The organism is Bifidobacterium sp. M0307 (genome assembly GCF_016100445.1).
Lineage (GTDB): Bacteria > Actinomycetota > Actinomycetes > Actinomycetales > Bifidobacteriaceae > Bombiscardovia > Bombiscardovia coryneformis.
The window spans coordinates 1-57,671 of the sequence record NZ_JACFSL010000002.1 but is presented as its reverse complement, the minus strand read 5'-3'; the positions used below and the strand labels follow the sequence as shown (position 1 = coordinate 57,671).

Genomic DNA, 57,671 nt, shown 5'->3' with positions numbered 1-57,671 from the left:
ACGTACAACTTATTTGTACAACTTATTTGTACAACTTATTTGCTATGGTGTTAATGAGAACGAAAGGCGCTATTTATATGGCTCAAGAAACACCCGCGGATGAAAAACTTGAAATCCCAAGAATTTCGAATAGCAAAACACTTAAAGTCCTAGCCAATCCAATCAGGATGAGGATTCTTGGAGTTTTGCGCATCAACGGAGAACAGACTGTCGGCTCCATAAGCAACTGCCTCGGAGAGGCGCCAGGCGCAGTAAGTTACCACCTTTCTCAGCTAGCAAAAGTTGGACTTGCGGAGAAAGCACAGAACTCCGAGCACGATAAGAGGCAGAGCTGGTGGAAGGCAAGCCAAACTGCCGCATTTGTAGAATCCCCAGACAGAGACAATGCCGTTGAAGAAGAGGCAACAGATCTCTTTAGGCGTTCGGCAGCACTGGCATATGAGCAAACCTACGAACGTTATCTAGACGCATTGCCCAAACTTCCAAAGGAATGGGCTAGTGCAGGTGCAAGCAGTGATTCCGTATTGATGCTGACACCCGATCAGCTGAAACAGATGAACTCCGAGCTTGATGCCGTCGCGAGGAAGTGGGCGAAGAGAGGTGCCGAGCAGTTACCAGGGGCCGAACGGGTGGCCCTGATTGTACAGGCTTTCCGCTGGATTCCGTGAGGGCTGCGGTACAGCTGGGCAGACTGAACCATCTGGCTCGATTTGCGTCTACGCGTCCTTATGAAGAAGGCGTGATACAGCCACTGACAGGGCCACGGCAAACCCCAGTGGCATAAAGCCTCCGACCGGAAGGTGGCAGACCTCCATCAGCATGGACATAGCCATCAAGGGAGCCGATTGAGAGGCCGCCAGAAGAGCAGCGGCACCAAGTACGGCGCACTGCCAGAGGGGCAGACCCGGGAACCACCAGGACACGACCAGTCCCATGGCTGCACCCAGGCTGGACCCCAGAGCGATGGAGGGGGTCAGGGTACCGCCCGAGGCACCAGCCCTGATGGTGGCAGCGGTCAGAACAGCCTTGGCCAGAGCCATGACCAGCAAGGTGCATACCGGAACCAGGAGGGCTGCCGGAGAGTCTCCCGAAACGGCCTGCTGACTCATGCCCACCTGGGCCAGGGCCCGCCCGTTGCCCATGACCTCGGGCATCCAGATGGATACCAATCCGGTCAGGAGAGCCACCCCGGTCAGTTGCCAGATGATGGCAGACCCCGTGGTGCGGTGGCTCTGGGCCCAGGTGGTCAGCCGGCGGAAACCGGCACCGACCAGACCCATGACCGGACCGGCCAAGAGCACAAAAGCCATGAACCAGGGCGAAAATGAGTCATGCCCCACCAGGTAGTAGGAGTCAAACCCCTTGATGGAGCCCCCGACCAGGGTGGCCAGGCACGACATGGACAGGGTGACCAGGACGGCGGTCATATCAACCCCGGTCAGGAGGACCTCTATACCGAAAAAGGTGCCGGTCAAGGGCGCTATATAGATTCCCGCGAATCCAGCACCTGCCGCGGCCGCCACCAAGAGGGACCTGTCATCCTTACGCAGTCCCAAGCGGGATGCCGCCCTCCACCAGATGCCACCCAGCATGGCTCCAGCCTCCCGAGGGGCCACCTCACGACCGATGGAGCCGCCCGTGGCCACCAGGAAAATCTGGGTCAGCACATGCAGAACCGTCTGCCAGACGGGCATATCGGCACCCTTGACCGCCTGACCGACCGAGGGCACCTTACGGGTCCGGTTACGCAAGAACCACCAGATAAGAGAGGCAACCAGGCCTCCGATAAGAACTGATGCAACCCGCCGCAGAGTGGGCACCTGTGAGGGGGTGGAGACTCCTGGGGATTCGACGAAGCCAAGGACTGTATGCTGTGTCCACTCGAAGAAGAGGGCCAGGAGGCCCGAAGACAGGCCCACCAAAGACCCCAGAACCAGGACCGATAAGGCAAGACCCCAGAACCTGGGTAGGGAACGACCGACCTGCGGGGAGTCAGCGCCTCCCCGGCGGTCCGCACCGAACTCTTCCCGTCCCTGCATCGTTTGGGTCATGGTCTCCAATCTAACGCCAGGGCCTTGTAGAGGAAGTCCCTCTGAAGGACCAGCAGGTTCCTGGCTACGGTCTCATCATTGGTCATATGGGTGATTCCGGACAGGGGAAGGACCGTATGTTCCCGACCGGCCGCCATCAGGGCCCCGGACAGGCGCAGGGTGTGCGCCACGGTCACGTTGTCGTCGGCGAACCCATGAATCAGCATCAGGGGCCTACGCAGGAGTGGTGCGTCATCGATGATGCTGTTGCGCCGGTACACCTCGGGATCCAGACCCAGATAGCGCTCGGTGTAGTGGGTGTCGTAAAGGGTCCAGTCGGTGGGAGGGGCGCCTGCACAGGCCGCGTGGACCTGGTCGGGGGCCCTGAGGACGGACATGGCCGAAAGGAAGCCTCCGTAGGACCATCCGATCATGGCTACGTGGTCCAAATCGGCTTCAGGGGCGAAATCGGGTAGGGCCTGGAGGGCCTCCAGCTGGTCATCCAGGGTCACCTGGGCCATGTCTTCGAATATGGCCCTGTCCCAGGCGGGGCCGCGACCCGGAGTACCACGTCCGTCGGCGGTCAGGACCAGGAAGCCCTGGTCGGCCCACCACTGGGACTCCCAGTAGTAGGCCTGGTTGAAGAGAACCTGCTGCGCTCCCGGCCCTCCGTATGGTTTGAGGAGCACAGGCAGATGCTCCGCCCCGGCATAGGGGCTGGCGGGCGAAGGGTGGACGATGGCCCCGAAGAGCCCGTGGGCACCCATCCGAACGAAGTCGACATCGGGGATGAAACCGGGCTGGCTGCTGTGGTCGGCCAGAACGGCACTCCTGGCTCCCAGACTGTTCAGGTGGCCGGGGTCGACCTGATCACGCCCGACAGCAGCGGCCTGGGTGCCGGCCCCGGAAATCCCGTCGGGGGTTCCGCCCTTCATGGCATCAACGGTTGAGACGGGACCGTCGGAGGCCTTCCTCCGGTCATCGGTGATCAGCCCGAGTCCATCCACTCCCAGCCGATCCAGACAATCGTCCTCGCCCAGGTAGCAGTGCTTGATCTGACCATGGGACGAGGCCATGGTATGGCACTCGACCACGACGCCCCGTCCGGCCCGGGAGGCCGTCCAGAGGCCCGGCAGCCGGTTGAGCACATGGACGCTGCCGTCATAGCCCAGACCCATCAGGTCGAAGCTGCGGGGATCGGTGGAGACAATGGCCAGCACGTTATCCGGCCCGACCGATATGACCCGCCTGATCTGACATCCAGCCGGAGAGAAGGCCTTTCCGTTCACCTGCAGGCGGGTGGTATCGCACTGGGTATCGATCAGGGCGTCCACCAGTCCGCCGTCGGGGCGGTAGGCCGGCAGTCCTTCCACAATGTCCAACCACTGATTGTTGCTATGTGCCCCCAGTTCGCGGGTCGGCACACGGGATGCCCCCTCGGGGGGAAGACGGGGGACGCCGCCATCCGAGACCTCTACCAGATCCTGGGAGGCCCCATCGGTTCCATCCTCGCGGGCCGGAATCTCAATACCCAGAATCCTGTCTTCGGTCTGTCTGCGGTTCTGAACAAGCAGAAGGGGTTGATGCCCATCCTGCCAGCGGACCATGGCCAGGTATTCGAAGGCCTGGTGATCCCAGTCCACCTCACCTACCCGAACGGGGCGCCCTTCCTGGTTCAGACTCACCAAGGCCAACCCCACGCGGGCATTTTCCGTCAGAGCCTGGGGGTAGCGCCTGGCCTTAGGAGCTTCCTGGGGGTTTGCAGGGTCGCTGACATACCAGACCGGCTCATTCGAATCATCGGTGTGCTCCACCAGGAGGGCATCGGAATCGGGAGACCACCAGAATCCCTGATACCGGTCCATTTCCTCGCCGGCCACGAACTCGGCCAACCCCAGGGTCATCTCATTGCCGGCATCGGCACCCAGGGTCAGGACGGGAAACTCCTGGTCAAGACCGGCCTCCTGACCAATCAGGACCATCATCATGGAGGAGCCGGTGGAATAGGCCACCTTGGACCCGTCGGGCGAGATGGTCGGGTTGAGAATGGCCTGATTAGCGTAATGCCGGGACCCATCGGCCTCCATCCGCCCCAGGGTCCGGGTCGAGGCACTCAGACCGTCCTGGGCGATCCGAACGAGCCAGAGCTGCCCGCCCAGGGTGAAAACCACCCGGTCACCGGACCGGTCAACGCTGTAGGAGACGATTCCCTCCCCGCCTTCACGCGAGCGCTCACGTCGGGCCCGTTCCTCCGCAGGCACATCCTCCACGTCGGCATCAGCAAGGAGGTTACGGGGGTCGGCCAGGAGAATCTCGTGGTGACCACCATCCTTGTCGAAGGAGGAGAGCCATAAGGAGGTCACCAGGTCCTCCGCCCCGTCGGAGCGCAGGAAGAGGGCGCGGGAGCCATCTCCAACGGCCCTGGCCGACCGGGGCGCACCAAGGGTGAACCGCAGCGTCCGGGCCTTCATACGCGGGAAGTCCTCTATTGCCGAGACGGGACCGGAATCCCGTAAACCAGGGTTCTCCTCTTCGACCATGTTCTCTCTCCTGCCGAATGCCTTGCACGGTCCTCCCATCGGGCCATGCATCTGGTCTGATGATAGGCGTCCACTTCCCCAAAGGGGAATCTCGTTATCAGCATCACCACGGCCATCCCTGCCCGGGTATCCGCCCCGGAATCCGCATGAACCCTTGCAATACCGACCTTTTCAAAGACCGGTCTGGCTGGTTTCATTGAAGAATTTGCAAGTATCCGCGGGCACATCTGCTGCCCCGCTCACGGTCACGTACTATAAAGGAGTTATATAGAAAGGGTTAACTATGAGCGTTCTCGACCGTTTCGAGAAGAGCGTGGAGGGGGCCGTCAACGGCGTCTTCTCGAAGTTTGGCTCCAAGGATCTTCAGCCTGTCGACCTGTCAAGCGCCCTCGAGCGCGAGATAGACTCACAGGCCATGCCCGTCGGTCGTGACCGCACGGTGGCACCCAATGAGTACCGGTTCCGACTCTCGACCCCGGACTTCGACCGGATCGAACAGTGGGGATCCGAGGCCCTGGCCAACGAGCTGGCCGATAACCTCACCAAGTACGCCGAAAGCCAGCATTACGCTTTTGTCGGCCCGGTCGTGGTCATCTTCGAAGAGGATCTGAACCTCAACAAGGGTGACTTCCACCTGAGCGCGGAGTCTGTCCAGGGGAACGCGGCTCCGGTCACCACACCCAGCGAATCCAAGGATTGCCCCGTTCTGGAAATCAATGGTCGGCAGTACCTCCTGACCGCCCCCAAGACCACCATCGGCCGTGGATCCTCATGCGACATCGTCATTGACGATGCGGGAATCTCACGCCGCCATCTTCAGATTGAAATCACCGACAAGGGCGTAGTCGCCCGCGATCTGGGCTCCACCAACGGAACATACGTGGAAGGGCACCAGGTTCCCGCCGCCACCCTGCTCGACGGCAATACCATCACCGTTGGCCGAACGCGCATCCTGTATTGGGCTTCTTCGCAGGAGCAGGATTCGTAAATAGCCAGGCCTTGACGTAAGGTCGATATCATTATGCTGACCGAACTGACATTCGCCATCCTCAAATATGGATTCCTGGCACTGCTATGGGTCTTTGTCTGGCTGGCAATCAGGTCCCTGCGCAAGGATATCGAGACTTTCTCGCCCCGTACTTCGCACACCCGCCGACGCTGCCAACGTGCAGCACGCCGTCAGGTACCCCCGGCGACCCGTTCGGCTGCTCCGGTGGCTGCCGGCCGTTCCCCGCAGGCCGGCCCCACCCTCCTGGTGGTCATTGATGGACCCCTGGCCGGGTCCACCACCCCGCTCTCGGGTCAGCCCATCACCATGGGTCGATCCTCTTCCAACACCCTCGTCCTGGATGACGAATTCGTCTCCGGCCACCATGCCCGGGTCTATCAGGACCCGGCCAGCGGCCAGTGGGCCATCGAGGACCTTGGGTCGACCAACGGCACCATTGTTTCGAGCCAGCGCATCGCAACGCCGACCATCCTGCCGGCCGGAGTGCCCGTTCGAATCGGCGCCACAACCTTCGAGTTGAGGTAGGCGCCATGACCAAGACCGACCAATCCGAACGTCTGTTCCTGTATTCCACCGCCGTTTCCGATGTGGGCTATGTGCGTAGCAACAACCAGGACTCCGCCTTTGCCGGAGAACGCCTGGTGGCCATGTGCGATGGAATGGGTGGCCATGCCGGAGGCGACACGGCTTCGACCATCGCCATCAGGTCACTGGCCCATATCGAGCGTGACGACCGTGACCAGGACGTGCAGTCCCTGGCCCAGATGATGGAGACCTCGGTCATTGCCGCCCATGATGCCATCGTGGGCAAGGCCAAGCGGGAGCATCGACTCTCGGGGATGGGGACCACGGTCACCGCCCTGGCCCTGGCCGACGGATCCTGGGTTCTGGCCCATATCGGCGACTCCCGGGCCTACCTCCTGCGCGAAGGTCGACTGGTTCGGATGACCCAGGACCACAGCTATGTTCAGCACCTGATCAACACGGGCCGCATCTCACCTGCCGAGGCAAAGAGCCATCCCCAGCGCAACGTGGTCATGAGGGTCCTGGGTGATTTCGACATCGACCCCAGACCGGATATCTCCATCAGCAAGGCCCGGCCCGCCGACCGGTGGATGCTCTGCTCAGACGGCCTCTGCGGCGTTTTGGAGGATTCAACCATCGCCGAGGTTCTGGAGTCGGTCTCCGACCAGGCCGAGTGCGCCCAGCAGCTGGTCACCATGGCCCTGAAGGCCGGCAGCACCGATAACGTGACCGTCGTCATCGCCGACGCCACCCTTGCACTGGATGCGGATGCCTTTGATCTGCCCCACCAGACCCCTCTGGTCGGTGGAGCGGCAAGCTCCAACCTGGAAGCCCTGGCCGACATCCTCGACGAACCGGTGGCCGCCACACCAAGGCTGCGCGACGAGTCCAACGAGTCCCCCGCCAAGCGGGCCGCCGTCCTGACCCAGGGCGGGGAACCGGACGAGGAGGAGACCCGGGGGGTCATGGTCCAGCCCTCGGCCGCCCGCGAGGAAAGCGGCGAACGCCACGTGCTCGATACGAGCGAGATTCCGGTTGTTCTCAAGAAGGATGGGTCGCAAACGGATGACCCTTACGACCCTGAAGTGGCAGATGCCATCCACAAGGAGCAGCTGGAGCAACGCAAGCGCGACCGCTCCCACCGATTCCGCATGCGTCTCGTACTGGCCGCCATCGCCGCCATGGTGTTGGCGGGGCTGGCGGGAGGAACAGCCAGCGCCTATGGATGGAGCCAGAAACAGTACTATCTGGGTCAGGAGAACGGCAGGGTCACCATCTACCAGGGTGTGCCCACCAAGGCCTTCGCGGTCTCCCTCTCCCACCCGGTCAGGTCAACCGACATCGAGGTGAGCAACCTGCCCCAGTCCTGGCGCGATCAGCTCGACGCGGGAATCACGGTCTCCAGTCTGGCCGATGCCGAGGAGCATGCCACCCTGATCAGGCATGAGGCCAGAAGCCTGAGCGAGGAGCGGAACAACGGGGGCGACCGGATCAAGCCATCCGCATCCCCGACCCCTTCGGACAATCCAGAGGATGGGCAGCACTCCTCATGATCTCCACACGCCTGCGACGCCTGTCGCTGTTGCTCTTCTCCCTTTTGGTGGGGTTCGTCGGTTTCTTCCAGATGTTCGCCCGGACCAACGGGGGCCTGCCTGGTCCCTTCATGGCCATGCTTGCGGTCACCGCGGCTCTCTTCATCGCCCTCTGGGTACTTTTGGAGATATTCCAGCCTTACGGGAGCCAGGTCATCCTCCCCAGCGTGGTCATACTAAGCTCATTGGGAACCACGTTGATTACGCGCATCGACCTGCGCAATGCCAAAATCGGCGAACCGACCAAGGTTGGCATGACCCAGTTGGTCTGGCTCAGCCTGGCCCTGGTCCTCTGCGGGATTCTGGTGGTCACTCTGCGGGACTACCGGGTTCTTCGGCGATTCTCGTATGTCAGCATGGTTGTGGGCCTGGTACTCCTCCTCTCCCCCATGCTGCCGGTGGTCGGCCGCGAAATCGGTGGGGCGCGCATCTGGGTGGGCGTGGGTTCCCACACCATCCAGCCCGGTGAGTTCGCCAAGCTCTTCCTGGCCTTCTTCTTCGCCGCCTACCTTTTCGACCACCGCGACCAGCTGGCCGTTGGCGGCAAGAAGTTCCTCGGCATGCGGATGCCCCGCATCAAGGACCTGGGGCCCATCATCATCGTCTGGATGATCTCCCTGGGCGTCCTGGTGCTCCAGCATGACCTGGGTACCTCCCTTATGTACTTCGCCATGTTCGTCTCCATGCTCTACGTGGCCACGGGGCGAACCAGCTGGATCGCCATCGGCGCGGTCTTCTTCATCGTCGGGGCTGTCGTGGCATCCATGGTCTTCGCCCACGTAGGGGCCAGGGTCGACGCCTGGCTCCATCCTTTCAGCGACGCCGAGTACGGCAAGGAATTCGGAGGGTCCGGCCAGCTGGTCAGAGGCATCTTCGGATTGGCCGCAGGTGGACTGACAGGAACCGGACTGGGGCAGGGCAGGCCCTGGATCACCCCCCTGGCCAACTCCGACTTCATCTACTCCTCCATCGGCGAGGAACTTGGGCTCACCGGCCTTCTGGTTGTTCTGGCCCTCTACCTGATCATCGTGGCCTCCGGAATGATAACGGCCATGAAAATCAAGGATGGGTTCGGTAAACTCCTGGCCTCCGGCCTGGTCTTCACCATGGCCTTCCAGGTCTTCACGGTCGTGGGCGGCATCACCCTGGTCATCCCCCTGACCGGTCTGACCATGCCGTACATGGCGGCCGGCGGGTCCAGCCTGGTGGCCAACTGCATTTTGGCCGTCCTCCTGATCATCATCTCCAACGCAGCCAACAAGCCCGCCCCGGAAGTCTCATCCGATACCTTCCAGTACGAGGCCCTGGCCGTTCTGCGTCAGCATGAGGCCGAGGAGCAGATCGAAGGCAAGGGCCACCGGTCCTCACGCAGCACCGGCAGCGAGAACGAAAGTCGTCATGCCCATACAGACACCAGCAACTCCCCGACGCAGCAGATGAAGGGAGGGGCGGAATGAACAAGTCCTTACGGCAGCTTTTCAATGCCGTCATTGTCCTCTTTGTCATCCTGGGTATTTCCAGCACCCTCATCATGGTGGTCCGGGCAAACTCCCTGAACGCGGATTCGCGCAACATGCGGGCCCTGTACCATGAGTACGCCGCGCCACGAGGGGCCATCCTGGCCTCGGACGGAACCGTCATGGCCATGTCCGACCCCATTGACGACTCCTTCCAGTACCAGCGCAAGTACATGAACGGAAACGTCTACGCTCCGGTAACCGGCTACTACTCGATCACCAGCCCGGCCGACCGGGGCATCGAGGCTTCCAGGGATCGCCTCCTGAGTGGTCAGTCCGACAGCCTCTGGATGGACCGGGCCAAGTCGCTCTTCACTGGCACCCAGAACAAGGGGGCCTCCATCGAGACCTCCATAAATCCCCGCATGCAGGAGACCGCTTACCGGATGTTGGGTGGTATGTCCGGCTCGGTGGTGGCCATAGAACCCTCAACCGGGCGAATCCTGGCCATGGTCAGCACCCCCAGCTACGACCCCGGCGCACTGACCGGGCACGACAGCTCCGACGCTTCAAGGGCCTACCAGGAACTTGCCAGACGCGCCGACAACCCCATGCTGAACAGGGCCACTTCACAGCTCTATCCGCCTGGGTCCACCTTCAAGGTGGTCGTGGCCGCAGCCGCTTTGGAATCCGGCCAGTACAGTCCCGATAGCGAAATCCCGGCAGGTGCTTCGTACACCCTGCCCGGCACCGCGTACGATATGACCAATGCCACGGCCGCCGGGGACGGGGTCAACGGCAAGATCAGCATGCAGGATGCCCTGGCTTACTCCTCGAACACGGCCTTCTCCCAGTTGGGGGTTTCCCTGGGTGGCAAGACCATCGCCGACCAGGCCAAGAAATTCGGGTACGGGTCCACAATCACCCTGGACGGGACCAACTCCTCCGGTTCCCCCATGCGGGCCGTGGCCTCCAAGTTCCCGGGCGAGCAGACCCCCGATAAGATAGCTCTCGCCTCCATCGGTCAGGGCGACACCCTTGCCACCCCCCTCCAGGACGCCATGATTGCGGCGGCCGTGGCCAACGAGGGCAAGCTCATGCAGCCTACCCTGGTGGACCGGGTCCGCTCCAGCGATCTGAGCGTCATCAGCGAGACCACGCCCTCCGTCTATTCTCAGACCTTCTCGGCAGACACGTCCCAGGCTCTGACCGAGATGATGGAGGGAGTGACCACCAAGAGCTATCCCGATTTGCAGATTCCCGGCATGCAGGTGGCCGCCAAGTCCGGCACCGCCCAGATCGGTGCGGGCAATACCTCCAATGACGGGTGGATGATAGGATTCGCTCCGGCCGACAAGCCCAAGGTGGCCGTCGCCGTGGTGGTCCACGGCATCTCCTCCTATGGCATGGAAATCGCCGGCCCGATCATGAAGAGTGTGATGCAGGAGGCTGCCAAGTGAAGCTGATAGAGGGACAGCTCATACATCGTCGGTACCGTCTCGACCGACGCCTGGCCCAAGGTGGCATGGGCGAGGTCTGGAAGGGCTATGACATCGAGCTGGGCCGCGTGGTCGCCATCAAGGCCCTCCGTGGCGACCTGACCAACGAAGAGTCCAAGCTCCTTCGCTTGCGGGCAGAGGCCCATAACTCGGCCAATCTGGCCCACCCCAACATCGCGGCCCTCTTCGAGTACTACGAACACGACGGCATCGGCTTCCTGATCATGGAGTACGTCCCCAGCGACTCCCTGGCGGACATCTACCGATCACGGGGGTCGCTGGAGCCGACAGAACTCCTGCCCATCCTGATCCAGACGGCCCGAGGCCTTTACGTGGCCCACTCGCATGGTGTGATTCACCGGGACGTGAAACCCGCCAACATCATGGTCTCCGAGACGGGCGAGGTCAAAATCACCGACTTCGGAGTCTCCTACTCCACCAACCAGGGTCAGATCACCCAGGATGGGATGGTGGTGGGCACGGCCCAGTATATATCGCCCGAGCAGGCCCAGGGGCTCCAGGCCACCCCCCAGTCCGACATTTATTCCCTGGGTGTCGTCGCCTACGAGGGCTTGTGTGGGCATCGGCCCTTCACCGGGGCCACTCCGGTGGACATCGCGGCCGCCCACGTGAACGACCCCGTACCGCCCCTGCCTGATTCGATCGACGCCCAGCTGACCAGTTTCATCATGTCCATGCTGGCCAAGGATCCACGTGACCGTCCGGCAAATGCCCTGGTGGTATCCCATACCCTGGCCAAAATCGAGCAGCGCCTGCTTGACCAGCAAATCGGCCAGACGGAGATGATGGACCCCGATGCACCCCGGCCACGGCAAATCATCAGCAAGCCGCACATGGCGAAAAACCTGTTAAGACTTCCCTGGACGCAAAGTGGAAACAAGACTGCAGACGTTCCTGAAGGGATGAACGGAAGGGAAACCCTATGAGCATCACACTGCCGCCTTCCTTGGCGAACGGACGTTACCAGCTCGAACAACTGATCGGGCGCGGCGGTATGGCCGAGGTCTACACAGCGCTGGACACCCGGCTCGGCAGGATCGTTGCCATCAAGATCATGCGGTCCGACCTGACCAACGACGAGATATTCCTGTCCCGGTTCAGGCGCGAGGCCCACGCGGTCGCCCAGCTCAACAATCCCAACATCGTCTCCATATACGACTCCGGCGAGGAAATCCTGGTCGACAGCCAGGGCAACCATGAGCGGGTGCCCTACCTGGTCATGGAGTATGTGAAGGGCCAGACCCTGAGGGCCATCCTCAAGGAAAACGGAGCCCTGAGCCAACGTGACGCCGAGCAGGTGATGCTGGGGGTCCTGGCCGCCCTGGAGTACTCCCACCATATGGGAATCATCCACCGCGACATCAAGCCCGGCAACATCATGATTTCGGAGCAGGGCATCGTCAAGGTCATGGACTTCGGCATCGCCCGCGCCCTGGATGACTCCGCAGCCACCATGACCCAATCCCAGGGTGTGGTGGGCACGGCCCAGTACCTGAGCCCCGAGCAGGCCAGGGGCGAGAGCGTCGATATGCGCTCCGACCTCTACTCCGCTGGCTGCGTGCTCTACGAAATGCTGACCGGACGGCCGCCCTTCAACGGGGATACGGCCGTGGCCATCGCCTATCAGCATGTGTCCGAGGTGGCGACCCCGCCCAGCAGCATCGTGCCCGGCCTTCCCCGGATGTGGGACTCCATCTGCGCCAAGGCCATGGCCAAGGACCGCCAGAACCGCTACGCCACGGCAGGGGCCTTCAAGAACGACATCATGGCCTACATGAACGGCGGCACTCCCGTGGCTGCCGCCTTCAACCCCCTGACCGACCTTTCGAACCTCAAGGCCAGGAAGGACGCCGAACAGGAGGCCGCCACCTCGGCTCTGCCCCCAGAGGACGAGGCCACGGCAGCCACCCAGGCCTTCAGCCCGATTGAGGATGAGGCCCGAGCCGCCGCCCCCATCGCCACCGCACAGAAGGCCAAGCAGGCCGCCCAAAAAGCCAAGCGCAAGAAGAAGATTATCATCGGCTCCGTTCTGGGGGTCATCCTGGTCCTGGCCATCGGTCTGGGCGCCTGGGCGTTCTTCAGCAAGGACCGCACGCAGACCACCACTGTGCCGACCATCACCAATCAGATGTCCAAGGTCCTGGCCAGGGAGAAGATCACAGCCGCGGGGCTCAAGTACCAGGAGAGAGAGGACAACGATTCCTCCGAGCCCAAGGGCACCTTCACCAAGCAGAACCCCAAGGGTGGCAGCCAGGTCCCCAAGGGTTCCACGGTGACCGTCTGGTTCTCGGCAGGACCCAAGGATTCCGCCATCCCCGATGTCAAGGGGCAGAATCAAGACAGCGCCAAGAGAACCTTGGAAAAGGCGGGCTTCAAGGTATCGCCCGCTGCCTCCGTCGAAGACAGTACGGACGTGCCCAAGGACCATGTGACCAGAACCGACCCCGCCAGCGGGCAGAGCATCCCCAAGGGGAGCAACGTCCTGCTCTATATCTCCTCGGGCATGACCAAGGTGCCTGACCTGACCGGCAAGTCCAAGGATGAGGCCACCAATATCCTGCAAAGCCAACGTTTCAACATCACCATCCAGGAGGAACCCTCCAAAACGGCGGCCAAGGGCACGGTCATCAGTTCCAATCCGGCCCCCGGATCATCAGTCCAGCAGGGAACCATGATCACCCTGTCCGTCTCCAGCGGGATGAGTATGCCCAACCTCATCGGCAAGACCCTGGCCCAGGCGAGGCAGGAACTGGGCGAAGGGGTGAAGATCAATGTCAACGGCCCCAACGATGACAATGCCAAGGTGACAGAGCAGAACCCGTCGGCAGGAACCGTCATTGACAAGTTCAGTGACGCGGTGAACCTGACCACCTCCAGTGGTCTGGCCATCCCCTCCTACAATGGCGACACCCTGGGCAGCTACAAGCACAAACTCGCGGAACTGGGCATTACCAGTGTTTCCGTGAACGGGCCGACAACGGATGACGCCAAGGTGGTCGGTGTCGACCCGGCCCCGGGTGCCCCGGTCGACAACAAGCCACCGGTGACCATCTCGACCAAGAGTTGACCCCGGGAGAGATATCGGGGTCTCCCAAACAACGAGCGGCCGTCCTGCAATTCAAGTTGCAGGACGGCCGCTTGCATATAGGTCGGGAACCGGAGACCGCAAGTCGAAGGCCCGGAATCCCGACCAGGGCGTCTCTAGAAGGCGGAGTAGTTGGACATCTGCCTGAGATAGGGCACATTGGTGGCCAGCCAGGGGAAGCCCCACTCAAGCAGGGCACAGGCGATGACCAGAATGAGCAGAATCATCAGTATCCAGCGAATGGGTGCGGTGCCGGACTGATGACGCAGAATCCAGCCATAGATGCTGGCCACCGGGCGGGGCCTGGTCCCGTTCCTAATTTCCCGTAGAAGGGGATAGCGCCAGGCCAGCAGGGCGGCCAGGTAGATGACCAGGTAGGCGGCAATCAGCACCAGAATCGTTGTCTGGAGAGAACCGACCCTGACCAGGGGTGTCGAGGCCTTGTCGGCGAAGAGCACATCGGTCCCCTGATCCCCCATCAACTCCCTGGGCACACCATCGGAGACCTTGGCCCAGTAGTCGAGCTCACCCCAGCTGACCCAACGATGGGTGGCCGTGGAGTACTTGGGCTCGCAGGTGGTCAGGGTAATCATCCGCTTGGTGGCAGGATCGTCCGGCCGCTCGGGATTGGGCGCAATCACATCGACCTGGTCAGGCAGGACGATCTTGTAAGAGGTGTAGCGGTACACGTACCAGTAGTTCTTGGTCCGGAGCACGATGGCATCGCCGGGCTTGAACTCGTCAACATGGGCCAGGGGTTCACCGTATCCGGCGCGGTGGCCGGCAAGAGCCACATTGCCCAGTTCACCAGGCATCTGCGAGGTGGGGTAATGCCCGATGCCGGCATAGGCCAGCTGGGAGGGCGAGGTGCCCTGAACGACATTGCGCTCCCAATGCTCGCCGAAGCGAGGAATGTAGAGCTGGGCCATCAATTCGCCATCGGCGGCCGATTCCGGTTCGACCGGGGGATTACCGTGCTGGGGCTGGGCCACGCGCTCGGTATCACCGGAGGCGGGTTTGCTCCAGGAGGAGGCCTCACGGGCCTCCAACTGCCGGTGCTCCGACTGTACGCCCGTCCACCAGAGTTGCCAGACAACATAGAGCGCGCAGAAAACAGCCAGGGTTATAAGCAGCTCTCCCAGAATCTCTGCCACGGAAACCAGTTTGCTGGGGCCTTTTTTGGGGCTTTCCCCGGCCTCATTCCTCGAATCGGGGGCGTAGTCGTTTCCCGGCTCTTCTGATGTCATTCTTGCGCTTTCTCGTCCACTGATGCGTATTGGAGGGGCTGGAGCACCGCGGTGGCCTCGGCGAAGCGGAGGTTATCGGAGTTCTCCACCTTCCACCCCAGGCCCAGCGTATTCACATACTCCTTATAGACCTTGACTGACGGCGAATCATCCAAGGCCTTGTTCATGCGATCAGTCGGACCTATGGCAGCGATTTTATATGGCGGCGAGTACTTTCTTCCATGCAGGAGGAGCACATTGCCCACGCAGCGCACAGCCGAAGTGGGCAGGACCCTCTGGTCCTGAATCTGCATGGACTCGGCCCCGCCGGCCCAGAGGGCGTTGACCACACTCTCCACGTCCTGCTGGTGAATCACATAGTCATTGATATTGGCTGAGGATCCGTCCTGCCCCACCTTTTGCTGCCAGAGGGGGGAATCGTTCAGGGTCACCGTCAACCCAGGCCCCTGGACGGCCTTGAGGACCGTTCCCGCCCCGGCATCCTCCCTGGAGTCGGATCCGTCCTTGTCGTCAGTCAGGTTTTTCAGAGCGTTGATCTGGGAGCTCATGGAATTGATGTCCTGGCGCAGACCGGAGGCCTTGCTCTCACGTTCCTCCACCAGGCCGGCCGTATCCGATGTGACGGTCACGGTCCTGTTGACCCGGATATTCACAGTCAACATGTACCCGACAAGAGCCAGGACCACAGCCACCGCCACCGTACCCACCAGGGACTTGCGAGCACCGTGCTTGCCCGTCCTCCTGACCATTGCGCCCCTCATTCCCGTCTGCGATAGTATTACGTTCGAGTCTAACCGCTACTATGTCTTAGTAGACCGAATGAAGGAGAATATTCTCATGGCAGAGCATCAGCTCCATGACACAGACGAGGCGGTGGACGAGGAGCCTGTCAAGGCCGAGGAGACCGTCGAGACCGGGGAACCCAGGTCCGAGTCGGCACCAGACAAGTCGGAAGAGGCCGAGGCCAAGGCCGGAGACGCCGATGTTGATGCGTCCGGCGATTCGGACGATAAGGACTCCGACGACGACCTGGATGACGAGGAGTACGGTCTGTCCATGGATAAGGTCGAGGCGGTTCTCAACCAGAGCGTCGACAAGAAGCACATGACCCCCCAGATGCGTCGTATCATCCAGCGCCAGGAGGAGAACACCAAGCGCGTGGAAGAGACCATCAAGGGCACCAAGGCGAACCCCCGTTGGTTCGTTCCCCTCTTCGTCACCCTGATGTTGCTGGGTCTGATCTGGATCGTGGTCTACTACATCTCCTCCACCCGAGGCAATGTCTACCCGATTCCCACCATCGGCAACTGGAATCTGGCCGTCGGCTTCGGCATCCTGCTGGTCGGCTTCCTGATGACCATGTGGTGGCACTGAGCCGATTCATCTTCCCGAGAGCCCCGGAATCGCAGCCTCTATGACTTGCGCTTCCGGGGTTTTCCATATCCGGCAGACTATCCGGGGTCACATCCGTACTCAGAAATTTGACTTATCCACACCCTTCACCCTGTAGTTACAAACACTTTGTACACAACCCAGAATCGTCCTATTTGCAACGATTTTGGGTTACTTATCCACACTTTTACCCAGCATATGCACCAGAATCAGGGACTTATACGCAACTTATCCACACTTTTATCAACAGTTGTGGATAGATTACACGTGTGTAATTTGCCGCCGGCGCTCCTTACATGAAGGGGATGGGATTGGTCATATTGCAGAGGAAGGCCAGAGCGGCAATAACCCACAGGAAGACAATCGCGATGCCAATCCACCGCACGGTAAAGGACCGTGCGGTCCTGGCCCGTCCCGCGATGCGGTCCAAGGCGACCATATAGAGGAGACCTGCCAGGAATCCGCCCACATGGTCCTGCCAGGCGATTCCCGGCACAATGAGGGGCATGCAGAAGTTGAGGACCATCCAGATCACCATGGATCGAATGTCCATTCCCATACGGCGGTAAATCACCAGAATGGCACCGAAGAGCCCGAAGAGGGCCCCCGAGGCACCGATGGCCGACGTGCTCCATCCGCTCGGAACCAGTGCGGCATAGACCATCAAGCCCAGATCGCCGCCAAGTCCGCTCAAGAGGTAGAGCACCAGGAAGCGCCACCTCCCCAGGAAGCGCTCCAATACCGGTCCCACCACCCAGAGGGTGATCATGTTGAAGAGGATGTGGGTCACATTGGTCGAGTGCATGAACATGGAGGTGACGAACATCCACGGGTTCCGCAGGGCCAGGGCCGGGGCGAAAGCCAAACGGTTGACCAGGACGGTCAGATAATCCTGCGGCCGGAGCAGGTAGGCAATCATCTGAACCAGCCAGACCAGAATGCAAATCAGGGTAATCCCTACTGTCGCCAGGGGAAGGTCGCTCCCCCACCGCCTGCGCATGTAGGCCAGGGGCCCACCCGACCCCCTGCCCGAACCTCCCGGATTGGTGTACTTGCCGTTGAGCATGTGCCCACTCTACCCCGGCACCTTGGGCCCTGTGTGCCTTTTCCGTGCTTCAATCGGCCCGTCGTCGCACCCGTTCGCTTCCATCCACTAGGATGGAAAGGGAGTCGGCCATAACGGGCAAGGCCGGCATATCGTCGTCGAAAGGAGCCAAACATGGAGAACAAATCTTCAAACGGCTGGAAGTTCTTTGCTCTGCTCTTCGGCACGCTGCTGGCTGGCGTTGTCGCTCTGTTCATATACAAGCAGCAGAACCCGGATTATGATCCCTGGGAGGAGCCCTGGGAGAACAGCTCATCGCCGGTTGACCTGGGCCTGACCAAGGATGAGGGTGAGGAGTCCACGGACACCATTTCCCCTCTGCAGGAAGGCGCCGCGGCCTGAACCGTTCCGGCCGGAAGGGAGCCTGACCCAGCGTTCACGCAAGGCATCGCCCGTTCATGTCAATGAGCATGAAGCGGCGTGCTTCTTTTGCGGACGTGCGGGCAACAGGCTCCTCTTTTTGTATATTCATGCTCTTACGAGGACTCCCACTCGTTTTGCCCGGGGATGGACCACGCCAGGCGGGAGTGGTGACACGCCAGGTCCCCAGCTAGGCCACAATGGGAACATGGGTGTCATACGAGAAGCTGACGTGGAAGAGGGTCGTCGGGATTTCCTGTCCTGGCGGGATATGGCCAAGGAGATCAGGCAGGGCCTGACCGACCCCGATGATGTGGCCGCACGAATGGCCATCGACCCGGAAGTACCCCGACGCCAGGCTGCCATGGCCGTGCGATACTCCCTGCATATGTTGGAGATCAAGGCCCCCGGACCAGGAGTGGAGGTAAGGGTGGCTCCTTGGGGGGCCATCAAGATTCTGGACGGTCCGGCTTCGGACCCCCACAATCTGACCCCGCCCGATGTCATCGAACTGGACCCGGAGGTCTGGCTGCGCCTGGCCACTGGAATAACCAGTTGGCAGGAGGAGCGAGAAGTCGGACACATAACCGCCGTCGGCGAACGCGACGACCTTCACGAGTTGCTGCCCCTGGTCTGATTGACTCACCTAAACAGGTGACAGTCACCAAAGCAAGAAGGCCTCAGGCGATTAACCCGGTTGCCCTGCAACCGGCCTATAGGTCACTCGGCCTTTTTGGAACCAGCCTTTGCCGTACCCGATGCCTTCGTGCCTGCCTTGGTTGAAGACTTGGATGCCGTGGATTTCCTGCCCGAGCCGGACCCGGCCGTGGCCTTGGAAGCACTCTTGGCCGATGTCTTACCGGATGCCTTGGTCTTGGCCTTGGTTGTACCCGTCTTGGAGTCGGATGTCTTGTCGGCCACCTTGGCACTCGAGGCCTTGCTACCCGCGGTCTTGGTGGATACGGCGCTCTTGCCTGTCTTGGTCGCCTTGGAGCCTGACTTGGCGCCGGCCTTCTGGGATTCCGTCTTTACGGCTGCGTCCTTCGTGTCCTTCTTCGGGGCACCATGCCCCAGGATGCTGGGAACGGGAATGGGGATACGCTTGTGGGGCTTGGGCGTCACCGGCATCTCACCGGATGTGGCCTTGGCCGCGGCCTCGGCAGCCCAGCGCGCATAATCGTCCAGATCATCGTCTGCAGGGGCTGATGCCGCATCCGCCGTATCAGGCAGAGCACCAACTGCGTCGGAGGACTTTTCGGCTGAATCCGCATGCCCGTACTCGGCCTCGACCACCGTAAAGGGATCGGCAGGCCCCTCACCGGGCTCCTTGCCACTTAGTTCCTTGGCCAGCTCGTCGTAATCCGTATCAGTTGTCAGATACTTGAGCTTACGGGCTATTTTCGTCTGCTTAGCCTTCTGACGTCCGCGGCCCATCCGACCCCCTTCGCCAGGTAACGTGCACGTTAGGCACAGTGATTGTAAGTTTGCATCACATAAGAGATTACCACCTGCTTATCTTGTCTACTCGGACTTTTACGATAAAAGCAATTTCCAACGGCATTTCGGCATTTCGACAAGGGCGGGTCCATGCAGAGCGAAGAGCAGGTCACAGCGGCAGGCAATGAGATCAGCGAGAGCTTCAAAACCGCCAAAAAGCTGTCGGACCAGGTCCTGGCCAAGCTGAAGGAGAACCCCGGACAGTACACGATGCTGACCGGAGACAGGCCCACGGGGCGTCTCCACCTGGGCCACTATTTCGGCTCCATCCGCGAGCGCGTCCAGATGCAGGACCGAGGGGTCCATACCAATATCATCATCGCCGACTATCAGGTCATCACCGACCGCGATACCACCGAGCACATGAAGGACAACGTCCTCAACCTCGTCCTGGACTACCTGGCGGCCGGCATCGACCCCGGCAAGACCACGATCTTCACCCACTCGGCCACTCCAGCCGAGAATCAGCTCATGCTCCCCTTCCTCTCCTTGGTGACGGAGGCCGAGCTGCATCGCAATCCGACAGTCAAGTCCGAGATGGAGGCCAGTGGCCACGCCCTGACCGGACTGCTCCTGACCTACCCGGTCCACCAGGCCTGCGACATCCTCTTCTGCAAGGCCAACGTGGTCCCGATCGGGAAGGACAACCTCCCCCACGTGGAGCTGACCAGGACCATCGCCCGCCGTTTCAACGAGCGCTACGCCGGTGGGAACACCGTCTTCCCGGAGCCGGCGGCTATCCTCTCCGACTCCCCCGAGATTCCGGGCCTGGACGGACGGAAAATGAGCAAATCGTACGGAAACTCCATCATGCTGGGAGCCACCGCCGAGGAGACCGCCAAGCTGATCAAAAAGTCCCCCACGGATTCCGAGCGCAGGATCACCTTCGACCCGGTCAACCGTCCCCAGGTCTCGGCCCTCCTGACCACTGCCGGACTGGTAACCGGACGCGACCCCAGGGAAATCGCCGAGGAAATCGGTGATTCCGGTGCAGGCGCCCTCAAGGCCTATGTGACCGATTCGGTCAACACCTTCCTTGCCCCGCACCGTGAGCGCAGGGCCGAACTGTCCAAGGACATGGATTACATCCACGACGTGCTGGACGAGGGTAACAGGAAGGCCGAACGCATCGCCGAGGAGACCCTGGACCAGGTCCGCTCGGCCATGGGAATGCGGTACTGAAAAGACCGAAACCTCCAGGCAACAGGTCTGCGGAGCCGGCAAGTCGCTCCGCAGACCTGTTTTCATACGTCGTAACGCCAGGACTTATCGGTGATGACCCTGGCCACCACCAGTCCGATGGGCAGGCAGATGATGACCATGAAGGCCCGGAAGGCCCAGTCCAGCGCCTCCAGCGTATTGAACTGCCCCAGGTAGAACATGGCCCGATACATGTAAAGCCCGGGCACCATGATGACGATGGAGGGGACGGTCAGGCTGATACGTGGATACCCCAGATCCGGCGGCAGGTATCCATGGCGGACCGATGACCGCCAGACCGTGGCCAGGATACCGGCCATGAAGGCCCCGAGGAAGGCACCCATCTCCGGCGGGACGTTGAGCAGATCCTGCATCTCCAGACGCATCGTATCGGTCAGGGCCCCGATGGTGGCAGCAACCAGGGCCATGCGCTGGGGAGAATTGAAGAGGACCGAGAATCCCCATACCCCGCAGAAAGCCGCAACCATACGCAGACCGGCAAGGACCCAGACGTTGAGAACCATGGGCTCGAAGCCCTGCGGGTTGAGCATGACCATCCTGGCAACAGCCCAGCCACCCAGGGTGGCGACCAGGATAATCGAAAAGGCGTAGGTGATGCGCTGTATCCCCGAGGGAAAATCCAGTTTGGCGATATCCAGGCCACCGGTGACCAGGGGGAAGCCCGGAATCACATAGAGGATGGCACCAATGTATGCGGTGTCGTGCCTCAGGGCCACCGGGTCGAAGAACCCGACCAGACGTAGGGTGCCGATGCAGGCCAGGGCGGCGATGATCACCGAGGCTCCGGTGGCGAAGAACTGGTTGATTCTACGGTCCAGCATCTGCCGGCGGAACCACTGACCGATGCCCGCGCCAACAAAGGCGCCCGCCATGTCATATGGGCCACCGCCAAGAAGAAAGACGAATGCGGCGCAGGCCACCGCCGCAGCGAAGCCGGAGAAGATCGGAGAGTAGAGGGGCTTTCTGCGCTCAATCAGATTCAGGCGCTCATGGGCCTGACGGACCGTAATGCCTCTATCTGCGGCGACGGGTTCCACACCGGAGGATTCGTCCCGCTCTATATGTTCGGCGGCATTCTCAGCCGCCCCGTCGCCCCCATCAAGGCTGGAGGCCGCCTGATTTCCGACGGCACCCAGACCAACGGCCGTCATCGTGTCCATCTGCGCCGCCTCAAGCCGGCTCTGCTCAATCTGGTCCTGGTTCTCCACCGCCTCTGCGGTGGCCTCCTTCAAGACCTCGACCGCTTCGGCATCATGGGCCAGCAGATCCTTCAGGGCCTTGCGGGCAACCGCGTATACATGAGGATCATCCAGATTATCGACCAGCTCCTCGGAAACCGAAGGCATGGCATGATACGTGCTGCTCTGCCCACAGTTGACGCTGAGCCAGTCGGCAAAGTGCTCCAGGAGCCAGATCCGCTCCGTATTGACACCGGTGGTGGGAAGGTCGACCACCTCGGTAATCCGCGAAACCCCATCGGTACAGGAGGCTTCGATGTCGGTCAGGTTCACGTCGGCCCGGACATGGACCCCCATCGGATAGGCGATCCGGTGCATCATCTGGCGCACACGGAAGCTCCCGGTGCCCGCCCCCAGTTCCAGCATCCCCACCCGTACTATGAGGCTGGTCTTGGCCGCTATGCAGGCATCGAGGATGGGCTTGTCATAATCCCGCTCGATGTCTTCCATATCCAGGGGAATGGAATGGGTATGGTACTTGCTGACCCTCCTGGCACCCGCTTCGGTACGGCGGGGATCGTGATGCGGCAATCCGCTGCTCTTGGTTTTCACCCTTTCATTCATACTCCCTCCCACGTCACGCAGGCCGGTCATGACCAGGTAAACCACCCTGTATGCAGGAAACCCGCCCATATGTCAGGCGAGCCACACCCATTCACAACGTGACGGATGCCGGATGGACCATGAAATACAAATATGCCGTAGGCGACCTAGAATGAAGAGCGAGCCGCTAATTCGAAGGCTGTGGGCCTGCAACGCCAACCACCAATAACCGCGGAGGTGCCGCGGAATGGTTGATGACCAGGCAACCGGAGATTCGGCAAGGAGGACTGATGACAGATAGTAATCAGCAAATCACGGCGGCGGATGCGACCCTGGTTGCGTCCGGTACCGGCACAAAAGGCCCGGAGGAGCGCGATCTTCCCCAATCACTGGGTGAGGATATGGCATTGTGCCTGCGACTGCTTCGGGATGTTCTGGGGGAATTCGACAAGGAACTGCTCAACCGGTTCGACTCGCTGCGCGAAGATGTGGTGGCGGCCAGTGCCGAGCATTTCAACAGACACCCCTCCGACCCCCTCCCCGACGAGGACGGTCTGGCCAAGGCGGTCGCCCTGATTGACGACACATCCATACAGGACTCACAACTCCTGGCCCGGGCACTGACTACATACTTCCACCTGGCCAACCTCTGCGAGGAGAACTACCGGGTGCGCGTCCTGCATGAGCGCGAAGGAAAGATCGACCTGGGTGTCAAGGGCACCGACCCCATCAACGAAATGACCAGCGCCTACAGCCAACTCCTTCAGGAGATGGGTCCGGCCAAGGCCTCGGAACTGCTGGAAAAACTGGAGTTCCACCCGGTATTCACCGCCCATCCCACCGAGGCGCGACGCAAGGCCGTCGAGGGCAAGATACGCCGCATCGCCAACCTGCTGGCCGTTCGCCGTGGACTGGGCGGTTCCGAGCGGGTGGAAAACGAGCGTCTGCTCCACAACGAGATCGACGCCCTCTTCCGCACCTCCCCCATCGCGACCAAGAAGCCGACGCCCGTGGAGGAATCCAACACCATCCTCGACATCTTCGATGCCACCCTCTTCCAGACCATCCCCAGGGTCTACCGCAGGTTCGACGACTGGATGCTGGGCAAGAAGGCCGGTACGGTCAAGCCCGTCTGCCCCGCCTTCTTCCACCCCGGCAGCTGGATAGGCTCCGACAGGGACGGTAATCCGAACGTCACCGCCAAGGTCTCGCGCAAGGTGGCCCGCAAGTTCTCCGACCACGTGCTCAAGGCCCTCCAGGAGGCAACCTCCACCGTCGGCCGCAACATGACCATGGAGGCGACCACCACCCCGCCCAGCAGCGAACTGCGAAGCCTGTGGAGCCACCAGAAGGAAATGAGCGAGCGCCTGACCGACCGCGCCGAGGTCGTCTCCCACAGGGAGTTGCACCGGGCCGTGGTCCTGGTCATCGCCGACAGGCTCACCGCCACCATCAAGCGTGACGCCGACCTGATGTACCGCAGCTGCGACGATTTCATCGCCGACCTGAAGATTGTTCAGGACTCCCTGGCCGCAGCCGGGGCCGTCCGCCAGGCCTACGGCCCCCTCCAGGACCTGATATGGCAGGCCCAGACCTTCGGTTTCCACATGGTCGAGATGGAGTTCCGTCAGCACTCACTGGTCCACGCCCGCGCCCTGGAGGACATCCGCGAGCACGGCCTGCACGGCGAGCGCGGAGAATTGCAGCCTATGACCCACGAGGTGCTCGACACCTTCCGTGCCCTGGGTGCCATTCAGAAGCGCAACGGGCAGAAGGCGGCCCGCCGCTACATCATCTCCTTCACCAAGTCGGCCCAGAACGTCAAGGACGTCTACGAGCTGAACCGTCTGGCCTTCGAGCATGCCGAGGACGTTCCCATCATCGACGTGATCCCCCTGTTCGAGCAGCTGGAGGATCTGCAGAATTCGGTGGATGTGTTGGAGGAGATCATCAAGATCCCCGAGGTCCAGGCCCGCCTCAAGAAAACCGGCAACAAGATGGAGGTCATGCTGGGATACTCCGACTCCTCCAAGGATGCCGGACCCGTATCGGCCACCCTGGCCCTGCACTCCGCTCAGGAGCGTATCGCCAAGTGGGCCGAGAGCCATGACATCGACGTGACCCTCTTCCACGGCCGCGGCGGTGCCGTGGGTCGCGGTGGCGGCCCGGCCAACAGGGCCGTCCTGGCCCAGCCGGTGGGTTCCGTGAACTGCCGCTTCAAGCTCACCGAGCAGGGCGAGGTGATTTTCGCCCGCTACGGCAACCCGGTTCTGGCCATCCGCCACATCGAGTCCGTTGCCGCAGCCACCCTGCTCCAGTCGGCCCCCAGCGTCGAAGAGCGCAATACGACCATGACGGAGAAGTACTCTGACATGGCCGCCAAGCTGGACGATTCCGCCCACCGGCGCTTCCTGGACCTCCTCCACACCCCCGACTTCGCTCCCTGGTTCTCCATCGTGACGCCTCTGAACGAAATCGGCCTCCTCCCCATTGGTTCCCGCCCCGCCAAGCGTGGTCTGGGAGCCAAGTCCCTGGATGATTTGCGGACCATACCCTGGGTCTTCTCCTGGGCACAGGCCCGCATCAACCTGGCCGCCTGGTACGGCCTGGGAACGGCCTGCGAGGAGTTCAACGACCTGGATACCCTGCGCCAGGCCTACGAGGAATGGCCCCTCTTCAGCACCTTCATCGACAACATCGAAATGAGCCTGGCCAAGACCGACGAGCGCATCGCCAAGATGTACCTGTCCCTGGGCGATCGTGATGACCTGAGTCAGAAAGTCCTTTCGGAGATGGAACTGACCCGCAAGTGGGTCCTGCAAATCGTCGGCGACGAGTGGCCCCTGCAGCATCGCCACGTGCTGGGCCAGGCCATCCGTATCCGCTCTCCCTATGTGGATGCCCTGTCAGTGACTCAGGTACGCGCCCTGCGCACCCTGCGGCGTCGCAACGACAAGGAGGAGCTCAGCCAGAGTCAGCAGGCGGACTTCATCTACCTGATTCTCTGCACCGTTTCAGGAGTCGCCGCCGGCCTCCAGAACACCGGCTGATGCCCTGCCCCTGACAGTTCCGTGGCCCTGCTCTGATTTCTCAGGAGCAGGGCCACGCTCGTTATGGATGTTGGTCTCACACCTTGTCTTCCCAATCTGGGAGTTCTGGTGTGTGCAGTCTTTGTTTCTCCCGGTGACATCGCTAATTCCTTCATCCAATCCGTGGTTGAACAAGGCGCAGGGTCTCAGGTGTAGACGTATGCACTATGAGAGCAGAACCGAACAAATCCGTTCTGTTTTGTTATCTCGTTTTGAGCCACTCCGTCAACAGATATGAGGGTCGCTGCCTAGGATACCGCAGGCATCAAATTCGACATACATGTCGTCAGGAGTGCCGGGATTCACAGCAATACTCGTTGGAGAATCAGCGTGAATGCCCCAAGGCGTGGGGCCACTGGCACCGCCACTCATATAACCACCACCGGCGTATCCATTTCGCGTGCTTCCGCCACCCGTATATATGCTCCCTGCGCCACTTGCTGTGTAAGCTTCGGCGGCAGCGGCCTGTCGTGCTGCCTCATCGGCGGCCTGCTTCTGGCCAATCGAGTCGTTCACGGCATTGATGGCCCCATCGAGCGCCTGCTTCGCATCCGTATAGGTCTTCGGGTCGGTGATGCCTTTCTTACCACTGACCTGCCTGGCGTCATCCAGGGCCTTGCCCAGGCTCTCCCTGACGGTATTGTCGGCAACCTTCCCGTCCGAGTCGCCCAACAGTGCAGCAGCCGCACTGATCGACGCATCCAGGGCCTGCTTTTCATCGCTCAGGGTCTTGGCCTTGGCCGAGGCCTCCACCTTGGCGGCACCGTCCTTGTTCAGGCGGGCCAGCCGTTTGTTGACTGACGCGGCCTTGTCAAGCCTGTCCTTGTTCCGGTTGAGTTCCGTCGTGCTCTGGCTGGCCGCGCAGGAGACGGTGGTCCGATCCGCCTTCTTCAGAGCGGTCTGCTCCAGGCTCGCATGGGTCTTGGGGTCAGCCGTATTCTGGGCGGGCGTAGCCGCCAACACCTTCTGGGCCTGCTCCTGGTTACGCTTTAGATCAGCGACGCTCGTCTCATAGGCTTTGCCGGATCGAGTGCAGTCCTCCAGGGCGACGGTATGCCGTTCCCTGGTAACCAGCACACCTGCCACGACAGCCGCAACCACCAGCAGGAAGACCACAACAGCCACGATGACAGCGATACGCCATTTACGATTTCCCCTACTCTCGGTACCAGCCCCCTCCTGCTGATCCGTCGCCAGATCAGTGTTCGCGTTTTCCTTCGTGTCCTGCTCACTCATGGTGGGTTTCCTCCCCTTTGCATGAAACTCCGTCTCTTCCATTTTCCACCAGTGGCCGGATGATTTGGGAGACCAGACCGCCAGGGGCGGATTGCAACAGATAGGAGCGCATCTCCTGTTGAGAGTGTGCGTCCATCAGCGTGAAACCATGCGGTCATCAAACTTGCGACACCGCGTGCGCCGCACAGTAAAAACCGAGAGCTGTCTGAGCTCGAAGGTGCAGGTGGCCGACCCATCCCGACATCACATGCTCCAGCGGAGTTCTTGAGGGAAAAGAGAACTCCGACATTGGGGGCGGAGCATGCTCCGTCAGGATGAGCCGGTATCCCACCCCGATCGTGAGTGCCAACCGTCATCAGCCGACCTCGAATCGGGATTGTCTCTCGCTCCAGTTTTACCGCATGAAGCAGGGGCGGGCGACATAGGGGCGTGATTGGACCAGTTCCGGCGACAGCATCGTCGACCAAGTGTGTGGGAGTCCAACAAGTCAGTTCAAGGAACTTCCCCATCGTCCAGCCACCTTTGCTCAGTTGGTCCACACATCTCCCCTGCAGCAAGCATCCCTCCGGATGCATATTCAATTATAGGCCTTGCCGTAAAGACAGGTCTCCCGGGGCGTTCCAAATATGAGCTACGTGGCCCTCCCTACACAACTCCAAAGGAGGCTCGGAGGTAGGCGGCACCGGCGTTTCGGCCGGTGCCGCGCCGTCTCTACGCCCCAATCAGATCCAGCATCTCCGGCACTGATTTCTTACCGAACTCCACAGTTTCCTGGCCGCCCTTCCGAATGACGATACAGGGCACACTCATGACCTGGTACTGGTCCTTCAGGGTGGGGAAGTGCGAGAGGTCATAGGCCTCGGCACGAACCTTCCCGTTCTGGGAGGCCACCCGCTGGGCGGAGAGGACCGTGGTGGGGCACATGGTGCAGGTCAGCGAGACCAGCATCATGATATCGACCTGATCGTTGATGGCGTCGATCCTATCCGAGGTGGCCTGGTCAACCTGCTGACCGGGACCTGCCGCGTTGTACAGGGCCAGGACGAAGGAATTGAACTCATGCCCGCTGGGCACACCATGGAAGGCCAGACCTGTCTCCTCGGCCTCGCCATCGGCGCCAACCCGGCAGATGCGCACGCAGGGACGGGCACCCGGCAGATCACCGGCCGGGTCGAAGTCCTGCACACCCGAGGCGTTCTCGACCTGGGTGCTCAGGAGACCGTCGGAGAGGGAGACCAGTTCGTCGATGAAGGTGCGCAATTCCCCGGAGACCGGGCTGTCGTCCAGCTCCAGCTTCAGAATCAGCCTGGCCGTCATCCGTCCGAAGACCAGATCCAGCTGCTTCCTGATATCGGGCCCAAAGAAGCCAGAGGTCTTGGCTGGGGCATTTCCTGTACCCTGGGCCACGGGAGCCGGCGAGGTACCAGAAGCGGCAGCCGACTCGGCAGCCTCCTTTTCGGACTTCTCATAGGGGGTGTTCTCGGGTCGGGGCGGCACCAAGCCGGTCCGGGCGGACATATCGGAGGCATAGCGCTCCAACTCCACGGCCGCCACAGCACCGTCAGAGGTGGCGGTGATGACCTGGCGGAGGTTCTTCACCCGCAGGTCGCCAGCGGCGTAGACGCCCGGGACCGAGGTCTCCAGGTAGCCATGGGTGATGACGTACCCGTGATCGTCCAGGTCAACCACGCCTTTGACCAGGCCGGTCTGAGGCACATAGCCCGCGAAAACAAAGACACCGAAGGTGCCTTGGTCAGCTGGCTTCCAGGCCTTAGTCTCCCCGGTGGTCCTGTCCAGGAGGGTGGCCTCGACCAGGCCGCCCGGACCGGCGGAGACACCCTGGAGCTCGGTGGAGTAGTGAATCTCGATCTTGTCATTGTTCCTGGCCTCCGCAGCCACGGAAGCGTCACAGGTGAAGTCCTCCTCACGCACCAGGAGGGTGACCTTGGTGGCGTACTTGGTCAGGAAGACGGACTCTTCGGCGGCGGCGAATCCTCCGCCAACAACCAGGACCTCACGCCCGGAGAAGAACTCCCCGTCACAGGTGGCGCAATAGGCCACTCCCCTGCCGGCGTACTCCTGCTCACCTTCGAACCCGATCTTACGGGGGCTGGCTCCGGTGGCAATCAGAACGCCGAAGGTCCGCAGATCGCCCCTGGATGTGTGGACCACCTTGATGTCGCCATCCACATCAATCCCGGTGGCCTCGGCCGTCATGAACTCCGCACCGAAGTCCTGGGCCTGCTGACGCATGGTCTCGGTCAGCTTGCGCCCATCCGTCCTGGCCACTCCTGGGTAGTTGACCACGTCCGCAGTGATGGTGATCTGCCCGCCGAAATCGTCCTTCTCCAGAATCAGGGTACGGTACCGGGCACGGGCCAGATAGAGCCCGGCGCTCAGTCCGGCAGGGCCACCACCGACGATGACCACGTCATAGAGATTCTTGTCTTCCTTCATGTTCCTTATTTCCTTGTCGATGAAGTGCATACAGTAAGGGGAACCCCTCAATCGCAACGGCGGCCTGGCGACCGGAGGAACCGGCCCTCCGGAAAGGCGGATGCACTCCGCCAAGCAGCGCCGCTCCGATGAGCAGGTTCCCCTGGCTCACTGGAATGGTCCGTTCAGGACGCTTGAATCAAAGCTGACCCACCAGGTCCAGGCTGGGCTCGATGGTGTCATCGCCCGGCTCCCACTTGGCAGGGCAGACCTGATCGCCGTGCTCATAGACGAACTGCGAGGCCTGGACGCGACGCAGCAACTCGTCGGCGTTACGGCCCACGTTGGAGGAGATGACCTCGTAGGCCACGACCTTGCCCTCGGGAGACAGAATGAAATCGCCTCGCTCTGCCTTGCCTTCGGCCTCGTTGTACGTATCCAGGTCCTTGGCCAGGGTGGCTGTGGGGTCGGCAAGCATCGGGTACTGGATCTTGGCGATCTTCTCGTTGGCCTCATGCCACGCCTTGTGGACGAATTCGGTGTCGCAGGAGACCGAGTAGATCTCACAGCCGGCCTTCTTGAAGTCCTCGTACTTGATGGCCAGGTCCTCAAGTTCGGTCGGGCAGACAAAGGTGAAGTCCGCGGGGTAGAAGAAGAGGACGGACCAGTGACCCAGCAGGTCCTGCTTGGTCACCTCGTGGATGTCATCGTTCTGGAAGGCCTGGGTCTTGAAGTCGGTGATTTCATGCTGCAGTAGCGTCATGATTGGTTCCTTTCGGGGAATTATCGGATACCGTCAATCCGACCGTCCGGAACACCCTCGGATTGTCGAAGATTCAGAACCTCGTACAAGAGGCGACGGGCCGGGTCGGATACCGATTCCATGCTAGCGACCGAGACTTGGCACCGAAAGGTGGGTATCATCCCAGCCTGTGTGATATACGGCACAGAGCCCCCTGATGGCCGCCTATGATGGAGGGATATGCCAGAGCAGCCAGAAGGAGTCCCCGCCATGAGCGAAAATCGCACGCCCGCATCAGAGGGAGAGCCCCGCGCCAACGCGACCTGGAGCAGGATGCTGGCCGGCAACCGCCGCTTCTTCGAAGGGCAGGCTGAACACCCCTGGCAGGACGCGGAAACACGGGAGTCTTTGATCGATGCCCAGTCTCCGGATGCCGTTGTTCTCTCCTGTTCGGACTCCCGGGTCCCGCCTGAAATCATCTTCGACCAGGGATTGGGTGACCTCTTCACGGTCCGCACGGCCGGTCAGACCTTGGACCCGTCGGTTCTTGCATCCCTGGAATTCGCTGTTACCGAGTTGAAGGTCTCGCTCCTGGTGGTGATGGGACATGAACACTGTGGAGCCGTGACCGCCTGCCTGCGGGCCATCGAAGACCACCGTTCGGAAACAGGAAGGACCCGAATCGAACCCGGAGACGAGGCCCTGGATGAGACCTTCGTCCACGACAGCCCCTCACCAATCGTCAACCAGGTGGGCACTTCGATTCTGGCGGCTCAGGAGGCTGGCCTGGAGACCACTGACGAATACGAATCAGTGCATATAGCCCGGACCATCGAGGTCCTGGTCGACAGGTCCGAGGTCATCCGCCAGGCCGTTGCCGAGGGACGAATCATGATGGTGGGGGCCCGCTACAGTCTGACCAGCGGCAAGGTTCAGGTTCTCTCCTTCTGACCAATCCGCGGAGTCCCGCCTGCCCGAGGTTGGGGATCCCCTCGGCCCCACCATCCGGCCGAGCAGGCACCCTGCCACTCGCACCAGCCGGAACCCCGTGGGCGGCGCCAGCCGGTTTGACCTCTATGGCACTGGATACCCCGGATAGAGAAGACCATAACGTACATTGGAGGCATGTCATTATGGCTCAACATCCTGCTTATCTTCGTCTTCCTCCTGATCGGGTCCGTCTTCTCGGGAACCGAGCTGGCACTGGTCTCCCTGCGCGGATCGCAGCTGGAACAGATGGAGCAGCAGGATGCCCGTGGCGCCAGGGTCGCCCGAATCGCCCGTGACCCCAACACCTTCCTCTCGGCCGTCCAAATAGGCGTAACCCTGTCCGGATTCCTCTCGGCCTCCTTCGGCGCCTCCTCGATAGCACCCTATGTGGTTCCGGTAGTGACCGGCTGGGGTGTCCATCCCGGACTGGCCTCGACCCTGACCACCATCGTATTGACTCTGATCATCTCCTACTGCTCCATCGTCATCTCTGAGCTGGTGCCCAAGCGCATCGCCATGCAGCGCACGGAGAAAATAGCCCGGGCGGTGGTACCGGCCATCGACATGTTCTCGACCATCTGCAAACCGCTTATTTGGCTGATTGCCAAGAACACCAACGGCATCGTGCGAATCCTCGGTTTCGACCCCCAGCAGACCGACACCCAGGTCAGCGACGATGAGCTGCGCGTCCTGGTCTCTTCCAACACCAACCTGAGCAAGGATGAGCGGATGATTCTGGGCGATGTCTTCGACGCCTCGGAGACCAGTGTGGCCGAGGTCATGCGCCCCAGGGCCGACGTGGTCTTCATCTCGGGCGATATGCCCCTGAAGGAGGCGGCCGACTTCGTCCACAACGAGCCTTACTCCCGCTACCCGGTGACCGGCCGTGACTTCGACGATGTTCTTGGATTCGTCCATGTGCGCGATCTCCTCGATGTGCGCAACCGGCGCGCCCGGACCGTGGCTGATGTAACCAGGCCCGGCATCTCCCTGCCCGGAACCTCCAAGCTCCTTCCCAGCCTGGAACGCCTGCGCAAGAAGGGAATCCACCTGGCCGTGGTCATCGACGAGTATGGCGGCACCGATGGCATCGTGACCCTGGAGGATATGACCGAGGAGCTCGTGGGTGATATCCGCGATGAGTACGACCTGCCCGAAGAGAAGGGGTCGGCCCAGTCGGGAGCCTCCGCCTTCGTGAACGGGGTGGCCAAGGTGGATGGCGGCATGACCATCGAGGACTTCGCCGACCTGACCGGAATAGAACTGGAAGACGGGCCCTACGAAACCCTGGCCGGGTACTTCCTGGCCCAGACCGGGCGGATGGGCAGGGTGGGCGATGTGGTCCACTCCGACGACGGGTACGACATGGTCGTTACCAGGGTTGATGGGCGGCGTATCGAGACCATCGAGGTCAGACACCGCGAAGCGCTCCCAAGCGACGGCTCCGAGGATGACGATGGCAGTAAGTCGGAGGCAGCGAACTCCGATACTTCTGATGGAGACAAGGAATAGCGCTGGCCCTCCTCGTCGAGAGGGACTGGTGCCCCCAGAAGGTCTGAATAATCACACTAATCTCCCTGGAAATCCCCATACTCGCAGGTATCCATGGCTAGGGTTGAAGTAAGGGTCGGTTGGGAAACCGGCCGAATGGAATCGCTGACGATACGCCGACGAACGAAGGAGAGATTATGGCACTGAACTTTACCGTACCGGGGCTGGACGAAGCCACCAGCGAGAAGGTCATCGCAATCCTCCAGGAGCGCCTGAGCCAGGAGCAGGAGACCGCCCTGGTTCTCAAGCATGCCCACTGGAACATGAAAGGCAAGGAGTTCATTGGCATCCACGAGATGATGGACCCCGAGGTCGACTCGGTTCTGAACATGGCCGACGAGACCGCCGAGCGCATCGCCACCCTGGGTGGCTCACCCGCCGGACGCCCAGACGACATCGTGAAGAACCGCAACTGGGAGGGCCTTGAGCTGACCGGTCGCCAGGATGCCCTGGACTATCTGAAGGCACTCGACAAGTACTACACCACCTTCATCAAGCTGGACCGCGAGGCCATCAGCAAGCTGGATGACCTGGATGTCATCAGCTCCAACATCCTCCAGGACCACGTCCAGGAGCTGGAGCACTTCCAGTGGTTCATGAGGAGCCACCTGTTCTGATTCCTCCGGAATCACCTCGGCTGTTCCAAGCCGGTTGTTCCGTCTAGCGTTGATTGAAAACAGTCCGGCAGGTAGCATGGAAAGCGGGATGATTGGTAAAACGCCAATCAGCCCGCTTTTTATTGCGAGCCATCAGCCCTTGCGATAGAGCTTGGTGTAGGAACCCTCGGCACGAGGACGAACCACAATCTGGTCGACATCAACCGTATCGGGCTGCTCCAGAGCCCAGGAGACGCATCCGGCGACATCATCGGCAGTCAAGGGATCCGGCACCCCGGCATAGACGGCATCGGCCTTGGAGGAATCACCGCCGAACCGTTTCAGGGAGAACTCATCCGTGTGGACCAAGCCGGGCGCGATATCGACCACCCGAACCGGCTCACCGACCAACTCCAGACGCAGAATACGGGCCATGACCCGTTCCGCTGCCTTGGAAGCGCAGTATCCGCCACCACCCTCGTAGGGTTCAATACCGGCGGTCGATGAAACAACCAGGACCGTACCCTCGAACTCCTTCAGGGCCGGCAGAAACTTCTGGATGACCCTCAACGTACCCAAGACGTTGAGCTCATACATGCCCCGCCAATCGTCCAGGTTCGAGGTAGCCACGGCATCCTTGCCGAAGGCGGCCCCCGCACAGTTGACCAGGGCCTTGACCGGACCTTCCGACAGCACGGCATCCACGGCCTTTCGTGTTGAATCCTCGTCGGTCACATCACAGACCTGATAGGTGAATCCTTCGCCCAGCTCCTTGGCCAGGTCCCGCAGGTTCTCCTCGCGGCGGGCCAGACCCACCACTTGCCAACCCTTACCCACCAGGGCCCTGACACTGGCCTGTCCGATGCCACTCGATGCACCGGTGACCACTGCCCGCTTGATCGTATTCGTTGAATCCGTCATCATCGCTCCTTCATCTGCCATCCTTGAACAGCGCTCACCACCAACGCTAGCGCGGAAACAAGCACCCGAGCGCATTCCCACCCCGATGTGGTCGGATATCAACCAGTCGTTCATTCATCTCTGTGCAGTTCTCGGCGTAATCCGGGTCGCCATGGAATATGGGCCTAGGGTATTCAGATAACCACGTACTGGTTGAGTCGCTTCCTGCGCTGCCGCCAATCCGGCATGTACCTGGTCATCAGCTCCTGGAACAGGGGACCGTGTCCATGGGCATGCAGGTGGGTCAGCTCGTGAACGAGCACATACTCCAGAAGTTCAGGATCCAACCATGCCAGCTCAGTATTGAGCCGAATCCGGCCCGTGGAAGGAGTACAGGACCCCCAGCGGGTCTTCATATGACGCAGAGTGATGGCCGTTGGACGCTTACCAACGACCGGCACCCAGGTTTCAACCAGCCGAGGCAGCCTCTCTTCGATGATTCGCCTGGCCCTATCCTCGGATCGGTCCTTCCCCTGCGGTTCCTCCCCGAGGCTGCTCTCACCATCTGCTTTTCGATCATCGGCAGTATCGTTGGAATCACTCGCAATCTCCGAAATGGAGTTACTGATACGCCCTCGGGTCCGGCCAATCCAAACCCTTCTGGCCCGGACGAACTCCTCAAGCTGCTTATCCGAGAGACCGACCGGAGCCGTGACTTCAAGCCGTCCTTCAGGCGGTTTCACCCGCAGATAGACGTTCTTGATTCGCTTGCTGATGACCAGGACCTCTTCACCATCCAACTCAAGCAGGCGGCGCTTGACCGTCGATCCGGCACCCCGGCCCCTTCTGCCGCCACCGATTGTCTTGGTCATATACGAATCTCCGTCATACCTGCATTCTTCACCACCCCCGCGATGTAGCTTGTAATCTTGCAACTCACGACGCGACGCGAATTGACTTACTCTGCCCACATGGTATGCTAATTATTTGTGTGATTCTCCAGAGTCACATGGAATGGGCCTGTAGCTCAGCTGGTTAGAGCGCATCCCTGATAAGGATGAGGTCGGAGGTTCAAGTCCTCCCAGGCCCACGCACTTCTGCTTTTTGAAGTTCATTCCAATCACGGGGCTATGGCGCAGCTGGTAGCGCATCTGCTTTGCAAGCAGAGGGTCGCCGGTTCGAACCCGGCTAGCTCCACAGGTAGGGCTTTGATGAGAAGACCCCGTGGACTACATCCACAAAACACTCACAGCCACTCTTAGTACTCTTTGAAACCCATTACGCGAAGTTCGTTCACTTAAACAACGCGCCGCCAAATCCAGCAGGGGATAAAGGGCTACACCAATGCCACATCAAAAGCACCGCCAACCAAGATACCGTCGGGCCGCAAGCCGAGAAGTTATCCTCCTTCGGAGCATCATCGTGCCGCCGGTTCAGACCCTCCCGCACATTTCAAAACCCGGAAGAGTTTATCCAATAACTAGTCCCGCTGTCTACACATATCTAATGCGAATTGCACACAAATAGAAGGAAGAGCAAGCAAGGGCGTACTGTTATAGCCCAGCACTCCCATAACCGACCACGCACATCCGTTACCACTTCCCAGCAGTTACCCCCCCCCCTGCTCTTACCTAATCCTTTGCATTGGCGGGAGCTGCTGTTCAAATATCGGAAGTTCCACAATTGACGACCGCTTAAATATCAGTCACGGATGTAGACACTGCTGCCACTCTCGAGACTGTCTTCAGGTGGTTTCCCTATCATTCAGACAGTTTCCCGCATTAGGGAGCGTCAACGGACACGGTCAACTTCCATGGTTACCTTCAAGACTAGTGAGATCATCATCGTTGGCACCGATCAAGAATCCGTAGCGCCCTTTTTCCCCCTTCGTTAGGGCAATGAGGTTACACTTCTCCTGCAATGAACCAATCTCAGGCATGAACTTAGTGTTATCAGCTATAATTACTTGTCCCGCATCTTGTTCGCAGGCAAGGTGGTCGTATAAAGCAGCAGGGATAGTTTCCATTGCTTCCTGCAAGTCGGGATCCAACTGAGGATCATCAAGCCCAAGGAGTGGTGTGTCAATTATCAACATCCCAGGATTGTGCGCAGCATTGGAAGAGAGATATTGACGTAGTGCCAGTAAGACAGCCGTATTGACGAATGACCTATACCCCTGACCCTCTTCGCCCTTGGTTTTCCCGTTAACAACCGCATCAAAGGTAGCGCGCGAGAACTTTGCTTCTTTAAGTTTAGGAAAAGCACAAGCACCCAAGATGTCCAGTAAGTACGTACTCATTTGATCCCAGAACTCTTTGGGATATTCGTCAAGAGGAGCGAAAGTCCCAGCGGTGAATGTGAGGTCCTTTCTCTTCAGGATTTCTGCCTCGGTGTCATTCTTGCGCTCTAAGAGTTGTTGTCTCTCTGCCTGTGACGCGATGATAGCGTTATGACTAGCAATTGCGGCCTTAAGTGTCCGAAGCTGCGGCTTTAATTCGTTGCGAATATGAGACGTGATCTCTTTGGCGTTTGCAGCAAGCTGGCGCTCCTGCTCTTGTAGGGAAGTCTGCTCAAGCCCCATTTGGTCCATGGTCTTCCCGAGGTCGCTGAGGCGTACAACCAGTTCCTGCCGTTCGTGAGGATCAGGCGCTGGAATCGATGTTTGCACTTCAGGTGGTAAGTTCTGTGTGCAGACAGGACAGGCTGTTGGCGATACGAGATCACCAGTCTTAGTGTGACCCTCATCCACAAAATCAAAGCGGTCAATTCGAGCCCGGTATGAAGAAGCAAGCTCCTCATAACGACTACGCAAGCTATACGTTTCGGCTAATTCCTCACGTACCTTCTGTAGTTTTGAAACAACTTCTTGCCCTTGCTGCGTGGCTCGATTAATCCGCTGCTGGACGCGACCAAGTTCCTCCGACAGTTCTTCAACTCGCCTCTCGATTTCTGCGGGATCACTGGTTCCAAGCTCTTTATCTATAAGTTCTATTCGCTGATCTAGTTGCTCGGGCAGCGGCTTAAGATATTCAATAATTGCGAAGTTACGAATCCTCTTACTCTCTGCAGACTCGGTCTTGGCATAGGCAGCATAATTTTTCCCTGTAATCAACGAAGCAAGAGCGCACTTAAATGCTGGTTCTGCTGTATTTTGAGTCGGCAGCAGAACCGGGTCTTTTGTGCTGATACGGTCCTCATCCGCATATAGAGCATGCCAGAAAGTTCTCCAAGTGAGAGCTTGTGTTTTGAGATCTCTGTTTGCTATGACCTTGAGTTCTTCAGGATGTTCAAAACCTATAAGCCGCAGCCATACTGAGTTTAAAGATGGTTTGCGTTTCGTCTGGTTCCGCGTGTAAGTCCCTTGTTTTATGCGAGGGTCAGTGCTTGTTATCTCAATATTGTTTTGCCCAGGGCCAATAGGACGAACAAGCCTGAGATCTCCTCGAGGCGTGCATATCCTCATCCGCACTTCGGTATACCCGGATTTCTCGTTGAGAATGAACTTTTTATGATCCATGCCGAACATGTAGTCGATGCACTCAAGAATCCAGGACTTACCGGAGTTGGATGGCCCGCAAATAATATTGAGCCCTGATTTGAAGTTAACACTCGAATCTGGCCGACTCGGGTGTCCAGCCACAGTAACGCTGGAGATCCAGAAATTCGATTCCATCAAACACCCCTTTCCGATGAACCGCTTCCAATTATTCCTACTAGTTCGTTTGTGCTTAGCCCAGATGTTCGCTCAATCGTATCGAGAGCAATAAAGAAAAAACGTTGTGCATAACTAGAGCACATCTGGTTAACGATCGACTCGCCAATAGACGTGATCGTAAACGAGTAGGGCACACGAGTGTCATCTAGTTTTACTAGTCCTTGGAGTGCGAGCTTTCGGAGAGCATCCTGCATCAGAGTGGTACGAGTGCAGAGCTCTCCACCAGCAAGGCGATGAGTGCCGTTCAGATTATCTTCCCCCACACCAAAAGTACGCGCATTGACGGTAATCGTATCCAAGGCACCGAGGTAATCTGCATCAGCAGCGTCATCAAGCAAAAAGAGGAACACAAGAGCGCGCAACTCTGCTTCAAAACTGGTATCCAAAAATGTCGATCCGGTCAATTGACCCACCTCATACGTTTACGAGCCACCAGCTCGTGACACGCACCTTTCCGGCTCCACACGTCGATCAAGGCAATAATTCGATCGAGCTGATGACCATCAAATTGGACTGTCACAGATTGCGAAAGTGTTGCAAGCAAACGCTCAAGCCCACTGTTGTATTGACGCATATTGGTATCAGTTATTCCGGCATACATTCCGTCTAAGAACTCTTCGAAGAGCGACCGTCCATCGTTAACACAGTTCCATGAGGTTTCCCGTACCCACTCAGCCCGATAGAATGCTTTCCGTTGATCCTGAAAGTGTGACGCAAACTGCTCCGGAATGTCATCAACGGTGGCGCTAGTGTCGGAACGGTCCTGCTCTTCACAGTATGCCAATAAGAGAGCTTTAACATAACCAAGTTCTTGATCTTGAACCTTATCGGGTATGGCTTTCTTGGGCGGTAGTCCCAGTTTCTCATCGCCTAGACACAGCAGATTTTTTTCCCGATCAATATAAGGAACATTATCTCGATCAGCAACGTCTTCCCATGTCTGCTGAGTAAAGCTAGGTTTTTTATCAGCGCCTGCAGCCTTGGTAAAGATCCGATAAAAAAGACGTCCAAGCCTTTCGGCAACATTACCCTTGTTTATTGATGAGTCCAGCGCGTGGAGTTGATACGCAAGATCGTTAAGTGCCGGCTCTTCATATGCCCCCTTGACATTTTCTCCAAATCTGTACTCATCCCAACGTTTCGCTAATTCGCTTCCCACCCGCGCAGGCAGCAAGGTGCTCCCATTGGCATAGCCTTTCCAACTACCCTCTTTACGAAGCTCCAGCGCTGATTTTCCCGTAGGTTTCAAACCCATATCAATAAGTTCCGCAGTGAATTGGCCTAGGCTGCTGGTGCCTTTCATAAGAGGACGAATTGTCGTCATAACGACTTGAAAATCAGATTTGCTCTCCATCGCACCCCTCTCCATCGCGGTTCATCGCAATTCATCGTATCCCAACCGATCGAAAAACCCCTATTTGAGAATCTGGAAGCGCAAGGGCGGATAGCGAGCTTTAAAGCACTTGCTACAAGGCTGTTTCACTCTTGACGCGCTCAGTTTCACGAGCGCAGAAGTATACCGATCAAGTTGTAATAGGAGGTGAACAGAGACTATGGATATGACACGAATCAATATGAAGCAGACATCTCAACTGGTCGCCAAGATAGCATCCGAACTGCTTCGCGACAGTCAAACCCCTGCCAGCATAAAGTCAGTTGCCGCATCCGCACTGGCGCAGACTAAACCTCGTAAGAACAGGTAGTCAACTCGGTTGTCCTGTTATCCAGATACCAAAGACAGGACAACCGTCTTTTATGTTGACTCGATCAGGATAATTACTGAAAGGCCATCTCCCATACTCCTCGGTACGCCTCACCCATATCCAAAGAACCACCAATAAGCGATTAACTGGCACCATCTATATCCATGTCTACTGGTTTTCTCATGCCCTTAAATAACTTCTCGCCACGAGTAGTTCAGCCACCTTGAGCAATCACTACAAATCAGCTGCTCATCATGAGTTGTATCTTACCCGGAACCGCGCTCCCGACCCAGGTGGCCACTTTCACATAACAACCCTCGGAACTTATGAGTCCAATCAGCAAACTGATGTGATCCATGAGGACGTGCTCCTTCACTGGGCGTCTCTCCCTAGATGCCCTTTTCCGACCTTCACGTTAGGGAGACCTTCCTCCTATCTGCATATTTCGGAGATGCCATACCGGCGGTTGTGAGATAAACAATCATAAAGACCATTGGTACCTGTATATACAAGTACCGGTCCGAACTCATGGCAGCGACTTTACGTCGCCACCAGGAATCCGGGCCGGTACTGTATTTGCTGCTTCGCAACCAAACCATACTCAGGCGGAAATGAGCCTGCCATCCTGCAGGGTCAGCAGCCGGTTGACCCGGGCCAGGACCGAGGGCCGATGGGAGACGATCAGGTAGGCCCTGTCACCCTGTTGATCGATCAGGGATTTGAGCACCTTGCCCTCTAGGAGGGCATCCATGTTGCTGGTCGGTTCGTCCAGCAGGAGCAGGGAGGCCTGGCTCAGGAAGGCGCGGGCCAGGGCCACCCGCTGCTTCTGCCCTTCCGAGAGCTCGGACCCGTTGCCGGTCAGAACCTGGTCCAGTCCCTTGGGCAGCTGGTCAATCAGATCATCAAGGCAGGCCTGGTTGGCGGCCTCGGCAATCTCCTCCCGGCTGGCACCAGGTCGGGCTATGGCGATGTTGTCGGCCAGGGTTTCACTGAATATATAGGTATCCTGGCTCACCAGGGTCTGTCGGGCACGCAGATCAGCAGTGTTGATGGTCTCGATGGGCAGACCTGAGACGGTCAGGTCGCCAGCATTCCTGTCTCGGAAGCGCATGAGCAGGTCGATGAGCGTGGTCTTCCCGGCCCCGTTCTCACCCTGGACCCCGACCAGGTCCCCTGGCTTGATGTCCAGTTCCAGGTCATGCAGAACCAGGGAACCGCTCCCATCCTGGTCAGCCCCGGTGGCATAACCGAAGGAGAGCCCACCGGCATGGGTGCCTGAGTAGGTAGGCAGCCTGGACCCTTCAGCCACCTCTTCGACCTCAGGCTCCTCGTCCAGCAGACCGAAGACCCGTCGTGCGGCGGCGATGGTCGGTTGCAGGCCCGAGCCCAATCTGGCCACAGGAATCAGGGGGCCGAAGGAGCTGAGGAAACCAACCAGACCGATCATGGCCGGGGCCAGACCAATCGCTCCCCTGCCTGCGAGCGCGCAGACGGCCAGGGTGAAAGCGGCCATGCAGACGAGGGTGGCCACCTGGGTGGCCAGGTCGTTGTAGAGGGTGTTGCGTGAGGTGCGGCGCCGTGATTCCAGCATGTCACCGGTGGCCTCATCCAGGTTCTGCCTGACCTGCTCGGCGGCGCCCAGAGCCACCAGTTCGCGCCGTCCGTCGAGGGTCTCCAGGAGAAGGCTGTGCAGGCGCCCCTGGGCTGTCCGCTCGGCCATAGCCACGCGGAAGGTGGGCGAGGCGCTGAGGAGGGGGATGACCAGACCTACGATCAGGTAGGAAACCAGGGCCATCAGTCCCATCCACCCGGACAAGACAGTCAGCGTGACCAGGTTGACCACGGCGGTGATCACGGCAATGGCGATGGGCGACAGGGTATGGGCGTAGAAAATCTCCAGAGCCTCGATGTCATCGGTCAGGACGGTGACCATATTGCCCCGCCCCCGCCGCGACAACTTGGCCGGGGCCAGAGTCCGCATCTTATCGAAAACGGTCACACGGATGTCGCGCAGGACACTGAACGCCATTTCATGGTTGTAGTACTGCTCGCCGTAGGCCATAACCCCCTTGAGCACCCCGGCCACAATGGACGTTACCGCCCAGGCAATCCAGGTCCGGCTCAGCCAGCTCCCGTTTCCTGTCAGTCCACTCAGGCCTATCAGGGCCGCCGTCGCGGCCATGACGCACCACACAGAGCACAGGTGGCCGAGCGACCCGCATCCTATGGCCTTACCTTCGGTGGCTGCCAGGGGCCTCATCAGTCCGGCCATTCGACGCATGATGCTCAGAGAGCCGCCGCCGGCCAGGGGGCCGACCTCCTCCTTGGGCATGGCACTTGTACTGGTACCGCTCAACGAGCCGGTTCCCTTCTGCTTGGAAGTCCTCTGTCGGCTCATCGTGCGGCCTCCAACTCTTCGTATCGTTCCTGCTCGTTCCACTGGGCCGCAAAGAGTCCGCCCGCTTCCATGAGCTGGTCAAAATCACCGCTTTCCACCAAGTGCCCCTGGTCCAGAAGCAGGATCCTGTCCGCATCCCGCACCCCGGCCAGGCGGTGGGTGATGGTGATGACCAGGCTGGACCTGCCAAGCCGATCCATCAGGGCGGACAGACTGGCATCGTGCTCACGGTCGACGGCGCTGGTGGCCTCGTCGAAGATGTAGAGCCTGGATCCACGCAGGAGCCCTCGTGCAATGGAAAGGCGCTGCCTCTGCCCTCCCGACAGGTTTGAGCCACCTGGCTCAAGTCGAGATTCCAGCCCCTCCGGCCGATTCAACAGGTCTTGGAGGTCCACATCCCTCAAGGCCTGCTTCAGAACCTCATCCGAGTACCCGACACCCGCCGGGTCAAGGTTGGACCGCAGGGTGCCGCTGAAAAGATGATCGGTACCCCTGACCACGGTTTGGGAAGTTATCAGGTCCGAGGGGGACATCCGGCTTACCTGATTACCGAATATACTCAGGCTTCCCTCATACCCCTTGAGCTGCCCGCTCAGAATGGAAGCCAAAGTCGACTTGCCCGATCCGGAAGCACCGACGATACCGATATGTCCCTGCTGCGGAAGCTCGAAATTCAGGGCATGCAGTGCCGTGAACCCGTCGGGATACGTAAACCTGAGATCGCCGGCCTTGACCCCGCACTTAGCTCCGGCGCCCTCACCGTCGCCTGGATCGATCTGCTCAACAGTCGCACCTTCCTGCCTCGCACCCGTATCGGCACGTGCACCCTGGGAGGACTCGGAACCGACAGGGCCTGAAGCCTCTCGGTCGGCCCGGTCATGTGCTTCCTCCTCCTGCCTTTCCCGGCGTATGGCGGCAATGGCCTTACCCTGACGGGTGGCCACCACACCGGCATGTGCCAGGTAGCTCATACGTTGAGCGGGGGCAAAAAGACGGACACCGGTCAGGACGACCACGATGGAGGGCAGAAGCCAGATACGTGGGCCCGAGCCCCACTGGACCAGCACGGTCAGAACGGCAGCCAGGATGACGGTCAGGTGGACCATCATGTCGGCATTGATCAGACTACGCAGCTGCCCGGCCAGAACCGCCATGGTCTGGCGGCGGAAACCTTCGGAGTCCTCTGCCAGGCGGTCGGCTTCGGCCTGGTCAGCATGGAAGATCTTCAACGTATTCAGGCCACGCAGGGACTCCTCGAAGTGGACCCCCACCTTGTCGTACTTGCGCAGATGCGCCGTTTGGACCTTGGTGTTGCGTTTGGTTCCCATCCTGAGGGTAAAGGGCATGACCACCATGCCCACCAGCACGACGATGGCACCCACAGGGCTGACCGGCAGGAGGACAAGCAGCACGACAGGCAGCATCATGACCGACTGGAAGAGAATGGGCAGGAAATCCGTGAAGTAGGAAGCCACCCGCTTCACGCCCTCCGTGGACAGCATGGCAAGGCTCTGGTTGGGGCGGTTCCCATCAACCTTTCGCTGCCTGCCGTCAAACATGGAAAGGTAGAGATCCTCCGAAAGGGCCGTGCTGATTGAGGTGCCTAGAGAGGCGGAACACCGGCTGATCGCCAGAAGGCAGAGTCCTCGGACCAGAATCAGCACCACCAGGCTGACCGCCAGGGCCGGAATCCGTCCAACAAGGGGGATCAGCAGCCCCGGAACCGGCAGACCCCAGAGGAATCCCAGAGCGTAGATGGACAGGATCATGATCAGCAGCTCCGCCACGGCCCCCACCGTATGCAGGAGGCCCAAAATGACGCTGCCGGATACCTTGGCACCCGGCAAATGCAGAAGTTCCTTATTGATCATGCTTGATTCCATCCGAAAATTATCATTGCTCGTTTGTAGATGCAGACTAACAAAAGGGTTTTCGGAAGGGCAATACCCGAAATTTGGAAATCCTGAAGAGAAGCATGGAAAACCAGGAAACAGGACCGTAATCAGCGGCAGCAAGTCCAGATAGAGCAAATCTTCACGAAATCTTCATTGCCAAATCTGCAAGAATCATCTTAGACTCGTTCCACATCCATCAGACCGGCCGGGTGAGCCGCGGATCAAACTGCAGGATTGAGCCTGGGCCGTTTCTGCAGGGAGCCGATACTCCCCGTCCGGTGACTTTGGGGGGACGAGCCAGAAAAACGGTGGATGCCCAGAATAATTGCCATGACGGCCCACTACGCCCGAACGGGAGCATACGTACCCATGAACACACTCAAAGCCAAGGACCTCATCAACATCGGCATATACAGTGCCCTGTATTTCATCTGCATGGCCCTGGCCGCCTTTCTCACGGGGTTTGTGACCGGCATGATTCTGCCCGGTTTCTCGTCCATCCTCCTGCCCGGTATCGTCGGCCTGATTGCCGGACCGGTCTATATGCTCATGTCCAACAAAGTCCCCCGCTTCGGCGGCATCACCATCATGGGCATCCTGATGGGCCTCTTCTTCCTGGTCTCCGGACACTTCGCCTTCTCGTTCATCCCCTACGTGTTCTGCGGGGTCCTGGCCGACTTCCTGCAGAACGTGGTGGGCAAGGGCAAGTCCGAACCCATGCGTTACCTGAGCTACACCATATTCGCCTTCGGCAACACCGGCCCGGCCCTGCCCCTCTGGTTCATGAAGAACGCCTACGTGGCCAGCCTCGTCAGGAAGGGCAAGAACCAGGCCTATATCGATAAGGTCTTTGCGCAGATCAGCACACCCACCCTGATAATCTGTGTGGTTGTCACCATCGCAGGCGCCCTGCTGGGAGCCTGGATCGGATCAATGATCGTCAAGCGCCACTTCGCGAGGATACCTGCCAAGGCATGAAAAGGATATCGATCTACAGCAAGTTCTTCCTGGTTGTCTTTGCCAACGGGCTGCTCTTTTTCACCCTGCCCGACGCATTGACCCTGGCCATCACCCTGTATTTCTGCAGTTTCCAGTTTGTGGATGGCAGAATCAGGAAGGGCTTGAAGTGGGTCGGCATCACCGCCGTATTCGCGGTGGGGACCTATCTGGCATACCTGGCCCCCGAGAACCTCTTCGGACGTTACATACTCTTCTTCTTCGTAGGCCTGGGCAAGATGCTGCCGGTCGTGATTGTAGGGGCCTACATATCCGGAACCACCAAGGTCTCCGAAATCATCTGCAGCCTGCGCTGCCTGCACGTTCCCCAGTGGATAGTCATACCCACCAGCGTGCTCTTCCGCTTCTTCCCGACCGTACGGAACGACTACCGGCAGATTCGCAAGGCCATGAAGTTCAGGGGGATTGCCACCACCACCGGCGACATGGTGCGTCACCCCGTCAGAACCATGGAGTTCATCTACGTGCCGCTGCTGAGCAATGCCACCAATGTGGCATCCGACCTGGCATCGGCTGCATTGACAAGAGGACTCACCGACCCTGGCCCAAAGACCTCCCTGGTCCGGGTCAGGTTCACCCCGGCGGATGCCGCCATGTGCCTGCTGGGACTCGTCCTGATTGGAGCTGCCTTCTATGCTCTCCGGTAAGAACATCAGCTTTGTCTACGAAGACGCCGCGCAACCATCGCTGGACCATGTCAATATGGAGGTCGGCAAGGGGCAGCTCCTGGTGATTACAGGCAAGAGCGGATGCGGCAAGACCACCATATCCAGGATTGTCAACGGCCTGATTCCCGAACTCTACGAGGGTGAGCTGGATGGGCACTGCCTTCTGGACGGTACCGAGACCATCGATCAGCCCATATACCAACTGTCCAGAAGGGTGGGCTCGGTATTCCAGAACCCCAAAACCCAGTTCTTCACCACCGACGTGCGCAGCGAACTGGCCTTCCCCTTGGAGAACATGGGGATGGAGCGGGAAACCATCAGCAAGCGCATGGACCAGGTGACCGCCCTCTTCGGCATCGAACGTCTGCTTGATCGCAGCATGTTCTCCCTATCGGGCGGCGAAAAACAGATGATTGCCATAGCCTCATCCTGCATGGCCGACCCCGAGCTGCTGGTCCTGGACGAACCTTCCAGCAACCTCGATGTAGAGGCCATAGAGGAGCTGACCGCCATTCTCGGCAAACTCAAGGCCCTGGGGCTGACCATCCTGGTCATCGAGCACAGGCTCTACTACCTGAGGGACCTGGCCGACAGGTTCCTGGTCATCCGTGACGGACAGGTGGCCGGCACCTTCACCCCGGAATCCATGGCGGCCATCAGCCCCGAAGAACGCGAGCAGCTTGGCCTGCGGGCCCTGGTCCTGCCCGAGCCACACAATGCCGACAGCCCGGCATCAGCCACCGTAACAGCGACCGGTCGGAGTGAATCCAGCCTCCGGGTAACCAATCTCTCCTTCTCTTACGACCACGGACAGACCCCGGCCGTACAGATTGACGACCTGACGGTATCCAACCAGCAGATCACCGGTATCATCGGCAGAAACGGAGCAGGTAAGAGCACCCTGGCCAACCTTCTGACCGGACTGCACAAGGCCGAACACGGCGGTGAGTTCTTCCTGAACGGCAAGCGGCAGTCGACAAGGGAGCTGATAGAGAACTCCTACATGGTCTTCCAGGACGTGAACTACCAGCTCTTCTGCGAGAACGTCCGCAAGGAGCTCCTCCTGGGTGCCAGACGGCCCGAACTCCTCGATGACGTCACCTCGGAACTGGACCTGGACGGCCTGCTTGACCGTCATCCCAACACCCTGTCGGGCGGAGAGAAGCAGCGGGTGGCCATAGCAGCGGCCATCATGGCCGACAAGCATCTGGTCATCCTGGACGAACCCACGAGCGGCCTGGATCTGTATCACATGAACCAGGTGACTCGGGCCATACGGTACATGCAGGACCGAGGCACCATAATCCTGATAATCTCCCACGATGAAGAGTTCCTCCGGCAGACCTGTCAACGCTTCCTGACCTTCCGCCAGGGCAGACTGGTGACCGACCAAAACAGTATGGAAAGCCTGATCGGCGCCCTCTAGGCATACCCTGCGACACGCCTGAACCACAGTGCTTCCCCTTGGACCTGACCACCCCTTGTGTCTACAGTTTTACTGGGGAATACCGGTATCGGGATGCGGAGCAACCATACGCTTCGGTCACCAAACCCGGCTGTCAAGGAAAAGAAGGGCACGAATGGGCTACATCGACGTCATCGGAGAAACGAAGCGGTATGTGACCGGTGCAACGACCATTGCGGCCAACAAGGACGTCACCTTCTCCATCGACAAGGGGGAACTGGTCGTCATCCTGGGAGCCTCTGGCGCAGGCAAATCGACCGTTCTGAACATCCTGGGCGGGATGGACACCTGCAGCGAGGGCCAGGTGGTCGTGGACGGCAAGGACATCGCCGGCTATGACGCCCGACAGCTGACGACCTACCGCCGCTATGACGTGGGATTCGTCTTCCAGTTCTACAACCTGGTGGCCAACCTGACCGCCCGGGAAAACGTGGAGTTGGCATCGGAGATCGTGGAAAACGCCGCCGACCCGGTCCAGACCCTGATTGATGTCGGTCTGGGTGACCGGATTGACAACTTCCCCGCCCAGCTTTCGGGCGGCGAGCAGCAGCGGGTGGCCATCGCCAGGGCCGTGGCCAAGAACCCCAAGATCCTTCTCTGCGACGAGCCCACCGGGGCACTGGATTATCGGACCGGCAAGCAGGTGCTGCGCATCCTCCAGGACCAGTGCCGCAAGCACGGCGCCACTGTGGTTATCGTCACCCACAATGCAGCCATCGCCCCCATCGCCGACCGGGTGATTCGCATGCATGACGCCCGGGTACAGTCCGTAGAGACCAACAGCAGCCCCGAAGACATCGACAACGTGGAGTGGTGAAGATGCAGACCGTCAGAAGGGTGCTCTGGCACGACATCCGCATTTCCTTCCGCAAGTCCCTGGGACGGTTCATCTCCATCGTCTGCCTGGTCGCACTAGGGTCCTTCGCCCTGGTGGGATTGAGCGTGGCCGGACCGGACATGCGACAGGCAGGCAACGCCTACCTTTCCGAACACCACCTGGCCGATTTGACGGTCATCAGCAGCTATGGGCTGGACCAGGACGACCGAAAGGCCATAGACACCGCGCCGGGCAGCTCCGGAATCGAGTACGGCTACCTCAAGGACGTGGTCCTGAAAGGGGGCGACCAGAGCCTGCGCATCTACTCGGCCCCCAAACGAATATCCACCTACGAACTGGTGGAGGGGTCCATGCCCACCAGGCCGGACCAGATAGCCATCGATACGGCCCTGGCCGAAAACCACCCCATCGGCACCAGCATTGAAGTGGACGAAAAGGCCGACCAGCTGGGCAGGAAGATACTCAGACACCACAGGTTCCAGGTGGTCGGGACGGTCAAATCGACCGAAATCCTGAGCAAGGTCAACATGGGGCCGTCCACCGCCGGGTCGGGATCCCTGGATTCATATGCCGTATCCACACCGGGTGCCTTCGATTCCGACGAGGTCATGATTGCCCGCCTGACCTTCAAGGACCTGGACCGGATTCAGGACCACTACTCGGACCGGTATATCAATGCACTGCAAGGTCACAAGGACGCCCTGAACAGGATTCTGTCCGATCGCCCCACGGCAAGGCTTGCCACCGTCAAACGCCCCCTCAAGGAAAAGCTGGACCAGGGGCAGGACCAGGTGAATCAGGCCAGGAGGGAGCTCGAAGGAAACCGACGACAACTGGACGAGGGCCGACAGCAACTGGACCAGGCCGCCCAGAGCCTCCTGGCAGCCAGGGACCAGATGGCATCCCAGACGGCCGAGGCCCAGGCAGCCATCGACCAAGGGCAGCGGCAGGCTGACCAGGGCCAGGCCGAACTGACTCGGCAACAGGCCATATACCAATCTTCGGCGGACCAGGTGGCCCAAGGCAGGGGGCAGGTCGACCAGGGCCAGGCGGCCATCAACCAGGGGCAGGACCAGCTTGATGCCTCCCGCCAGCAACTGGAGAACGGGAAGACCCAGGCCGACCAGGCCGTGGCCCAGACCCAGGCCGACCAGGCCCAATGCAGGCAGGGCATCACGCAGGTCACCAGCCAGATTCAGGCCGTCGACACGGAGCTGTCAGCCCCCGGGCTGACCCCCGAACAGGAGGAGAAGCTCAACCGCACGAAGGCGGAACTCCAGGGCCAGCTAGACGAGCTCAACCGTCAGTCACCCCAAATCGATGCCATGGTGGCCGAAGTCCAGGCAGGCCGCGAGGCCTTCATGTCCAACCAGTACACCCCGGGCATGGCCCAGGTCGCAGCCACCCAGCAGGAACTCGACGGGCGGCGCCAGGATCTGATTCAGGCGAGGGCAGAGGTCGAAGAGGGCGAGCGCCAGCTGGCCCAGGGGAAAACCCAACTGGACCAGGCCACCGCCCAGCTCGACCAGGGCCGGGCAAGGCTGGATCAGTCCCGGCAGACACTGGCTGCCAGTAGGGCTTCGGCACAGGAGCAAATCGATCAGGGTCAATCCGCCTTAAACCAGAACACCGCGGATTATCAGGCCAAACTGGGCCAATTCAACCGGGAGAGCCCTGAGGCCCTGAAGAAAATCGACGACTCCCAGGAGGAGCTGAACAAGTCGTCCGACCGGCTGAAGCGCATGGGGAAGCCCGTCTACGCTCTGGACTCACGCAGGGAAGCGCCCGGTTCAGAGGGCTACAAGGTCTACGTCTCCGTCTCCTTCATCGTGGATTCCCTGGCCAAGATCTTCCCCTACTTCATGTACCTGGTGGCCGCCCTGGTCACTTTCACAACCATGACCCGCTTCGTGGATGAGGAGCGAATCAACGCAGGAACACTGAAGGCCCTGGGTTATCGGGACCGCGATGTCATGGCCAAGTTCCTGGTCTACGGCGGGGTGGCCTCGGCCCTGGGTGCCATCATCGGCGTCATCACCGGCCACACCCTCATGCCCTGGATTATCTACCAGGCATATTCCCCTGCCTTCGACATGCCACCCATCCACTACGGCTTCCACCTGCCAATCACCCTCCTGGCCTGCCTGCTGGCCTTCCTGAGTGCCGTGGTCCCGGCCTTCCTGAGTGCCTGGCGGGAGCTGCGCGAGAAGCCCTCCGCCCTCCTCCTGCCCAAACCGCCCAGCGCCGGATCGAAGATTCTCCTCGAACATATTCCGCTGATTTGGAATCGGCTCAATTTCACCCACAAGGTCACCGCCCGGAACATATTCCGCTACAAGCAGCGGATGCTGATGACCATCTTCGGGGTCTGCGGCTCCGTGGCCCTTCTGATGACCGGGTTCGGCGTACAGGGGTCCATATCGGCCATCAACGAGCATCAGTTCGGCCAGGTGGTTCGCTACGACCTGATTGCCGCCGAGAGCAGTCAGGCCACCGCCGACCAGCAGGCCACCATCAGGAAGCGGCTGGACAGGGCCGACGTGAACGGGTCCATGAACGTCCGTTACGAGGAAATGAGCAAGACAGCAGGCCACAACGCCGACAAGCAGTCCATCACGATGCTTGCGCCGGCCTCGGTCAGCCACCTGAACGACTTCATCAACCTGGACACCCGCTCGGGCCACAAACCCCTGGACCTCACGGGCGACGGGGTGGTCATCTCCGAGCGGATAGCCCAGCTGACCGGAACCAAGGTCGGTGGGTCCATCACCCTCCAGGATTCCGGAGGCAGGGACAGAACCATGCGGGTGGATGGAATCTGCGAGATGTATCTGGGGCACTTCGTCTTCATGAGTCCGACCACCTACCAGGCCGTTTTCCACCAGGACTACTCCGCCAATGCCCACCTGGTCGCCTTCAAGGATTCCAGCGTGGAGAACACCCGGAAGCAGGCCGCCTCCTTCATGCGGATCGACGGCATCCAGGGCGTGGTGCAGAACACCACCATGATGGGCCAGATCGACACAGTGGTCCGGTCCATGAACATAATCATGCAGGTGCTGATTATCGTGGCCACCCTCCTGGCCCTGGTCATTCTCTACAATCTGACCAACCTGAACGTTGAGGAGCGCATCCGCGAGCTGAGCACCATCAAGGTCCTGGGCTTCTACGACCACGAAGTGACCATGTACATCTACCGGGAAACCATCCTCCTCTCGGCCATCGGAGTCCTTGCCGGGTACGGATTCGGAGCCTGGCTCCACCACTACATCATCACCACCGTCCCGCCCGACAACATCATGTTCGACCCCTCCATCAGGTGGGTGGCCTTCGCCATTCCCCTGGTCATGATCGTGGTCATCACGGCCGTTCTGGGATGGCTGGTCAACCACAAGCTCAGGAACGTAGACATGCTGGAAGCCCTGAAGTCCGTGGATTAGACGGCACCCAGGCTTTACCCATACTTGTGGCGTAAGCTTGAGCTTCTGGAATCGATATCACTGAACAGCCAAGAAGCGGGGAATCATAGTGCTGCAGATTGAACACGTCTCCAAACAGTACAAGACCGGGGATTTTGTCCAGCAGGCCCTGGATGACGTCAGCGTCAACCTGCGGGACAACGAGTTCGTGGCCATCCTGGGCCCATCGGGATCAGGCAAGACCACTCTGCTGAACATCATCGGCGGTCTGGACCGGTACGACAGCGGAGACCTGATCATCAACGGGACATCCACCAAGAAGTACAAGGACCGGGACTGGGACTCCTACCGTAACCACACGGTTGGTTTCGTATTCCAGAGCTATAACCTGATTCCCCACCAGACCATCCTCTCGAACGTGGAGCTGGCCCTGACCATTTCCGGGGTATCCCGCAAGGAACGCCATACCCGGGCAGTCAAGGCCCTGGAGCAGGTAGGCCTGGGCGAGCATGTCAACAAGCGACCCAACCAGCTCTCCGGCGGCCAGATGCAAAGGGTTGCCATAGCCCGTGCCCTGGTGAACAACCCCAGTATCCTCCTGGCCGACGAGCCCACCGGGGCACTGGACTCCGAGACCTCGGTCCAGATCATGGACCTCCTCAAGGAGGTGGCCAAGGACCGCCTGGTCGTCATGGTCACCCACAATCCGGAACTGGCCCACCAGTACGCCACACGAATCGTGGAACTGCACGACGGGGTCATTCTCAGCGATTCCAATCCTGTGGTCGAGGAAGAGGTTCCCAAGGAGCAGGCCCAGCACCGCACCTTCGGCAAGGCCTCGATGGGGCTCCTTACCTCCCTCTCCCTGAGCTTCAACAACCTGCGGACCAAAAAGGCCAGGACCCTTCTCACCTCCTTCGCCGGGTCAATCGGCATCATCGGCATAGCGCTGATCCTGTCCGTATCCACCGGCGTGAACCGGTACATCGACAACATCCAGCGTGAGACCATGACCTCCTACCCCATCACGATCCAGGAGCAGTCCTTCGACCTGAACAAGATCATGGACTCGGCCCAGGAATCCGAAAAGGAGGCCAAGTCCCACAAGGACCTCAAGGCCATATACCCCGATGATTCCAGCATCAAGGGGGCCTCGAGCCTGACCAGCAGCATCACCCAGAACAACCTGACAGGCTTCAAGAAGTACCTGGACAACCCCAAGAGCGAGATTCACCAGTACGTAGGGTCGGTGGGCATTCAGTACTCCTACGACACCAAGTTCGCTGTCTTCGGGCATGATCCCGAGGGCAAGCTGGTCTCCGCCGACAAGGTGACCATGGGTGCGCAGGACACCGGCTCCGCAGCCAGTCAGATGGCCTCCGCCAACACGAACAGCGATATGGGCGACATCCAGTCCATGCAGATGTCGCACCTGACCGGCAAGACCGACAAGAACAAGGCTCCGGAGATCTTCGGGGAGATCATGCCCGGTGCAGATGCCAAGACCACCATCAGCAAGGTGGTGACCGACAACTACCAGGTGGTTGACGGTTCCTGGCCCAAGGCCAAGGATCAGGTCGTTCTGGTGCTGGACAAGAACAACCAGATCCCCGTCACCAGCCTCTACAAACTTGGCATCCTGCCCTCCAACCAGTACTCCGACATCATGAGCAAGCTCAACAGCGGCCAGGAGGTCGAAACCGACACCTCCCCCATCGACTACTCCAAGGTCATGCAGCAGAAGCTCTCCATGGTGCCGGCCGCAGACCAGTACGTCAAGGGTGATGACGGCCACTACCGCTACATCGGCGACAACGCGGACGAAATGGCCAAGGTAGCCGACAAGGCCATGCCCCTGCAGATCGTCGGGGTCGTCCGACCCAACGAGGACGCCAAGGCCACCCCGCTCAAGGTGGGCGTTGGATACACGCGGCAACTGACCGACTACCTGATTGACCAGGCCAAGACCAGCCCCATCGTCACCGACCAGGAGGCCGACCAGGACCATAGCGTCCTGAACGGCATGGCCTTCGCCCCTGCGGACGATGCGGCCAAGGCCAGCGACGCCAAGGATTACATCGCTTCCCTTGGGGTCAGCCAGAAGGCCACCATGGCCCAGGGCTTCATGAGTGGTTCAGCGACCGGGGTTCAGATGGGAGCCGGCTCCCAGGGATCTGCAGCCACCGCCCCGTCGGAGCAGGCCAGCGCCTCAGGTGCCATGGCCGAGCAGCAGACCGCGCAGGCCTTCGACCAGTACATCGCCACGGCCCCGCAAGATGTTCTGGTCGCCATATACAACCAGTACGTTTCCACCGGCACATACGCCGACAACCTGAGTGACTTCGGCATGGTCTCCCGGAACGCCCCCTCCCGAATCAGCATCTACACGGACAGCTTCGAAAACAAGAACTCCGTAGGTGATGCCATCAAACACTACAACGACAAGACCTCGGAGAAGAACAAGATTGTCTACACGGACTACGTAGGCCTGATGATGAACTCGGTGACCACCATCATCAACGTCATCACTTACGTCCTGATTGCCTTCGTGGGGGTCTCCCTGGTGGTCTCCTCAATCATGATCGGCATCATCACCTACATCTCGGTCCTGGAACGGACCAAGGAGATCGGGATTCTCCGTGCCATGGGAGCATCCAAGCGGAACGTCTCCAACGTCTTCAATGCCGAGACCGGCATCATCGGCCTCCTGGCCGGCCTCCTGGGTGTGGGAATCACCCTCCTCCTGATAATCCCGGCCAACAGCATCATGCATCACTTCATGGGAACCACTGAAGTCAACGCAGCCCTCCCTGTCTCCGGCGGAGTGGCTCTGGTCGTTCTGAGTGTGGTCCTGACCCTGATTGGCGGCCTGATTCCCTCCCGGAAGGCAGCCAAGCAGGATCCCGCCACGGCATTGCGCACCGAGTAAGGCATGAGGACCCGATGCCGGCAATGACGGATAAGTGAATTCCCACACAGTCGGCCCCTGAGACCGCTCTTCCCGGGCTCTGGAATGCCATAATGGACCCGTGAACGAACAACTCAACCAGATGCCCAACCAAGAGGACGGGTCCGGTAAGTCAGCCCCAGGGGGGCAGCCCCTCTTCCCCGGGCGGGCCTTCATCAGTACTGTCCTGGACGTGGTCGAGAGCAAGAAGACCATGAGCGGCGATCTGACGGGGAAGTACCTCCAGCGGGCCACTGCGGCCGGCCTGTTCATAGGCATCTTCTTTACGGCCTATTTCGTCATCATGGGGCAGGCCGGTCAGAACCCGGACAACCATGGCCTGGTCCTGGCGGGGAAGGTCCTGGCCGCGACCACCTTCGGGTGGGCTCTGGTCCTGATCTACTACACCAACTCTGAACTGCTGACCTCCAACATGATGGTGGTCACCATAGGCGCCTACCACAAGCGCCTAGGCTGGCTGACATCGCTGCGAATCCTGGGCCTCTGCTTCCTGGGCAATCTGGTTGGACTCCTGATTGTGTCCGTCATCCTTCGATTCTCTTCCATCGTCAGCGGGCCGACCCTTGACCAGATGTTGACAGCGGCAGCCACCAAGACCGGCTACGTCTCGGGAGGCCCCATGGGCTTCGCCGACCTCTTCGTCCGCGGTATTCTATGCAACTTCTGCATCAACGTCGCCATGCTCATGGTGTACAACGGCAAGCTCTCCAACGACTTCACCAAGTGCACCATCATGATTGTGTCTGTCTTCGTGTTCTCCTTCTGCGGCTTCGAGCACTCTGTCGCCGATTCCGCCCTCTTCCTCACTCTCGGGGTCTTCGGGCAGGTCAATGCCTGGAAGGCCATCCTGGTGGTCATCGTGGCCATGTTGGGCAACTACGTGGGTGGTGGCATCCTGATTGGGCTGAACTTCGCCACCATGAACGACGAGAGGCATTTCAAGGCCTAGAAACGCACGGTACTCATTGCCCTTCAGAGGTGCGGATGTGCTTACAAGGGTGGGTGAAAGGACGTTCCTGAAGGAAATCGAATCCGGCAAGCGAATCGGCACTCAGTTCTGATGGATTCAAGGCATTGCTCACTATTGCTGGGGAGAATGAGCGTCGCCATTTTTCAGATAGCCCTTTATGGATTAGAGTCATTGCCGCGGTAGGATATATATATCGGTCTTCTCTAACACTGCAAGGGTGGCAGTGGACGTAATCAGATGATTCACCTAGGAATCGAGAGATGCGTATGTTTCTGTTGAAGCTTGTGGTGCGTTCCGTGGCTATTGATGTGGCATCGTGGCTGGCATTGATCGTCACTTCTGCGATTCTGGCGGTGACGGTCACTCTGGACATTGGATTGGTGGTTGTCGGTGCTCGCACATCTGGCGAGGCGCAGCAGGCGTTCGTCGCATTCGGATGTGTGGCGTTGGGGTTCTGTGTTCTGGTGGGTCTCCTGTCGCTGATGATGGTGATTCGCGTATGTTTGGGATTACAACGTCGTTCCGTGGGGCTGTGGCAGTTGGCGGGCGTTTTACCCCGGACGGTGTTCGTTGTGCTTCTTGGCGAGGTACTTCTGGTGGGTCTGCTGTCCTCCCTGCTGGGTGCGCTGGTGGCGGTACTGGCATGGTTCCCGTTCGCGCGCCTTATTTCTTCCAGCGGGCTGCCCTCGAATAGCGCACTGACTCAACCTCTTATTCCACTCGCTTTGTGGATTGGCGCCGGATCCACCGGCGTGATCTGCGTTCTTGGCGGGCTGCTTCCGGCCAGGAGAATCGCGCGCGGCGATGTTCTGGAGGCAGTACGCGGTGACGGTCAGACATCGCGGAGTGGATTTTCTTTGCGAAAGCGCATCTTAAGAGCCGTGCTGTCAGTCGCCATTATCGCAGGCACTGCGGCGCTCTACATAGCGATAGGCCATGCGCAACCGCTTATCTCGAAGCGGGCTGTGGGAGATTTCATGACCGTGTACGCGGGTATGGGCATGCTCGTGTGCCTGGTGATCGCATGCTGCGCCACCCCTCTGATACGAGGGCTGCTCGCGCTCATCGGCCTGGGCTCCGATCGACTCGGTACTCCGTGGTTTCTGGCGGTGCGTGAAGCATCCTCGCACCCCGACCTGACCCGCGGGCTGATAATGCCCATCGGACTGGCCGGCGGCGCGGTAGGTGTGATGATGGCGTGGATCGACAAACTGAGTTCAGTGCTTTCTGGATCCGGCGAGACCGTGTCTGCGCCCCCAAAACAGATGGCGGTGCTGTTCGGCGGGGCTGTCATCATCGGATGCGTCGCCGCCTCGTCGGTCGTGTTCGCCACCATGCGCAGCAGAGGCAGGGATGCCGCGGTCCTGATCGCAGGCGGCGGCACTAGCGGACTGGTCTGGATGAAAGTCGCATGCGAGACCGTGATCTACCTGGCCCTTTCGCTCGTCGTCGCCTACGCAATCGTGTGGATCAACGAGCTGGCCATGGACCACGCATTCACCTCAGGACCGCTACCATCCGCACCATTCACCATGCCGGGCTGGGAGGCCGCAGGAATCGTGGTTTTCGGCATGCTTTTCGTTGTCGTGATGCTTGCCGCCATCACTGCAGGAATCACCCACAGACAGGTAATCGACGTAGTTCTCGACGAAAGGTAGATCATGACATCACCATTGCTCGCAGCCTCGGGGATCCGCAAGGCCTACCACACAAGAAGAGACCGTGTCGAAGTGTTACGTGGCATTGATCTGAGCGTGCACCCCGGCGAGTTCGTGGCCATCGTCGGCAGGTCGGGTTCAGGCAAGTCCACGCTGCTTTATTGCCTGTGTGGACTGCTTAAGCCAGATTCCGGGTCCATCAGTTTGTGTGGACAGGACGTCACAGGACAATCCAACGCGCAGCTCTCACGACTACGACGCGATCACGTCGGATTCGTGTTCCAGGATCTCAACCTGGTCAGTGCACTCAACGTCGCTGACAATGTGCTCCTCCCTGCCAAGATGGCCGGCATCCACGCCTCTCGTAAGCAAGTCTATGCACTCCTGAAACAGGTGGGTCTCGACGGCATGGGACATGAGCGGACGGAAAATCTGTCGGGAGGGCAGCGTCAGCGCGTCGCCATCGCCAGGGCGCTGCTGCGCCATCCCGATATCCTATTCGCAGATGAGCCGACCGGATCGCTCGATCCTTCGACCGCGCAATCGGTCATGCAGCTCTTGCGGCAGACCGTCACACCCGGCAGCGCACTGGTCATGGTCACACATGACCTAGATATCGCCGCGACCGCTGACAGAGTCGTCGTGCTGTCCAACGGCATCTGCGATGATGTCTTGACCCATCCCACCGTCGAGCAGCTTTTCGAACTCACTCAAGAGGAAAACGACTGACTGGCACGTGAACGGTTGGCGGTAAAAGTACTCACATCCAATGTACTAGATACATAGATTATGATGCCTCAGGCAATCCTGTGCCCTCAGCGTCGTCTGGTGGTGTCGGATCTTTGCAGGCCCGGCTACGTGTCCGGCAAGGGCGTTCAGGTGCGTGCAGGGTGGTGACGTGTCCGACGGGGGTCTTCATGTCAGCTTTGCGTGCGCTTCCGGGTGTGTGTTCGTGTTTGGGTATATGTGGAGAAGGGGCCCCGTCGCGGCGTGTGCCGTGCGGGGCCCCTTGTGAGTTGTGGAGCGGCGGTGTGCTACTCTCCCACACCCTTCCGA

Annotated in this window: 41 protein-coding genes, 2 tRNA genes and 1 pseudogene; 27 read left to right on the top strand and 17 right to left on the bottom strand. The window is 59.9% G+C overall.

The window, feature by feature from the left end; genetic code table 11:
• Window positions 1-77: 77 nt before the first annotated feature.
• Complete coding sequence (locus H3V08_RS07050) at window positions 78-668, top strand: ArsR/SmtB family transcription factor (RefSeq protein WP_198182195.1); 591 nt, start codon at window positions 78-80, stop codon at window positions 666-668.
• Window positions 669-716: 48 nt separating this feature from the next.
• Here the strand turns inward: H3V08_RS07050 and H3V08_RS07045 are convergent, their stop codons facing one another.
• Window positions 717-2,051: a chloride channel protein gene (locus H3V08_RS07045; RefSeq protein WP_232340444.1), complete on the bottom strand. Its 1,335-nt coding sequence runs from the start codon at window positions 2,049-2,051 to the stop codon at window positions 717-719.
• Window positions 2,048-4,570 carry a prolyl oligopeptidase family serine peptidase gene (locus H3V08_RS07040; protein WP_232340443.1) on the bottom strand — a complete coding sequence of 841 codons (2,523 nt, stop codon included), beginning with the start codon at window positions 4,568-4,570 and terminating at the stop codon, window positions 2,048-2,050. Before H3V08_RS07040 ends, H3V08_RS07045 begins: the two co-directional genes overlap by 4 nt.
• A 283-nt stretch (window positions 4,571-4,853) precedes the next feature.
• Here H3V08_RS07040 and H3V08_RS07035 point away from each other — a divergent pair, with 283 nt between their 5' ends.
• From H3V08_RS07035 to pknB, 7 genes are read left to right on the top strand one after another with little or no spacing between them, the layout of a single operon-like run.
• Window positions 4,854-5,558 (top strand): FhaA domain-containing protein, encoded by a 705-nt coding sequence (locus H3V08_RS07035; RefSeq protein WP_033491473.1) that lies wholly within the window; start codon window positions 4,854-4,856, stop codon window positions 5,556-5,558.
• Between the two features lie 36 nt (window positions 5,559-5,594).
• Window positions 5,595-6,104 carry an FHA domain-containing protein FhaB/FipA gene (locus tag H3V08_RS07030; RefSeq protein ID WP_442859363.1) on the top strand — a complete coding sequence of 170 codons (510 nt, stop codon included), beginning with the start codon at window positions 5,595-5,597 and terminating at the stop codon, window positions 6,102-6,104.
• A gap of 5 nt (window positions 6,105-6,109) precedes the next feature.
• The gene (locus H3V08_RS07025; RefSeq protein ID WP_198182193.1) at window positions 6,110-7,657 is read left to right on the top strand and encodes a BofC C-terminal domain-containing protein; all 1,548 of its coding nucleotides are present in this window, start codon (window positions 6,110-6,112) and stop codon (window positions 7,655-7,657) included.
• A complete protein-coding gene (locus H3V08_RS07020) occupies window positions 7,654-9,153 on the top strand; it encodes an FtsW/RodA/SpoVE family cell cycle protein (protein ID WP_198182192.1) in 1,500 nt (499 codons plus the stop codon). Before H3V08_RS07025 ends, H3V08_RS07020 begins: the two co-directional genes overlap by 4 nt.
• A complete protein-coding gene (locus tag H3V08_RS07015; protein ID WP_198182191.1) occupies window positions 9,150-10,613 on the top strand; it encodes a peptidoglycan D,D-transpeptidase FtsI family protein in 1,464 nt (487 codons plus the stop codon). The genes H3V08_RS07020 and H3V08_RS07015 overlap by 4 nt, the downstream gene beginning before the upstream one ends.
• Window positions 10,610-11,599, top strand: a complete 990-nt coding sequence (locus H3V08_RS07010) for a serine/threonine-protein kinase (RefSeq protein WP_332461793.1) — start codon at window positions 10,610-10,612, stop codon at window positions 11,597-11,599. The genes H3V08_RS07015 and H3V08_RS07010 overlap by 4 nt, the downstream gene beginning before the upstream one ends.
• Window positions 11,596-13,740 carry a Stk1 family PASTA domain-containing Ser/Thr kinase gene (pknB, locus tag H3V08_RS07005; RefSeq protein WP_198182190.1) on the top strand — a complete coding sequence of 715 codons (2,145 nt, stop codon included), beginning with the start codon at window positions 11,596-11,598 and terminating at the stop codon, window positions 13,738-13,740. The genes H3V08_RS07010 and pknB overlap by 4 nt, the downstream gene beginning before the upstream one ends.
• Before the next feature lie 134 nt (window positions 13,741-13,874).
• On the opposite strand, the gene H3V08_RS07000 is transcribed toward pknB, so the two are convergent.
• Together H3V08_RS07000 and H3V08_RS06995 are read right to left on the bottom strand one after the other, a co-directional pair.
• Window positions 13,875-15,005, bottom strand: a complete 1,131-nt coding sequence (locus H3V08_RS07000; RefSeq protein WP_198182189.1) for a class E sortase — start codon at window positions 15,003-15,005, stop codon at window positions 13,875-13,877.
• Window positions 15,002-15,754, bottom strand: a complete 753-nt coding sequence (locus H3V08_RS06995) for a DUF881 domain-containing protein (RefSeq protein ID WP_033491481.1) — start codon at window positions 15,752-15,754, stop codon at window positions 15,002-15,004. The genes H3V08_RS07000 and H3V08_RS06995 overlap by 4 nt, the downstream gene beginning before the upstream one ends.
• A gap of 88 nt (window positions 15,755-15,842) precedes the next feature.
• On the opposite strand from H3V08_RS06995, the gene crgA reads away from it, so the two are divergent.
• Window positions 15,843-16,379, top strand: a complete 537-nt coding sequence (crgA, locus tag H3V08_RS06990) for a cell division protein CrgA (RefSeq protein ID WP_232340442.1) — start codon at window positions 15,843-15,845, stop codon at window positions 16,377-16,379.
• A 310-nt stretch (window positions 16,380-16,689) separates the two neighbouring features.
• On the opposite strand, the gene H3V08_RS06985 is transcribed toward crgA, so the two are convergent.
• Entirely contained in the window at window positions 16,690-17,463 is a 774-nt protein-coding gene (locus H3V08_RS06985; RefSeq protein WP_033491483.1) for a rhomboid family intramembrane serine protease, read from the bottom strand.
• 153 nt (window positions 17,464-17,616) lie between these two features.
• Between H3V08_RS06985 and H3V08_RS06980 the strand changes: the two genes are divergently transcribed.
• Window positions 17,617-17,844, top strand: a complete 228-nt coding sequence (locus tag H3V08_RS06980; RefSeq protein ID WP_198182187.1) for a hypothetical protein — start codon at window positions 17,617-17,619, stop codon at window positions 17,842-17,844.
• A 226-nt stretch (window positions 17,845-18,070) separates the two neighbouring features.
• Entirely contained in the window at window positions 18,071-18,499 is a 429-nt protein-coding gene (locus H3V08_RS06975) for a sterol carrier family protein (protein ID WP_198182186.1), read from the top strand.
• A 413-nt stretch (window positions 18,500-18,912) separates the two neighbouring features.
• On the opposite strand, the pseudogene H3V08_RS07550 reads toward H3V08_RS06975, so the two are convergent.
• Window positions 18,913-19,296 (bottom strand): annotated as a pseudogene (locus H3V08_RS07550) (DUF3073 domain-containing protein); the annotation flags it as partial.
• Between the two features lie 153 nt (window positions 19,297-19,449).
• Between H3V08_RS07550 and trpS the strand changes: the two are divergent.
• On the top strand, window positions 19,450-20,541 hold the full coding sequence (gene trpS, locus H3V08_RS06965; RefSeq protein ID WP_198182184.1) for a tryptophan--tRNA ligase: 1,092 nt from the start codon (window positions 19,450-19,452) through the stop codon (window positions 20,539-20,541).
• A 62-nt stretch (window positions 20,542-20,603) separates the two neighbouring features.
• Here the strand turns inward: trpS and H3V08_RS06960 are convergent, their stop codons facing one another.
• Complete coding sequence (locus H3V08_RS06960; RefSeq protein WP_198182183.1) at window positions 20,604-22,382, bottom strand: threonine/serine ThrE exporter family protein; 1,779 nt, start codon at window positions 22,380-22,382, stop codon at window positions 20,604-20,606.
• Window positions 22,383-22,651: 269 nt separating this feature from the next.
• On the opposite strand from H3V08_RS06960, the gene H3V08_RS06955 reads away from it, so the two are divergent.
• Entirely contained in the window at window positions 22,652-25,411 is a 2,760-nt protein-coding gene (locus H3V08_RS06955) for a phosphoenolpyruvate carboxylase (protein WP_198182182.1), read from the top strand.
• Window positions 25,412-25,675: 264 nt separating this feature from the next.
• On the opposite strand, the gene H3V08_RS06950 is transcribed toward H3V08_RS06955, so the two are convergent.
• From H3V08_RS06950 to H3V08_RS06940, 3 genes are all read right to left on the bottom strand, one after another.
• The gene (locus H3V08_RS06950) at window positions 25,676-26,686 is read right to left on the bottom strand and encodes a hypothetical protein (protein ID WP_198182181.1); all 1,011 of its coding nucleotides are present in this window, start codon (window positions 26,684-26,686) and stop codon (window positions 25,676-25,678) included.
• A 711-nt stretch (window positions 26,687-27,397) separates the two neighbouring features.
• On the bottom strand, window positions 27,398-29,143 hold the full coding sequence (locus H3V08_RS06945) for an FAD-dependent oxidoreductase (protein ID WP_198182180.1): 1,746 nt from the start codon (window positions 29,141-29,143) through the stop codon (window positions 27,398-27,400).
• A gap of 178 nt (window positions 29,144-29,321) precedes the next feature.
• Complete coding sequence (locus H3V08_RS06940; RefSeq protein WP_033491516.1) at window positions 29,322-29,885, bottom strand: redoxin domain-containing protein; 564 nt, start codon at window positions 29,883-29,885, stop codon at window positions 29,322-29,324.
• A 312-nt stretch (window positions 29,886-30,197) separates the two neighbouring features.
• Between H3V08_RS06940 and H3V08_RS06935 the strand changes: the two genes are divergently transcribed.
• From H3V08_RS06935 to H3V08_RS06925, 3 genes are all read left to right on the top strand, one after another.
• Entirely contained in the window at window positions 30,198-30,815 is a 618-nt protein-coding gene (locus H3V08_RS06935; protein WP_442859362.1) for a carbonic anhydrase, read from the top strand.
• Window positions 30,816-30,989: 174 nt separating this feature from the next.
• Window positions 30,990-32,366: a hemolysin family protein gene (locus tag H3V08_RS06930; RefSeq protein WP_232340441.1), complete on the top strand. Its 1,377-nt coding sequence runs from the start codon at window positions 30,990-30,992 to the stop codon at window positions 32,364-32,366.
• Between the two features lie 176 nt (window positions 32,367-32,542).
• Window positions 32,543-33,022, top strand: coding sequence for a Dps family protein (locus tag H3V08_RS06925; protein WP_033491521.1), 480 nt, complete (start codon window positions 32,543-32,545; stop codon window positions 33,020-33,022).
• Between the two features lie 132 nt (window positions 33,023-33,154).
• Here H3V08_RS06925 and H3V08_RS06920 read toward each other — a convergent pair whose 3' ends face one another.
• On the bottom strand, window positions 33,155-33,925 hold the full coding sequence (locus tag H3V08_RS06920; protein ID WP_232340440.1) for an SDR family oxidoreductase: 771 nt from the start codon (window positions 33,923-33,925) through the stop codon (window positions 33,155-33,157).
• 170 nt (window positions 33,926-34,095) lie between these two features.
• Window positions 34,096-34,773 carry a M48 family metallopeptidase gene (locus tag H3V08_RS06915; protein ID WP_198182178.1) on the bottom strand — a complete coding sequence of 226 codons (678 nt, stop codon included), beginning with the start codon at window positions 34,771-34,773 and terminating at the stop codon, window positions 34,096-34,098.
• A 144-nt stretch (window positions 34,774-34,917) separates the two neighbouring features.
• On the opposite strand from H3V08_RS06915, the gene H3V08_RS06910 reads away from it, so the two are divergent.
• Window positions 34,918-34,991 (top strand) — tRNA-Ile (locus tag H3V08_RS06910).
• 34 nt (window positions 34,992-35,025) lie between these two features.
• A tRNA-Ala gene (locus H3V08_RS06905) sits at window positions 35,026-35,098 on the top strand.
• Window positions 35,099-35,705: 607 nt separating this feature from the next.
• Here H3V08_RS06905 and H3V08_RS06900 read toward each other — a convergent pair.
• The 5 genes from H3V08_RS06900 to H3V08_RS06880 form a co-directional block, all read right to left on the bottom strand.
• Window positions 35,706-37,574, bottom strand: a complete 1,869-nt coding sequence (locus H3V08_RS06900; protein ID WP_198182177.1) for an AAA family ATPase — start codon at window positions 37,572-37,574, stop codon at window positions 35,706-35,708.
• Window positions 37,574-38,020: an ABC-three component system middle component 2 gene (locus tag H3V08_RS06895; protein ID WP_198182176.1), complete on the bottom strand. Its 447-nt coding sequence runs from the start codon at window positions 38,018-38,020 to the stop codon at window positions 37,574-37,576. Before H3V08_RS06895 ends, H3V08_RS06900 begins: the two co-directional genes overlap by 1 nt.
• Window positions 38,017-38,970 (bottom strand): ABC-three component system protein, encoded by a 954-nt coding sequence (locus tag H3V08_RS06890; RefSeq protein WP_198182175.1) that lies wholly within the window; start codon window positions 38,968-38,970, stop codon window positions 38,017-38,019. Before H3V08_RS06890 ends, H3V08_RS06895 begins: the two co-directional genes overlap by 4 nt.
• A gap of 950 nt (window positions 38,971-39,920) precedes the next feature.
• On the bottom strand, window positions 39,921-41,717 hold the full coding sequence (locus H3V08_RS06885; RefSeq protein ID WP_198182174.1) for an amino acid ABC transporter ATP-binding/permease protein: 1,797 nt from the start codon (window positions 41,715-41,717) through the stop codon (window positions 39,921-39,923).
• Window positions 41,714-43,600, bottom strand: coding sequence for an ATP-binding cassette domain-containing protein (locus H3V08_RS06880; RefSeq protein WP_198182173.1), 1,887 nt, complete (start codon window positions 43,598-43,600; stop codon window positions 41,714-41,716). The genes H3V08_RS06885 and H3V08_RS06880 overlap by 4 nt, the downstream gene beginning before the upstream one ends.
• Window positions 43,601-43,924: 324 nt before the next feature.
• Here H3V08_RS06880 and H3V08_RS06875 point away from each other — a divergent pair, with 324 nt between their 5' ends.
• The 9 genes from H3V08_RS06875 to H3V08_RS06835 all read left to right on the top strand — a co-directional run bounded on the left by H3V08_RS06875 (window position 43,925) and on the right by H3V08_RS06835 (window position 57,344).
• Window positions 43,925-44,590, top strand: coding sequence for an MptD family putative ECF transporter S component (locus tag H3V08_RS06875; RefSeq protein ID WP_232340439.1), 666 nt, complete (start codon window positions 43,925-43,927; stop codon window positions 44,588-44,590).
• Window positions 44,587-45,276: an energy-coupling factor transporter transmembrane component T gene (locus tag H3V08_RS06870; RefSeq protein ID WP_198182172.1), complete on the top strand. Its 690-nt coding sequence runs from the start codon at window positions 44,587-44,589 to the stop codon at window positions 45,274-45,276. The genes H3V08_RS06875 and H3V08_RS06870 overlap by 4 nt, the downstream gene beginning before the upstream one ends.
• Complete coding sequence (locus H3V08_RS06865) at window positions 45,263-46,723, top strand: ABC transporter ATP-binding protein (protein ID WP_198182171.1); 1,461 nt, start codon at window positions 45,263-45,265, stop codon at window positions 46,721-46,723. The genes H3V08_RS06870 and H3V08_RS06865 overlap by 14 nt, the downstream gene beginning before the upstream one ends.
• A 154-nt stretch (window positions 46,724-46,877) precedes the next feature.
• Window positions 46,878-47,579, top strand: coding sequence for an ABC transporter ATP-binding protein (locus H3V08_RS06860; RefSeq protein WP_033491531.1), 702 nt, complete (start codon window positions 46,878-46,880; stop codon window positions 47,577-47,579).
• 2 nt (window positions 47,580-47,581) lie between these two features.
• Complete coding sequence (locus H3V08_RS07600; RefSeq protein ID WP_198182170.1) at window positions 47,582-51,040, top strand: FtsX-like permease family protein; 3,459 nt, start codon at window positions 47,582-47,584, stop codon at window positions 51,038-51,040.
• 88 nt (window positions 51,041-51,128) lie between these two features.
• The gene (locus tag H3V08_RS06850) at window positions 51,129-53,948 is read left to right on the top strand and encodes an ABC transporter ATP-binding protein/permease (protein WP_198182169.1); all 2,820 of its coding nucleotides are present in this window, start codon (window positions 51,129-51,131) and stop codon (window positions 53,946-53,948) included.
• A gap of 100 nt (window positions 53,949-54,048) precedes the next feature.
• Window positions 54,049-54,936 carry a formate/nitrite transporter family protein gene (locus H3V08_RS06845; protein ID WP_231570880.1) on the top strand — a complete coding sequence of 296 codons (888 nt, stop codon included), beginning with the start codon at window positions 54,049-54,051 and terminating at the stop codon, window positions 54,934-54,936.
• A 287-nt stretch (window positions 54,937-55,223) separates the two neighbouring features.
• On the top strand, window positions 55,224-56,615 hold the full coding sequence (locus tag H3V08_RS06840; protein ID WP_198182168.1) for an FtsX-like permease family protein: 1,392 nt from the start codon (window positions 55,224-55,226) through the stop codon (window positions 56,613-56,615).
• A gap of 3 nt (window positions 56,616-56,618) precedes the next feature.
• A complete protein-coding gene (locus H3V08_RS06835) occupies window positions 56,619-57,344 on the top strand; it encodes an ABC transporter ATP-binding protein (RefSeq protein ID WP_198182167.1) in 726 nt (241 codons plus the stop codon).
• Window positions 57,345-57,671: the final 327 nt, after the last annotated feature.

What these genes read in the sequence shown, in the direction of transcription:
- H3V08_RS07050 (WP_198182195.1), top strand. Translation starts at nt 78, where the DNA reads ATGGCTCAAGAAACACCCGCGGATGAAAAACTTGAAATCCCAAGAATT.
- H3V08_RS07045 (WP_232340444.1), bottom strand. Translation starts at nt 2,051, where the DNA reads ATGACCCAAACGATGCAGGGACGGGAAGAGTTCGGTGCGGACCGCCGG.
- H3V08_RS07040 (WP_232340443.1), bottom strand. Translation starts at nt 4,570, where the DNA reads ATGGTCGAAGAGGAGAACCCTGGTTTACGGGATTCCGGTCCCGTCTCG.
- H3V08_RS07035 (WP_033491473.1), top strand. Translation starts at nt 4,854, where the DNA reads ATGAGCGTTCTCGACCGTTTCGAGAAGAGCGTGGAGGGGGCCGTCAAC.
- H3V08_RS07025 (WP_198182193.1), top strand. Translation starts at nt 6,110, where the DNA reads ATGACCAAGACCGACCAATCCGAACGTCTGTTCCTGTATTCCACCGCC.
- H3V08_RS07020 (WP_198182192.1), top strand. Translation starts at nt 7,654, where the DNA reads ATGATCTCCACACGCCTGCGACGCCTGTCGCTGTTGCTCTTCTCCCTT.
- H3V08_RS07015 (WP_198182191.1), top strand. Translation starts at nt 9,150, where the DNA reads ATGAACAAGTCCTTACGGCAGCTTTTCAATGCCGTCATTGTCCTCTTT.
- pknB (WP_198182190.1), top strand. Translation starts at nt 11,596, where the DNA reads ATGAGCATCACACTGCCGCCTTCCTTGGCGAACGGACGTTACCAGCTC.
- H3V08_RS07000 (WP_198182189.1), bottom strand. Translation starts at nt 15,005, where the DNA reads ATGACATCAGAAGAGCCGGGAAACGACTACGCCCCCGATTCGAGGAAT.
- H3V08_RS06995 (WP_033491481.1), bottom strand. Translation starts at nt 15,754, where the DNA reads ATGGTCAGGAGGACGGGCAAGCACGGTGCTCGCAAGTCCCTGGTGGGT.
- crgA (WP_232340442.1), top strand. Translation starts at nt 15,843, where the DNA reads ATGGCAGAGCATCAGCTCCATGACACAGACGAGGCGGTGGACGAGGAG.
- H3V08_RS06985 (WP_033491483.1), bottom strand. Translation starts at nt 17,463, where the DNA reads ATGCTCAACGGCAAGTACACCAATCCGGGAGGTTCGGGCAGGGGGTCG.
- H3V08_RS06980 (WP_198182187.1), top strand. Translation starts at nt 17,617, where the DNA reads ATGGAGAACAAATCTTCAAACGGCTGGAAGTTCTTTGCTCTGCTCTTC.
- H3V08_RS06975 (WP_198182186.1), top strand. Translation starts at nt 18,071, where the DNA reads ATGGGTGTCATACGAGAAGCTGACGTGGAAGAGGGTCGTCGGGATTTC.
- trpS (WP_198182184.1), top strand. Translation starts at nt 19,450, where the DNA reads ATGCAGAGCGAAGAGCAGGTCACAGCGGCAGGCAATGAGATCAGCGAG.
- H3V08_RS06960 (WP_198182183.1), bottom strand. Translation starts at nt 22,382, where the DNA reads ATGAATGAAAGGGTGAAAACCAAGAGCAGCGGATTGCCGCATCACGAT.
- H3V08_RS06955 (WP_198182182.1), top strand. Translation starts at nt 22,652, where the DNA reads ATGACAGATAGTAATCAGCAAATCACGGCGGCGGATGCGACCCTGGTT.
- H3V08_RS06950 (WP_198182181.1), bottom strand. Translation starts at nt 26,686, where the DNA reads ATGAGTGAGCAGGACACGAAGGAAAACGCGAACACTGATCTGGCGACG.
- H3V08_RS06945 (WP_198182180.1), bottom strand. Translation starts at nt 29,143, where the DNA reads ATGAAGGAAGACAAGAATCTCTATGACGTGGTCATCGTCGGTGGTGGC.
- H3V08_RS06940 (WP_033491516.1), bottom strand. Translation starts at nt 29,885, where the DNA reads ATGACGCTACTGCAGCATGAAATCACCGACTTCAAGACCCAGGCCTTC.
- H3V08_RS06935 (WP_442859362.1), top strand. Translation starts at nt 30,198, where the DNA reads ATGCTGGCCGGCAACCGCCGCTTCTTCGAAGGGCAGGCTGAACACCCC.
- H3V08_RS06930 (WP_232340441.1), top strand. Translation starts at nt 30,990, where the DNA reads ATGTCATTATGGCTCAACATCCTGCTTATCTTCGTCTTCCTCCTGATC.
- H3V08_RS06925 (WP_033491521.1), top strand. Translation starts at nt 32,543, where the DNA reads ATGGCACTGAACTTTACCGTACCGGGGCTGGACGAAGCCACCAGCGAG.
- H3V08_RS06920 (WP_232340440.1), bottom strand. Translation starts at nt 33,925, where the DNA reads ATGATGACGGATTCAACGAATACGATCAAGCGGGCAGTGGTCACCGGT.
- H3V08_RS06915 (WP_198182178.1), bottom strand. Translation starts at nt 34,773, where the DNA reads ATGACCAAGACAATCGGTGGCGGCAGAAGGGGCCGGGGTGCCGGATCG.
- H3V08_RS06900 (WP_198182177.1), bottom strand. Translation starts at nt 37,574, where the DNA reads ATGGAATCGAATTTCTGGATCTCCAGCGTTACTGTGGCTGGACACCCG.
- H3V08_RS06890 (WP_198182175.1), bottom strand. Translation starts at nt 38,970, where the DNA reads ATGGAGAGCAAATCTGATTTTCAAGTCGTTATGACGACAATTCGTCCT.
- H3V08_RS06885 (WP_198182174.1), bottom strand. Translation starts at nt 41,717, where the DNA reads ATGAGCCGACAGAGGACTTCCAAGCAGAAGGGAACCGGCTCGTTGAGC.
- H3V08_RS06880 (WP_198182173.1), bottom strand. Translation starts at nt 43,600, where the DNA reads ATGGAATCAAGCATGATCAATAAGGAACTTCTGCATTTGCCGGGTGCC.
- H3V08_RS06875 (WP_232340439.1), top strand. Translation starts at nt 43,925, where the DNA reads ATGCCCAGAATAATTGCCATGACGGCCCACTACGCCCGAACGGGAGCA.
- H3V08_RS06870 (WP_198182172.1), top strand. Translation starts at nt 44,587, where the DNA reads ATGAAAAGGATATCGATCTACAGCAAGTTCTTCCTGGTTGTCTTTGCC.
- H3V08_RS06865 (WP_198182171.1), top strand. Translation starts at nt 45,263, where the DNA reads ATGCTCTCCGGTAAGAACATCAGCTTTGTCTACGAAGACGCCGCGCAA.
- H3V08_RS06860 (WP_033491531.1), top strand. Translation starts at nt 46,878, where the DNA reads ATGGGCTACATCGACGTCATCGGAGAAACGAAGCGGTATGTGACCGGT.
- H3V08_RS07600 (WP_198182170.1), top strand. Translation starts at nt 47,582, where the DNA reads ATGCAGACCGTCAGAAGGGTGCTCTGGCACGACATCCGCATTTCCTTC.
- H3V08_RS06840 (WP_198182168.1), top strand. Translation starts at nt 55,224, where the DNA reads ATGTTTCTGTTGAAGCTTGTGGTGCGTTCCGTGGCTATTGATGTGGCA.
- H3V08_RS06835 (WP_198182167.1), top strand. Translation starts at nt 56,619, where the DNA reads ATGACATCACCATTGCTCGCAGCCTCGGGGATCCGCAAGGCCTACCAC.